Source organism: Lysinibacillus sp. NPDC047702, assembly GCF_050272555.1.
In the GTDB taxonomy this organism is placed as follows: Bacteria; Bacillota; Bacilli; order Bacillales_A; family Planococcaceae; genus Lysinibacillus.
The window spans coordinates 1-50,134 of the sequence record NZ_JBNNMG010000038.1; the positions used below are offsets into that span (position 1 = coordinate 1).

Below are 50,134 nucleotides of genomic sequence, written 5' to 3' on the forward strand. Positions count from 1 at the left end.
ACGGAGATCAACCCCTCGTTTTGAAAAAGGGCTATACTTTTTAATTTGTCACCTTGATTTCATTGACATAATAGTATTTCAACAACATGAAAAGAGACCTGATGACAATAATCATCAGGTCTCTTTTCTCATTATTGCTCGACAGTTTCCTTCACTTCTTCTTGCTCAGCTATAACTGGTGCCTGCTTTTTTTCTAGGCCTGCTGCAATTTGCTCTAGCTCAGGACGTAATGTATGCTTACCTGCATAGCTTTCAATAAGCTCCTTGACATCAATCCCTGAAGTTTCCTTTAAGGATTCTTGTAAAGTGGACATAAGGTTTGTTGCATAAGCAGTTACCTTGTTAGCACCACCACCTTCTCCACCACCAGTATCGACAACTGTAATCTTATCAATATTACCAAGAGGACTTGCAAGCTCCTTCGCATATTCTGGCATCATGCGTACAATCATATCTAAGACTGCCGCTTGACCGTAGTATTCAAAGGCTTCTGCGATTTTACGTTTCGCCTCCGCTTCTGCAAGACCACGCAGACGAATAATTTCTGCATCCGTTTCCCCTTTCGCACGCTCTGCATCCGCTTTTGCAAGACCGTCCAGACGAATTTTCTCTGCCTCGGCCTGTGCTAATGATTCAATACGGTATTTCTCTGCATCAGCCTGTGCGAGCTCACGCATTTTTTCGGCAGCTGCATTTTGCTCAACAGCGTAACGATCCGCATCTGCCTTTTTCTTCACTTCTGAATCGTATTGCTTCTCACGACGTAAAATTTCTTTTTCCTCTAATTCAATTTGCTTTTGACGTTCAATAATGCGAATTTGCATTTCCTGCTCGGTAACTTCCTGCTTTGCACGTGCAGTTTCCAGCTCATACGCTTGGTCTGCACGGGCTTTTGCGATATCCTGTTCACGGCGGAATTCAGCTACTTTTAATTGATTTTCTTTTTCCGCTTCAGCAATTTCAGTTGCACGCTCAAGCTCAGCCTTTTGTGCTTCTTTCGATGCCTCAGCACGTTTAATACGCGTCTCTTTATCTGCATCCGCAGTTGCGATATCTGCATCACGCTTAACCTGGGCAATTCGAGGCTTACCAAGAGATTCTAAATAGCCATTTTTATCACGTACATCCTTAATCGTAAAGGATACGATTGTCAGACCCATTTTTGCTAAGTCTTGGGATGCAACACGTTGTACTTCCTGAGAAAATTTATCACGATTTTTATAAATCTCCTCCACTGTCATTGAGCCTAAAATAGAACGTAAATGCCCTTCTAATACTTCACGTGCTTCATTTTCACGCTCATCTTTTTGCTTCCCTAAAAACTGCTCTGCTGCGGTTGCAATTTCAGAAATTGACCCGCCGATTTTAATGATAGCAGTCCCGTCAGCCATCACTGGTACTCCTTGCTCTGTATATACTTCAGGTGTTGTTACATCCAGCTTACTAGATAATAAGCTTAATGGCTGTGCCTGCTGGAAAATAGGAAATACAAATGTACCGCCACCACGAATTATTTTAATACGATTTCCTGACTCATCTTTATGTACATTTTTTGAGCCAAGATAGCTGCCTGTTACAATCAGTGCTTCATCAGGACCCGCTGTTCGATACTTTGTCACATATAGTGCCACAAGTGCGATTAAAATAAAAACTACTATACCTATTACAATTAAAATTTCCATGGACATATAAATATCTCTCCTTTAGACAAATTTCTTCTCATAGGATCTCACAAAAAGTGTGCCTTCTTTTACTTCCACAACAAGTACTGTCGTATCATAGTCGATTGCCTCATTGTCATAGCCAGTTGCTCGCTTAGAAATCATGCCACTTGCTGTTTCAATCACAACCTCTCCAAAGCCGTCACTTGGAATTGGGACAATAACCTTTCCAAGCTGACCACCAAGCGATTCTTCCGTATAGGCTAACGAAACATCCGCTGATCTAAGCGGAACAAGAACGAATAAATAAAATAATGCACTTAAAATTGCTCCGATGATAGCAGCCGCAAAGATATTCCAAACGCTAGGGAAAAAGGCTAATTTTTCTAAAATAAATCCAGCTGCTGACATCAACGTAATGAAAGATAGAATGACACTTGGATTAAAAATCGGTAGACCATCACCGATGCCTTCGACAGCATCACCAAAAAACATAAATAATAGCGTTGCAAGGCCAGCGAAGATTAATACCACTAAAAAGATTTGCTCGAGTGAATAGCCAAATAGCGTCAAGTTGTTCACCCCTTTTCATTGTATTACCTACTATACGGATGTACACATTCAAAAGTTTCATAATTTTTCTCATTTTTCTAACAAAAGAAGAGGAGCATAAAACATTATGCTCCCCATGATATGTATTAAATGTATGATGTATTAGTTCACTATGCGTAATTCCACGTCATGTCTGCCATATTGGACAGAAATCTCTTCAGATTCCACTAGTATATCAAGTCGATATCCTCTGATGGCACCACCTTTATCAGCAGCAATGGCCTTAAATTTTTCATTAGGCGTTTTAATTTCAACAATAGTTCCTAATGGGATAATGGCAGGGTCCACAGCGACAATGCGTAAATCCTTAAAATAGATGGTCTTCTGTACGTTAATGCCTGTAGCAGTAATGCCGCTACATCCTATGCAATCTTTACCGTAGTAAGTAGCGTGAAAATTTAGCCATTTATGATCTTGTAAGCTACTATTTCTTAGCTTTAATTGCTCTTTTCGAATTTCCTGTTCCCGCTTTATTCGAATTTGCTCTAGCTGCCTTTGATGATTTTCCTGTCTGATTCTTTCAGCCTCTCTTTGAATCATTTTAAATGCATGCTCATGAATGTTTTTTGGTGTATTCTGAAGAATCGCATCTAATTCTATTTTCTCATTAACGATATCTTCTCCTGTTTGTTCTATCATATAAAATGAAAGGAGTAAGCTAAAGAATACTATTAACACAACTTTATATTCATTCATAAGCTAGTTAAACTCCAATTATATTTTTAAGTATTGAATATGTATTTTTCATCTTTAGTATGTATGTATAATTTTTCAAATCTCTAGTGCATTCATTTTTTCTAAAAAAGACTCAATGATTTTTATCGCTTCCCACTCCAGGTAATCCATTTCCTTAGCAATCGTTAAATTCAAATCCCCCATTTCCTTATAAGCTAATGCCATCGCAAGACAATCCACCTTGAAACCCTTTGTAATTTCATTCTTTACAGTACTCATTTAACTCATTCCCTTCATTAAATGATTCATAGTATGATGCAACTATGTTGTTTTTTTATTGATTTCTAACAAAAGGGCATCTAACTGTCTAAGCTTTGTTTCACTATCTGACTCAGTAGCTAATAATGCTTGATCTCGCTTCGATTGTAATTCCATAAATGTTAATTCAATTAGTCTGATAGAATCTATTAATTCCAATTGCAGTTTTTTACATTTATTTATACATTCCTTTACGTTCGTTTCGTTTTCGAATACTTTTCCTTGGTTGATCATACTAAATACTTCCCCAAAATCTTTCATGACCTGTTTCATCTCAGTTAAAATTATTTTTTCCACATTTATCTCTCCTTTGCATTTTTCCAATTAATTTATCTAAATAGCTTTTAGTAGAAGGCTTTATGCATAGTTATTAATTATTTTTTGAATGACTTTTTCCTTATAGTTTGTCGATGTAAAATTCTTCATCTTAGCGATGGAAACAATTGCAAGTGCTTCAGCCTCTAACATGCTAATTCTTCCTCTCGATTGCTCGACAATCTCAGATGCTAATTCTTTCATTAAATGCTTGTCCAAGCATAACACCTCGTTTTTTTAGATTCCTCCAAATCTCTCTATATCCTTTCGAGAATTTTATAGGATGGATAGTAAATATCTAAGTATTCTTTGAGATCTGTCAAAGATGTGATTGTTTTATCAATAATAGACTTTCGTTGAAATCCATTGTATAAATAAATAATATGTTGGAATTCGACAACACAATAAATATTTTCTTGATCTCCATCTAATTGGATTAAGCTGTCAAAACGGATTTCCCAATTTGATGTCCTTTTATAAATAAATTTTCTATCACCTACCTTCTTAATTAATTGATCCTCTTCCTCTGTCTGTTTATCCATAAGTATTAAACTAGTTAATGAACTATCCATACATTGGCATTCGAGAGCATGTCCTCCTTCATCATTTAAAATCACATTCGTTATACCCCCGTAGAAATCTCTCATAAGCTCCTCGGAAATATCACGATCATTGTAAAGTACCAATTCTAATACTGCCGTCGTTTCCCTTACATTCATTTACATCCCCCTTTAAAATTGTACGGGCCGATTCCATACAAAATTAGCTTGTTTTCATTCTATCACGAACACTTGTTCGTTTTCAAGTTTATTTTTAGAGAATATTTACAATTATTTAGAATGTAGTATTTTATGTAAATAAAAAAACTGGTATTCAACCAGTTCTAAATGTCTACTATTATCTGTCCATAATTTGCGTTTATAAAATCTAAGTCTATTTTGTGCCGAAGTATAGAATAACTAACATACTGGTTATTTTTATCCACATACCCAGTATCATATTTACTTGCAACCTTCTCGAATATTTCTTTATTGACGACTTTTACCTCATTCTGGCAAACCAATTCCCAAATATACCACATCATTCCTGATGCCTGTATTGTACTTGCAATTAAATTATTATTATCAAAAATTTCTTTCGCTAAATCCAATGCTCTATTGCCAAAGGATGCCCTTAATTGGATATCCTCACTCTTTGCATTTGCCTTCTTAAAAATATAAGTACTATCGGAAAAATATTTTTGTCCCTGTTTTGGCTGCATACTGGTAGAGGAAACCTTATCTAATTTTTCTAGCCTCCAATAAAGCTCATCTGAAATTTCAATAATCCTGCTATATCCCTTATTATTCGTCAGTTTTGCCAAGTATACCCCATTGCTATTTTCTAAATCAGCCATTTTTAGATTTAAGATTTCACTATAGCCTTCCCCCTTAATTCCCTCAAATAAACAGAGAAGAAATACAGCATGTCTTTGATCATCAAACAGGTTCATATAGCCAAATAATTGCTCTCTCGTATAACGGATAATGGAAGCCTTATAGACAAATGTACTGCAATATTCCATAGTAATACTGCCTGGAAGTCGTTGTGAGCGATTATTCGAATAGCCATTAGCTATTGCCCATTCAATATATCTAATGATGAAACCAATCGACGCACTTAACGATTGTGGACTAGGCGATTTCAAGCTGTAAAATAACTCTTCAAGCTCTACCTTATTCATATTAAATATATCTTTATTTTTTTGATTTTCGAGTATCGTTGCTTTATTAAATAATGATAAATAAGTAGTTAAACTATTTTCTTGGATATCTAATGAAGTTAAATACCACTCTTTAATATCTTTATTAAAAACATTATCTTTAAGTATCATTTTTTTACACCTCATTCTTTTAGTAAATGTTGAAATACTTTTTGAATTTTAGTTCTGCTACGCGTGCTCATACTTCCATATTTAAGAATTCCAATTTCCTCCCATAATGGATTATCCTTTGAAAAATCCAATTTATTGAGGTAAAGACGTAAATTATCAAATGAAATATTATACTCAAACATTCTAGCTGCTAATTCAATATGACCTATGAACATTCTACTCTTAAACATTAAAGAGCTTTTATCCGATAAATTTGATTTATAATAGGCGAAAAGATATATCATATAGTCATTTATCACCTTCGCAGCCTCTATGACTTCTAGACGATTCTCTAGATGGAAGCTATGATCGATGGCATCCGACAATTCTGAGAAAGTAACAACTTCTCCATATGAATATTTCACATTTGAATTGGAGGTAATTTTTCCTTTTAATTCCCCATCTGCCTTTAATTCAATAACAACTTCATCAGCTAATTTATCCTTTGCTAGTTCCTGTAATCTAGGTTTAGGAATTGGATTGGCCTTTGCCATATCGACTTGAACTCTTTTACATTGTGCCTCCGTCATATTTGAAAAAATCACAATCATATTCCCTTCCAAACCAACCTTTTTCATATAGGCATTATAGATAGAGAATGTTCGATGCGCACCATCTAAAACATCTATTTGTGTGCCCTCTAGCAATGTAAGCGATTTTTCTCTTTCATCATAAATTAATTCAATACCATCTTCCCCGGTGCCAACTTTAGCATTATAGCGTAGAGTAGAGGTTATTAAATCTCCCTCTAACGTTTGTTTTTCAATCTCACGCAAAGATTTAGGATTTAAATTCATAACCTCGATTATTTCGTTTTTGACTCTCTTCTTTTTTGCCTGCCGCTGAATATTGGGATTATACATGGTGATCCCACTCATCCACAGCTTACCAATAATTGAATTGGGGATAATCGCTACATACTCATTGTGCCCTGTTTTTAAAACGTTCTCGAAAGTATATGGTAAAGTGATAATTTCTTCATAAGGTGATTCTTTTATGTACATTCTCAGCTCTTTAATTTCTGAAGGATTGAGCCATTCATTGATCCAGTCTTGGTCACTATCTGAAAACTTTAAATGAAGTTGCTCACCAAGTAATAATATTTCCTGTAGCTGTGCCTCTATTAGTTTATCTCTATCATTTATCAGTTCAATAATATTGCCAATGCTTATATTATATTTGTTAAGCTGTATGGCAATCTCATCTAAAATCCCATTATGTTGAACTAACAGAGGAATTTTAGCTTTTATTTGTTCAATTAATAATTCTTTCGTTTTGCCAACTTTCACCTCTACACACTCCCTTATCTATTGACTATAGTCAATACATGTTGTTGAAATACTATTATGTCAATGACATCAAGGTGACAAATTAAATAGTATAGCCCTTTTTCAAAACGAGGGGTTGATCTCCGTTCCGACTGAGTGCTTTCCTGGGGGCGTCCGATGAGCCGCTTGGGGCAACAGGAGGTTGGTCACGAAGGCGTTATCACAGGACGTGATGCCTTTAGCCTTCGTTCCCCTAATATGCTCGCTCCAGGGTCTCATCTGTGACGCTGAATCCCCGAGGAGTCACTCAGTCTACACTCCAATCAACCATTGCTCATAGTATTTTCTATTGGAATTTCACACAAATGCATAATGAAAAATAGAAATTTTAACCATCGCTTTTTTATACAAAAGGGAGCTTTGATAACATTTTTCTATGCGAAAATAGAGTGACAGCAATAAGTAGCTTTATGTAAAGTGACAAAGTGGTTTTATCCATAGAATGTAGGACAAACAACTATAGGACTGATTGGAGTGCAAGGCTACTCGACTCCCGTGGGATAGCGAGACAGACGAGAAACTGAGGCCAACACGATGTTGGTCACGAAGTCGTTGTTGTTGTTGCTGTCGCTACGCTTTCGCACAGATAAATTGTCACAGGACGTGACGCACTTAGTCTTCGTTCCTCCAGCGCAGGAAGCGGCTCGTCGCTCGCCCACAGGAAGCCTTGCTCTGCGCGAAAGCGAAGTGTCAGCGGCAAAGCGAGTAGCCTGGAACGGAAATCACCTTCATTTGAATGAGTAGTATTCACAAAGAACCCCTTGACCATTTAGTTTTTCAACACTATCTATTGACTATAGTCAATAGTAGCATAAGCAATTTTAATTTGTAAATTTTTAAATTATTTAACTTAAATTAATTTTCGAGATTAAATAGATAAATTAATTTAAAATATTGATTTATTTCCAAATTGAATTATAATAGGTTAAAGCATAAAATTTGGAAAAATAAAAGGGGATGTTGTGATGGCTTATCAAACATTTAAGGATACAAAGTATAGTCAACTTGTGCTATCAGATGTAATCGTTATTAAAGAGCTGTTAACTTTTAGAGGCTCTATCGATGATACGAGCTTTAATCAAGGGGCATGTGCGACCAATTCATTGAAATTAAATACAGAAGTTATTAGCTTATTTGCAGATTTAGATGAATTAATTAAAAAATCTTTAAATAAAGAACAAATTAAATTACTTCATTATATTGCTAAAGATTACTCCTACTATACTATAGGGAAAATTTTAGGAATACCCGTTAAAACAGTAGGTAGTAAATTTAAGACAATTTGTTTACGAATAAAGCAGGAAAATGATCGACAATGGCGCAAAGCAACCTATATTAGTAAGTTACAGTTAAAAACGAAGAGCTGTAGTAAATGTAAAGATATTCTCCCTGCTACAGATGAATTTTTTAGTGTCAATAACAGTAGTAGAGATCTCCTCCATTCACAATGTAAAAAATGCAAAAAATAGGCCTGGGCGAAAAAAGTGGATTTTACCCTACACCAGCCAACCTAATATGTAGAAGGAGAAATAATATGAAATTACAATTACCTAATTCGATCATTGAATTGCGCATGGAGCTTCCTATAGAAGAAAGAGTTCAATACATACAATCGCTTTTAGAAAAAGAAACAGTGGTTTATCGAGGGAAAGAGATTACATTAGACGACTATCTTAGCATAACTGCTCAAACCTATCATACAATTATAATTTTAGACATGCTTGCCTATTACATAACTAAAGGATATTTTACAAGGGATGAACTTTTACTTGAACAAGAGAATTTAACATTTATGAAAGAAGCGAAAAAGCGTCATAAAAGAAGCAGGCAAATTATGAAACTATTGAGAAATCGCAATACGCACCATCGTTTACAAGATAATTACGTACTTTCTCATCATAAGCTGAAAGAGATGACAAAGGGCTCTAGCAGACATAATACATTTTCAGGTATATCCTATTTTGAAGCGATTAGCTTTGGGATTGAAGATGCAGAAGAAGATTTTATCTAATAAGTGAATTAATACAAATTATGAAATTTTCTAATTGGGCTGTATAGTTTACAGCCCCATAATGAAGGTTTCATATAAATAGAGGATAAATTAGAAGTAGAACTCATTTGACTATCTTCTATAATACATGAAAGAAGGTGATGCCCATTGTATGAATAAATTAATGTAAAAAACAAATATTTTATTGTTATTTTCTATATTGAAACCTTCAAAAATAGCACTCTTCTTTAGGAGGATAAAGGAGAATGAAAATCGTAAAAACAATAACTGAATTTTATCACTCATTAGTAAATGATGAGAAGCTCCTCCGTTTACTATACTACATGCCAAAAGATATAGAGGATGATCCTCTCGATCCTTTAAAAATGAATGTCTCACAATTACCTGAGAAAGATCGTATTCTTCAAAATGTATTAGTTATCGGTGATAAAACTAGTGATTTAGCGTTGGAAACAAATGCTTGTAGAATTTGTTTCTACACGGGTTCACGTATGCCTCAAAAAAGTTATCTGAAAACCATCAACCAATTTACAGATAACCCGTATTCAAGTACCCAGCAATATATCTTTGATATTTATACACCTGCTTCTGCCAACAATATTGATTTTCGACTTGATTGGCTTGGTGAGGTACTTAATGAGGTATTGTTTCAGGAGGACATTGAGGAATATGGGGATTTAAGATTCCATAGTGGACTTCCAATCACAACTGTTCCAAATGGCTTTGTTGGTTATCGTTGGACCTATATCATGCCCTCTGGACAACAACCGATGGGATTTAAATCATGAATATGGTCACTAAAAAGGCATTTGGAAAACCAATTACATATAAAGGGTTAACTATTTATCCTGTAAAAATGAAGAATGCAGATGAATTTTATGAGGCTGTACAATGCTTACTTTTACCTAAAAATGACTTTCAGCAGCCAGAAATCGTCAGAATGTCTTACTTATTATTTTTACTCACTTTGACGCAGAACGAGGATGGACAAATCTTACTTGAAAAATTAATTGCCTTATATCGTTTAGTTTTTAAAACAGAGGACATACAAATATTGATAAATGAAAAAGGTATTGTCTTGATAACGGTCAATGGCATTTCATTGCATGAGCGTGATTTTGATAAAATTAAAACTTTTATTAGTGAGCAAAATCTAATTGATTTAGAGGATGAATTTATCGACCCAGATACAAAAAAAGCCATTCAAGAAGCCAGGGCATTTATGGCAAAAAGAAAAACAAAGCAGGCTGACTTAGAGCAGCAAATTATAGCTTATCATTGTAAATCTGGACTCCCCTACCATGAAATTGAACAATTAACGCTTTACCAATTCCATAAAGGATTAATTCGAATGGACTATATGGTAAGCAGTGATGCCATTCTCAATGCTCGATACTCTGGCATGGTTGAATTTAAAAATGAGCAAGAGCTTCCTCACTGGCTAAGTCATATCGAGGAGCCAAAGAAAAATGAGGATGTCATTATCACAAAATCAGCATTTGATCAACAAATGAAAAAACTAGGGCTTGCCTCTAGTTAAAATCAATTACGCCCCAGCGTAAATGCGTCCGGATTTTTTTCGAGCTCGCTCGAAAAGCTCCTCTTCAAAATCCGTGACAAACGCCCACTGAATAGGAAAAAAATCGCAATCATCTCGCCCACCTATCGTGGTGGAAGTATTCAGCTGAATCAAGAAAAAACAAACACAAAAAGGACGGTAATCTTTTATGACACAACAAAATCAATTTTTAACTTCAGTAGCAAATGTTCGTTTATTTGATCGCTTAACAAATGAATTAATTCTAAATGGTAAAACATTACTAAATTCATCCATGACTCAGGCTATTCAAACACAGGCTATCCATGCTGGAAAAGGCTCTAAAAAGGTATATGAACTGAACTATCAAAAGGAATTAACATTCTCTATTGAAGATGCTGCTTTCGACACTGCCTATATCGCTTTACAAAATGGTACAGAAATCAACCACCAGCTGGCTGAGTACTACACAGACGAAATTATTTTACTTGATGCCAATGGTAAAGGTACGCTTGCCGAAACACCTATTGGTCAGGTCCATGTTGAGCAGCTAAACGGCACATTCACACAATATGCGCCTGCTGGCAAAGAGATTACGGTTCCTGCACTGGCTGGTAAGGAAGTACAGGTGGTCTATGCTGTTCAGGAGATGATGGATACAATTGAAATCTCTGCTGATTCCTTCCCTAAGGCTGTACGTATGGAATTAAATGTAGATATCCGTTCGAATAATGGTAAAACAGGTGAAGTCATTATTGAAGTACCAAACTTTAAGCCGAATGGTGCCGTTGAAATTTCAATGACGCATGAAGGTGTAGCATCTTCTTCTCTAGCAGGTAGCTCACTTGCTGATAAAAAAGGAAACTATGCATATATTAAGCTTCGAAATTTATCTGAGGAAAAAGTACAATTTACTGCATTAGCTGCAAATCCATCACGCCTAGTTCTAGATTCTGCTGTTGCTGGAGATTCTCAGCGCATTTCAGTATTAGGTATTCGTGGTGCAGGCTATAGCAATGTACTTTTACAAAATAGTGATTTAACGTGGACATCAAAGGCCCCAGCAATTGCAAGTGTTAGTGCAGATGGTGTCGTAACGTTAGGTGCCTCCGCAAAAGCAAATGATCAAACAATGATCGAAGTAACCGATGGAACATTTATTGAAACTATTGCTGTAGATGTTATTTAAATAAATAATGTAAAAAGGGTAGAGATTAAATGCTCTACCCTTTCAATTTAACATAAAGGAGCTTAAAAATGACAAAACGTGAAACAAAATTAACGTTAGCAGATATTCAAAAAAGTGCAGATGCTTTAAATAAGAAACAAAAATTTTATATCGATAAAGAACAAGGAAAGTTTATCTATTACTATCCAAAGTTTAGTAAACGTAAAATTACGATATTGATCAATGATTTAGCTGACTCGCTCGAATATGCTCAGCAGCATAAGCTGGAATACTTTGAAAATGATTATGAGCTAAATAATTATATCTTCTTTTTAATCATTAAGCATTTTACGGATTTGCAAAGTGAGTTAAAGGATAAGCCCATTGAAACACATTTTGCCACGATGAACTATCTCGTTGATATTGGCTGGTACGACATATTTTTAACGAAAATGTTTACGATACAGGAAGTCTCCAATGTATTAGAGGAAATTAATAAACGATTGCACTTAAGTATTAAATTTCTAGAAATAGAAAAAGAGTACTTCAATATTTTACAAGCAACTGCTGCTAAGAACACCGAAGGAACTTCTGATGATTTTTAGCCTCTGCCCATAAATAGTTAAAATTTTGAACTACTCCCCTACCTTCTTTGGGTGGGTACTTGAATATTTTAGGATATTTACTGTTTTATACAACAATAAAAAGATGAATCGATCAATCCGGTTTTCATTACATTAGCTGTATTGATTGGTTGTCTAAAATTAGGAGGGAAAATCGATTGAGTACTGGTGGTGGACAAACAAAACCAATAGAGCTATTAGCCGCTCTAGGTATCAATGACGATATTTCAAAAAAAAATATACAAACTTACATCAAACGATTAAAAAACATACCTGCAATTAAGATGAATTTAGATGTAAACGGACCTAACACTCAAATTTTAATAGAGTTTGAAAAGCAATTACAAGCCCTGGAGCAACAACTTCAGAACGTTAACCAAAAATATCAAGAAATCGGAAGTGGCTCAACACCTTCTCTCACATTTTTTGATGAATTAAAGAAGCAGATTTCTCACTCTGTGAAATCAATTAGTTCCCTTTCTAAAGCATTTGGTGATGCCAACATCAATGTCAGCAAATTTTACAAGCAGCTATCAAAAACCCCAGCTGGTGATCTACGGGCATTAGAAAATATTGTATCTAAACTAAAAACAGAAGTAGAGACAATCAGTGTAAATCACATTCAATTCGAGGGCATTCAAGAAACACTCGCAAATCTACAAGCTTTAGAATCCAATTTATATACGATATATGAATTAAATAAGGCATATGCAGATACTTCCGACTTCGAGCAACTAACCTACCAGATAACAGATTTAAACACCCAGCTATCCAATATTCAGCTTTGTGAAGGCTTAAACATAGCAGGATTATCAGACATCCCACAACAACTAGAAAAGATTAACCAAGGTATCAAGGCCTTTGGAAAAAATACAGCAGCTGCAGCTCAAAGTGCTACTTTATCAGTATCTACTATAACGAATTTGATGGGTCAAGCAGACACATTTAAAACATTTGCAGAAGGTGCAGCTTTTTCTCCTAAGGTAATAAAAGGATTTAATATAGCTGGCATTCTCTTAGGTGTTGGTGAACTTGCGCTAAATGAATATTCAAAATATAAAGAAAAAGAAAAACAAAAACTTGAGGAATTAAAAGCTGAAGACCAAGAAGTATTAAAATCCTATAGTTCAAATGCAAATGAAATCAATAGTCAGGTAGATAGATATACTCAATTAGAGAAATCCATGGCGTTAGGAAATGCTGATCCTACTGTCCTTGCAGAATATCAGGATATTTCTAATCGACTTGGTGAACTCTTACCTCATATTGTTGCCCATGAAGATGAATATGGTAATAAAATAATTGGTTCTTCAGAGGCTCTAAAAGTAAAAATTGAACTTCTGAAAGAACAGCAGGCTTTAGAAACGCAAATTGCTGGTGAAGCTACCAAAGAAAAACGCAATGAAGATATAAAAACCCGAAAAGGTGCTATTTCTGACTTAGAGGATGAGTATGACAGTAAACTAAATGATGCTGCAAAGGATTTAAGAAAAAAAGCTAAAAGTTTACCAACAAAAGAAATGTTTTATGGATATAATCATAAACCAATGCTAGATTCTCCAGAAGATTTTGAAGATAAAATAAAGAAATTCGACAAACTTCAATCTGATGCTGAGAAAAGCGGCAATAAAAAACTTGCAGATGATTACAAAGAACTAAGCGATGCTCTCAAGTATCATAAAGAAGAAATTATTAAAACCGAATCCGAGCTTAATCAAAATGTTTTAGCTCAAAAAAATGACTATATATCAAATATCGCTGAAGTTATCAATGAAAACGATAAATTAACAGACAGTGTTAAAAACAATGCTGAGGGTTTTGCTGCTCAATTAATCGCCGCTGCGAATACATCCGACTTAGATACTTTGCAAGAATCATTAACATCATTATTTTCAAACGAAAATGCCTCTACATTAATAAATGATGTTATAGGTTCCTTTCAAAATATGGAGAATGCTACATCTGAAACGTTTAACTCAATGGCAAGTAAAGCTAAAGATAAGCTGTCTAATGTTAAAGCTGAATTAACTGGGCTAGGCTTAAGTGAAGAAGAAGTAAGTAGCATTATGAAATCACTAAATTTACATTACGATGACACAATTGCAACTCAAAAGAAACTGTCTGTGGAAATGAAAACCAATAATTTAACATTAGCTGAAGCAAAAGAAAAAATGCTTGATTACAACAAAGAAACAGAAAAACTTACAACAATTTATGAACAACTAGCAGGTGTATCTCAGAAAAAAGTAAATGACACTTCAGATTTATTATTCCAATATCAGATGTTAACTAATCAATTGAAGGGTTATACAGAAGAAGAGATTCGAAACCTTAGTCAAAAAGGGAATTTAACAGCTGAAGAGCAGCGTCTTGTAAACGTAATGCACACTAGGAACGGAGTAATAAACAGCTTAAATTCAAATTATCCCACTTTACTTGATATGGACGGTAAAGCTATTAAGCTAAATGAGGAAAAAATAAAAGCAATTGAAGCTGAGAACAAGGCGAATGAAGCACTGTTAAATGGATATAAATTAGCTCGTGATGGAAAATTAACTGCTGATCAAGAAATGTTGCTATCCTCTACCCAAGCTACTAAATTAAAAATTCTAAATATCAAAAGAGAAATTATGATGTTAGGAAATTATGTTAAAGCCAATGAAATTACATCAAAATTAATTGGTCAAATGAGTGGACCGCTTGGATTAGGTATGGCGGCACAACAATTAGTGGTAGAAAGTAATATTAGAAACTATAAAGAAGAATTAAATAGTTTAACTATGGATTTCGATTCTAATATTGCAGAGATTGATGGATTTACTACTTCCATAAAGTCTTCAAAAAATGTCTCAAAATCTTCTAATTCAGCGACAAAAGATTCCGTCTATATTACAGACACATTTAAAAAATCTTTAGAAAAGCTTAATTCTGAAATTGAAAAACAAGTAAAAATTCAATCTACTTTCCCAAAACATTCTGATGAATATCGAAAATCACTGCAGGCTCAACTTGTGCTTGAAAGAGATAAATTAAATTTACTTGAAAATCAAGAAAAATCACTTAAATCTCAAATTTCTTCTGGAAAAATTAATAAGACTGGAACGGTTTCAAATGCTTCCACAACTACTACATCTCAAAAGTTAAGTGGTTGGTCGGGTAAAATATCAAGTAACTTTGGAAATAGAATTTTAAACGGTGAATTAGATAATCATCGTGGCATAGATATTGCTATGTCTCGAGGAACTAAGGTAGATGCAAACATTAGTGGCAAAGTAATTGCTAGTGGTCGAGCAGAAGATAATGACTATCATTCTTCCTACGGTAATATCGTTGTTATTCAAGATGCTAATAATTTAAAACATATTTACGCTCATTTAGATAAAGCAGTTGCTAAATTAGGTTCAACAATTGAAGTAGGACAGCAAATTGGAACTGTTGGCTCAACTGGTAACAGCACTGGTCCACATTTACATTATGAAATTAATAAAAATGGAAGTGTACCAATTAACCCCATTGATTACCTAAATAATGCAAAATCAGGCACTGTAAGGTCTACGAATTATACTGCTATTGACACATCACAGCAGGCTATTGATCAAGCTACTTCTGAATTAAATTCCCTATCAAATAATATTCTTCAACAGAAAGTAACTATTACAGATTTAGAAAAAAGAGATCTTGATACAAATTTAGACAAATTTGATCGTAAACGTTCTGTTATCGATGCTAATCTATCTCATGAAGAAGAAAAGTTAAAATTAGTAGATAAACCATCTGACAGATACACTAAAACATTGGATTTGCAAACAAAGTATTTGGAGCAAAAACAAGCAGTCAATCAGCAGGAGCTAGAATTTTTAGAAAAGATAATTACTACAAAAGGTTTAAATAGTCAAACTGTAGAAGAATATTCAAATCGAATGCTAGAACTCAAAACTGAAATGCATTCTGTTAATTCAGCATTAGGTGAGATGTCTCTGGCTTATTTAGATGTATACGAAGCTCAGCGCAAAACCGAGGACTCCAAAATCGAACTTGAAAGCTCCAAGCTGAAAGAACTAGATTCTAATTCCAATGCTTACATTCAAACTCTTCAATCGATTTCTTCTCATATGGAGAAGAAGCAAGCTATTAATAAAAATGAATTAAAGTATTTAGAAGCTCAAATAAAATCCGGTAAATATTCAGGAGAAATTTTAGAACAATTAAAAGAAAAATATGCTGCATTAACTGTTCAAATTCAAGACTTATCAGTTGAATTACGTCATAGGAATTATGAGATTATTGTTAATCTTCAAACAAGATTCGATGAAAAAATTAATGAAAAAGAGTTCAAACTGCAACAAAGCAAAATCATTCAGTCCATGTATGAAACTGTGAGCGATTCAATGACTGAAAACGAAGCAAAAGTTAAAGAATTAGAGCGCTCTGGAGATGTACTAAAGGAGCTAAACTCCCAGGTTTCTTTATTGAATGGATTAATAGAAGACATTAATAACCAAATAATAATTACTCAAAATCAATTAAGAAGTGTCGAGTTGAATCCTGATGATATTAAAGCGTTAAAAGAAGATCTTCAAAATTATAATCTAGATGTAAAAAATAAGGAATCGGAATTGCTTAAAACAGAAACACAAATAGAATCTAAAATTATTAAACAAAAAAAGGACTTGGCAGAGACACTAATCAAGGTCTATAAAGATTACCTTCAGGAACAAAAAGATGCCGTTATTCGCCAATATGATTTAGAAAATGAAGCTGAAAATAAGCGTCATGAAAATGTCATGAAAAATATTGACGATGAGAGAAATAAATTTCGAGAAGCTATAGAAGAACGACTTCGATTAATTGATCGACAAGAAGCTGAACGGGATTACTCGATGGATATTGACAAATTAGAGAAGGAGAAAAATGATATTCAGCGTCAAATTGCTCTCCTCTCTCTCGATGATAGTCATGAGGCAAAGTCTAAACGTAAAAAACTTGAAGAGCAACTCTTCAACATTGAAGAGAACATTCAAGAAAAACGCCATGATCGAGATATAGAACTACAGAAGCAAAGTCTAAATGATCTTCTTGAAATGAAAGACAAAGAGATTGAGGATAAATCCAAAGTTGAAGATGACTATCATAATCAAGAATTGAAACGTATAGATGACCTAAAGAGTTATTGGGAACAGCATTACAATGATTTATTAAACGATGAACGAAAGTTTGCACAAATTCGAGAAGATATTGTTAGTGGTAACTTCGAAAATATCCGTTTGGAATTCGGTGGTTTCATAGACTGGCTAGAGATGACCATGCCAGAATTAGGAAACACCTTAGATGGAACTATGAAAACAGTTGGTCTAACTATCCGTCAAAACATTGTTGATACATTAAAAGAAGCTATGAACCTCATGACGCTTGTACAGAATTCTTCTATTCCTACAGGTATTTATGGCTCTTCTGCTGACAATGATTCTTCGTATCAAAATTCTATTAAAAATAGTAAACTCACTCTTGGAGATATGCAGGTTTTACTAGGAAAATATCTAACTGATAAATTAGCAGTAGAAGTTGATAATCCTATAAGAGCTGCTAATATTCGTGAAAAAGCTCATACACTTGCCTCACAAGGTCGTGAAAATGGCTCTGAAATTAAAGCTACAGATTCATTTGATAGTATAATTAACAGTTTATCTAAGTCCGATTTAACAGCATTCAGTAAATTTTTAGAAAGCAATGCTACTGTTGTTATGACACCTGAATATCAAGAAAAGATTAAAAATTTAGCAAATCGATTATATTTATCTGGGATGAACTATTCACCAGATGAACTTCCTCAAAACATAAATTCAACTTCACAAATTAGAAATTTATCTGATGCTGACTTTAAAGTAATTATGGGGAAATATATGACAGATGTATTAGCTAGCAATGCAACTCCTGTCAGAGCGAATAATATTCGTGAAAAAGCTCATACGATAGCAAAAGAAGGACGTTATGCAGGCTCTTCTATTGAAACAAATTCCAGTTACAATACTGAAAAAAGTAAATTAAGTAATGAAGATTTAGTACGTTTAGGTAACTTTGTCATGAAAAATTATACTATTTTTGATAGTACAGAAATGCAAAATGAATTAAAAAGTTGGGCAAAATTACTATTAGGAAATAAAGCCTCTGCTTTGCATGGAGGTATGACAAAATGGAGTGGGAATGGTATTGATGGTAAGGGAGGCAAAGAAATAATTGTTCATCCTAATGAATTAATCAACTCCCCTATTGATACAAAGCGCCTATTAGATATGGCAAATATAATGGAACGAGCCGCAAACTTCTTCACACCTATGATACATACTATTAGTAATCCTACAAGTTTAATTAGTAATGTAGCTAGTATGGGGGGTGATACATATGAATTCAATTTTGATATTGGTGAAATGATCGCCAATAAAACAACTGCTAGTAATTTTGCAAAAGATATTTGGAATGATTTAAGAGTTAAGAAAGGAGTGAAATAATGCTCGAAAACATTAGCTTTACTTTCAATGGGATATCCTCTGAGGATATGGGAGTAATGATGATTAATCCAAGCAGTGGACTTTACGAAGAGACATTCCTTCCTTCAAGGAATATAATTGATACGTCTGTTTTTAAAGGAAAAAGGCGTTACTTTAAGGGAGTGGAAATTGAACCACTCTCTTTTTCTATGGCTATTTGGATTAAAGACTGGAGAGAAAGAAATAATATTCGAGCTATTGCAAGATGGTTATGGACGGATTTCTATTGTCCCCTTTGGTTTAATAATGAACCTGAGAAAATCTATTATGCAATGTTGACAGGCGAACCCAAGCTTATTCATAACGGATTGAGGGAAGGTTTTATTGAATTAACCTTTAGATGTAAAGATGCCTACCGCTACTCCCCTAAAAAAACATATGATTTTTATGTGGATGGTGAAGAAACTTGGAATTTTTTTAATGAAGGCGATGCAACCATTCGACCTTTTTTAAAAATAACTCAAATCGGAGATAAGATCCCGATTATCATTCGGAACATCACAGATAATAAGGAATTTATCATTACAAACGTTTTAGCTAATGAAATCGTTACAGTTGACTGTGAAAATGAAATGATTGTGTCCTCTCAAGAATATAATTCTCGTTATTTATATGATTTTCATAATGACTATTGGTTAGATATTGAGGGGGAAGAAGCAAGAGAAAGTAATTCTAATTATGAGATACAGTTCCAAGGAAATTTTAAAATTGAATTTAGTGTTGAATACAAATACCTACAGGAAGGAGGTGAATTAACATGGGAGCTTTAAGCTATATAAATATGATAAGTGATCATACTTATCCACTATTAAAACTTTGTAAGCCTGACCGTACTGTTATCTCTCCACTAAAAGAAATATATGGATTAGGTTTGACCATTCGACTAGGAGCTATTAATGAAATAAGTTTTACAATTCCTACAAAAATTGAACGACAGCATATTTTAATCGACAATCCTTTAATTGATCTAATCAAAGATCGCTATTATTTAAAAATGACCTACAACAATCAAGTAGAATACTTCCTTTTTTTAGATAAAAATAAGCAAGTAGGTAACGATGGAAATTCAATTTCTTATACAGCCTATAGCTGTGGTATTGAATTAGCAGACAAAAACATTCGCGACTATGAAGAAGTCTCTAAAACACTATCTGAATATGTAAATTTTTTCTTAGCAGAAACGGAATGGAAGTTAGACTATGTGGATGCTGCTTTTAATTTGAAATATCGCTCATTTGATGTAAGTTCTGCCACAGTTTTACAGTGCTTATTTGATATTGCGGAAAGGTTTAATGCATTAATTGTCTGGGATACAAAGAATCGTAAAGTTAATCTTCATCAGCCTAATCATATAGGAATGAATCGCGGTGTTAGGCTAAAAGAGGGCATATTACTTGATTCCCTTTCTGTAGCAACTAAGGCCGAAGATATGGTCACCCGCTTAAAAGCTTACGGTCAGGACGGCTTAGAATTTCGAACGCTCTCCCCTACTGGCTCAAACTACTTAGAAGATTTTAGTTACTTTATGTATCCATTTGAATGTGACACTAACTACAACGTAATTAAACAATCAGATTATATGTCCACTCAATTATGTATAGCTCTGACAAAATACAAAAGAAAATTACAATCATTTCAAGGTCAATTCGATTCATTAGTAGCACAGAAGAAAACAAAACAAGATGACATTCAGCAAGAAGAACAAGAATTATCTAATTTAGAAACTCAATTAAAAACCTATTTAAATGAACGTGATGTTATCAACTATACCTATCAAGATCAAGCACCTGGTAGAGCTGATTGGTCAAATGTCATTTCCCGCATTAAGGTTAAACAAAATGAAATTAATAATAAAAATTCTCAGATAGCAACTTTGAACATACAATTAATGAATATTGAGCAGCGGATGTTGGATTTAGGTCTTCAGTTAAAAATGGAACATAACTTTTCTCCTGAAGAAATCACAGAATTAAATAAATATATCATTGTCAAAGAACACCACAACGATTCTATTACGGATGAAAAGGATTTATTGGAAGAGGCTAAAGAAATATTTAAAACGCTAAACGAACCACCTATTCATGTCAATGTCGGATTAGAAGGTTATTTAAGCAATCTTCATGAAACAATGTCAATGAAACAAATTGCAATTGGTGACATTATCCGAGTTCAAAATGATGAACTTCGTGTCAGGCTAACATTAAAAATTATAGAAATGCAATTTGATTTTAATAATGACTCGGTCAATTTGACGATTGCTAATGGCAAAGATGTTGTGGATGAGAATGGGAAATTAAAGAAAGTAATTTATGACATCTCAAATACATCTACCACAGTCAATATGGATAAATACAAATGGAATCAAGGCAAAGATGCAATGGATGGCGTCACACAAATTCTTAATAGTGAATTTGATACTGCTAAAAACATCCTCTTAGGAGGTTATGCAAATTCTACTACAATGAATGAACGAGGACTATATTCCAAAGATTTACAAGATGACAAAACCTATCTGGTTATTAATAACGCCTTAATGGCCATTACTCCTGACGGTGGCAACTCTATAGCTGTGGCGATTTCTAAGCGTGGTGTACACGCAGAGGTTATAGCAGGACGTTTACTTTTGGGGAATAAATTACATATCGAAGATGAATTAGGCATAGTCACGATTTATAACGGACTTCAATCAGTTTATGATACAAATGGAAAAATTAAAGTGCATCTCGGCAGATACCCTCATCCAGACTCCCCTTCCCAATATAAATATGGGTTACGGGTATATGATGGTGCAATTGATATTCGATCATCCTCCAATGCCTATCGAGGCACTCAATTAGATGGAAGCGGCTTTAGAGCTTTTAATAACAATGGTGTACGTACCTTTAATGTCGATGCCACAACAGGTCAAGTTGAAATTATCGGCGATTTAACTATAAAATCCTCCCCCTCCTCTTATCGAGGTGTAGTGATTACTTCTTCTGGAATTACAGGCTATAACGCTTCTGGTGGCATTACTTTTGAGCTGAACGCTAATTCAGGCAGAATGACATCCCAGGAAAACTTTCTTATTCAGACTTCTACTTCTCCAAATCGTGGAGTTAAAATCGATGACTATGGTATTCGTGGATACAATACAAATGGTACAAAAACATTTGAAATTGATTTTTATGGGAATGCTACTTTTAGTGGAACTATCACAGCTTCGAATATTTATGGAACTACACTAAATGGTGGTACTGTAAATGGAACTGCTATTAATGGTGGTACTATTACTGGAGGTACTATTTCTGGTAACACAATTAACGGAGGATTTATAACAGGTACTACAATTACAGGTAGCACAATTAATGGTAATAATATAAACGGTGGCACAATAAGTGGAACAACTATTAATGGTACTACAATTAATGGAACTAAAATTACTTCAGCAGATATTAATATATCAGAGGAGGCTACAATTGGTAACTGGTTGAACTTAGGTACTAGATTTAATGATCCAAATTCAAAAGGAATTAAATTTGGTGGTGTTGCAGGAGCTAGTCAAATTTCATACTTTAGGGATATGATTACTATTTCAGCCATGTCAGGTGTTAAGATACCAGAAGGTTCATTATGGATTGGAAATGAATCAGCAGTAGTTAGTAATTACAATGAAATGCGCCTAGTATGGAATGGTTCTCAAGGTGGTACAGGTGGAGGTCGCCTGTATGTACGTGGTTGGAATGGTGAAATTGGTTATCTTAAATTGGAAAAATAATAAGATTGATTAAATTTCCATCTGTTAAATTGAGGAGTAAATATTTTTTACTTAACGTAATAAATATAAAAAACTAACGGAAAATTAATCGAAGATGGTATACGTTATTTATTTGTATATAACATTGATAATAATAATAATGAAGGTTATATAGAAATTCCAGAAAATTAAATACAAATTATACTGTGGACTATCCTTAAGTGAGTAGGCCTTTTTTAAATTTAGATTTTAAGGAGAATCAGTAAATGCAAATTAAAAATAAACATGTATCAAATACATACAAGATACTTTTTGATTTAGAACTTGAAGGTAAAACATCGAGATTACGCTCAAGATTTAACCGCATATTACAAGAACATTACAATAATATTATTCAGCCTGAAGAAAATGAGTTAAAAAATCAATATGCCATTAAAGATGAAAACAACGAAATTATTATTGATGAAAAAGGTAATTTTAGGGTTACTGCAGAGTATTTAAATGAAATGGATATATTATTGGATGAATATTTACACATTGATTTGAATGAATCTAATAAAGAAATGTTACTTACGATTGCTCATTTATTTTTAGATGAGGAATTAATAACTGTATCAGGAGAACTAGCAGAAACCTATGATATAGTTTGTAGTCAATTTGAACATGTTTACAACTTCTATGAATTAATTAATGAAAAAACTAATTAGAGGAAGGAGTTTATAGATGTCATTTAAAAATGAATATACATTAAACGTAGATATCAAAAGAAGAATGACGAGTGTTGTTCCTACCTTTAAGCAAGGAGATTCAGCAACATTAAAATTTAAAATATTTGATGATGGCAAAAAGTTCGATTTAGCTGCTTTTACAAGGGCTGAAATTACCTTTAAATTGCCTTCAGGTCAAACAATTGTCGGTGAACCATACATAGACGTTAACACTCAAATGATTGTTTATAATTTCGTTGGGTTAGAGATGAATGAAGCCGGAAAGTTAACAACCATTCTTTCTATCTATTCTGGTACTTCAATGGTATCAATTCAACCATTCTCTATTTTCATATTTAACCACTTAAAAGATAAAGATCTAAGCTATATCGGTATTCTTCAAGATTTGATCGCTGAGGTTCAATTACTTAATGAAGAAGTGAAAAGTACCCTATTTGAAGCAAATAATTTAAAAGACGAATTAAACAACGTACTCATTGAGGCAAATAATGCAGAACAAATAAGAAACACAAATGAACAAAATCGTATCACGTCAGAAAATACTAGAAATTTTAATGAGAGTGCTCGACAACAAAATGAATTAGATAGAAAAAATGCTGAAAGTATACGTGAATCCAATGAAGCTACCAGAATTCAAAATGAACAAAATCGTCAGAATGAATTTGATAATAAAATTAATGAAGCTGAGGAAGCTATAACAGATACCAAGAATGCTACTGATGAAGCCAATAAAGCAGCAGATTCTATAAAAGGTTGGGGTCAAGCCACTGTATGGAATAGTACTACTACTTATTCTAAAAATAACGTTGTAACTTATAATGGCAGTACATGGCAATCTAAGGGAGATAACAACCATAATTCTATTCCATCTGAAACGAACACAAATTGGATTCTATTAGCATTACGTGGTGTAGATGGTACTGGTGCTGTCTCAACTGTTAATGGTAAAAGTCCTGATGGTGCAGGTAATGTAGAGCTAACAGCAGATGAAATTGGAACTTATACACAACAACAGATCGATGATAAAGACACAACAGTAAAAGAATATTTCACTGATAAAGGTATTGGTGACAAGGTAATCGTTATTTCAGAACAAGATTATATAGATGCAAATTATAACGGTATGTTTTGGGTTAAAAATGACGCCCTTGATTTCTTGCCTACAGAAACAGACCATGTAGCTACTTTACTAGTTTATGAAAATCCTGATAACGGAAATATTGTTAAGATATTTAACGTAATTAACCCCACTACTGCTATCTCCTATATGCGTACTTACACATATGATAATTCAAGTGTCCTTATTCATGATTCAGGATGGATTGAGGGAGGCGGTGGTTCCGGTGGTGGAGGTGGTAACGTAAATATTACTTCTTACCCTTTAATAACAGACCGGGAGAGTCAAACAATATGGGAGATACCGACAGGAATATATAATCAAGTAACTGATACTGTAATGGTTTTTCATAACACAGTATTTTTAGATTCTGTTTCCTATACGTTGACAAACAATCGTATTTCAATACATGACAATCCACATACTGTTATTGATGATAATAACTTAGTTATTGTAGTGTTCCGTAATATGCCAAACATGCAAGTAGAATTGGATGGTAATAATATTATTGATGGTTCAATACATCTAGATAAATTAGGTCAAGACGTTCATGATGCTATGAGTGATGCCAACAATTCATGGCAAAAAGGCGTTTACAATGATACAGATATTACTAATCTAGGAAAGAAAACAGTAACTAGGACTTTTCATTTATCAGCAGAGGAATGGATTTCAAGCGTCAATGTAGAGAACTTCTATATACTAATACCTGTAGTTAATTTCTCAGGGGTTATAAAAGTAACGTATGTAACGTCAGGGGCTTATTCTGTTGTTGCAGGAGGTGCAGAAGTAATACACAATATTGCTAAATATGATGGCGTATTGAGTTACTATTCTAAAGAAATTATTTCTATTTCACCTAGTTTTGCTAAAGATTACTTTGTAGGCAACATTGACTACAATACTACGGGAATATCTCTTCCTTTATACAAGGCTCCTGTCGCTAGAAATCCTATAACTGTCAAGGTAGAAATTATAGGGACTTATGATACACTATTTGATGATATGAAAAATGCCACTTCAGGTTGTGTAGATGCAGGTTCCCCAACAGCTCATGGTTATCAGTGGATACCACAACATAGTCAAATACCAACTTATGATTTGATGAATAAATGGAACGCTGGATATGATGCGTATACAAGATTTCAAGGAGAATGTAGACAAATTACAGATTGGAATTTAGCAACACAAAATGGAATGTATATGGGTCAAAACGTAGCAAATGCTCCTTCTACAGATTGGTGGATGGGTACAACTATAACTCATAATGATAGTTATATTGTTCAAAAAGTTATAGGTGTTACAGACGGTAGAGAATTAGAACGTCAAAAATATAATGGTATATGGGAAAATTGGATAGAGACATCTCCTAGAAAGCTTTTTCAATCTGTAAGTAATGGGAAACAGGGTCTTGCGTCTGCCATTACTGGTAAAGGAGTTCCTACAGACGCAAATGATTCATTCCCTACAATGATTAATAATATTAATCAAATTCCAACAGGCAGCAGAAAAGCTAATGGGGTTATTTCATCTTCATCAACTTTAGTAACATTCACTTATAAAAGCGGTGGGGTTGTAAGTCTAGCGTATCTTGATTTAACAGGTCTAAGTTTCACACCTAGTTTAATAATTTTAATGACGTCTACAGGCAATGGCAATATGTCTTGTAGTATGTTCTCTTCATTTAATGACCCATTAGGTTTTTCGTCAGCTACTAAAATTTCTTTGTACAACTCTAATCTATTCTCGAATAGCCCAAATCATAATTTAAGTCATATAGCTATAGCAGGAGGTTATAGACTTCCAGTTACTAGTCAATCAGCTACCTATACATGGTATGCATATGAATAAGGAGGTAACAACATTATGACAACAAAACGTGGTAATAGAATTATATATGATACAACTACAGGCAAGGTAATACACCAAACAGGTGAAGCAAAAGGAGATATACTACCACATGATGATTGGCATGGAATAGCTTATATTGAAATTCCTTATGGTGCTATTGATTACTCAAAGAAATACATCGCAGGTGTAGACCTTAAAACAAAACGTGCTATCATTAAAAACTATGAAGTTGAATTAACTGAACAAGAGTTAGAAATGATACGCATGAAAGAGGACACAGAAATATACAAAGTGCAGGGCGTATTAATGGGGTTCATGCAAGGCTCAGTAGTTGAAAATACAGTTAAGATTATTGCTAAACGCATTGCAACAGAAGGACTTAACCCTATAACTGGTGAGATATTCACGCTAGAGTTTATTGTGCATGAAGGATATAAGGCAGCAGTAATTGTAGTATTAGTAAATGACTATGGAATGGAGGTGGTAGAATGACTTATAAAGGTAGACAAATAAGTAAGAAAACATTAACACCATCATTAGAGCAAGAGATAAACGCTATTAAAACTAAAGCTGATAACTCATGGCAAAAAGATATTTATAACAACGCTAGAATCATTAATTTAGGCACTAAGAAAGCTACTAGAACATTTACTGTAAATCAAGCAGACTGGAAAAATACAGGTAATGTAGAACAATTGGGTATAGTCATACCATTCAGGGGTGCATTTTCAGGTAGTATTAAAGTAACCTATTCGGTAATGTGGGGTGAAACAGGGTCATGGGGTAGTACAAGCGTAGCCTACAATATAGGTAGTTTTCCACCGCAAGGCACGAAATTGAATGAGTTTACTATATTAACTGCTAGTAGCACAATGATGAAAGACTTTCATATAGTGCAGCCTTTCATAGATACTGCTACAGGCGACATTGCTATTCTTGTATTTAGAGCGCCTAATGCTAACAATCCGTTAGAAATAACTGTAGAATTAGACGGTACTTATTCAAGTGCTACTTATAATAGTAATTTGTTCAATGCTTTAAAAGATGGTCATATTAATACTACAGATTTAAGGTCTACTACAGCAGGTGGCTATCCGTGGACACCGCAGACTGTCACAACCCTCATGGCTAATACTTACAACGGTAACAGTTTAATTACTAATGTTGGTGCTAATAGAGCTGCTAGGATATTCCCTCAGATTAATTGGAAGACACCTCATGGACAAACTGAATTATGGGAGAGTGTACTCTACTTAGATGATTCATTGTGGGGTATAATAGAATTAGATATTGCAGGCTATTCTAATGCACATGGTGGAGCAAAAATGATAGTAGAATGGGGTTTTGTCTCTAGTCCTTCATCTACAGAATCACAAGAATTTAAAAACACATTAAAAGTTATTTCAGCAAGTCCAAATTTCACAGAAAATTTTTATGTTCAAACTCAACATAGACCGGATTCTAAAGCGTTGTTAATACAAATATTTAAGCGTAATGTTTCAGACTCTTTATCATTGTTTGCGACGTTAACCACTACTAACAGTTCTAGGGCTGCTTATGAATTTTTAAATAAATTTACAAACGGTTCTTACTTCCCTAGTGTTACAGTTCCAGCACACAGACAAAAGGACTTAGATAGGCGTATATCTGAAAATTTTACGCTGTTCGGTGATTTTAAAGCTAAGTTAGCGCCTGCTATCACCGAAAAAGGAGTACCAACAAATGCAGATGCTACAGCAGACCAAATGGTAGCCAATGTTAGAGCTATACCAACAGGTGGTCAAGTGTATGACAGCAATATAGCGTCAGGTGGGACTGTTGCGTCTTTTGCTTATGCAAACGGTGTAGGTAATCAAAATAGTCCTTATATACAAATTGTATTTATTTTTAAACCTAAATTAATACATTTATGGACAACCAGTGGGGCTTTGGTGTCTACTATAGTTAATCAGTATTCAGATGGTTTGGCAGAATATACAGCTAAATTAGCAAGTTATAATGGTGGTATTACAGGTGGCGTAACTACTGTTAATTTGAAGTCTACTTATTATCAATCAGGCAACAATTGGAATTTTACTATACCTGTTAATTCAGTAAATACGACATATAGGATTCTTGCATTGTAGAGAAGGATGATAAAAGAATTCAATGAAAGTGAGGTGAAATAATGCCATTCAAGTAGAATACATAAACTATAATGAAGTAATTCAATCTGCAAAAGTACCTATTGAAAAAGACATACACCAAGTAATTACCCCTATAGTTAAGGAATTAGAAATCAATGGTCAAATAGAAATTGAGAGATATGTTGAAATTGCTATTCATAATGAGCGTTTAAGTAACGTTATTACAAAATGTTATTCTCAGAAAGAAATGTTAGAATACATACGCCTTTTACAACGAATGGTTAAAGAAATAATGGTTGAAGATATTTCAAATAACACTAATTGTAAATAACAAAATACATAAAATAAAATTTAGAAAGAGGAAATTTATTTATGAAATACCGTGTAATTAAGGTTATTAAAGAGAATGTTTATTCTATTACTTTTGAAGTTGTTGAACAATCACCAGAGTTTCTAGAAGCTGTATAAGATTGAGGTCAAAAGATTTTAAATGTTGGTGGAAAATTTACTAAAAGGTTATCGAAAATGTAGTAACTAAAGTTCCTATTGTTGATGAAAATGGAGACCCTGTATTAGATGGTTCTGGGAATCCTACTTTTAATGAAGTATTAACTCCTACTGAACGTGAAGAAGTATTATTGAATATTGGCGATTCGTTCAAGTACTTCCCTAAAGAATTACCATTTACAAAATCATTCTCTAAGAATCAATACCATGACAATGTAGAAGATATGGCTAATTTATATGAAATAACTCTACGTGAACGCATGGATAAATTAATTGATGAATTAAAATCGGATGTAGACAATTTCAGTGGTACAAGCGAGTACATTCGATAAAAGACACATATTATTTAAAAATAAATGAATATTGATACAAAATATACTAATAGTGTATAAACAATCTATATATATTAATATTCAATATTTTACTAGAGTAGGTGCGAGCTATCCCTCCCCTACTCTTTTATTATTTTGATAAAGTCGGTGATAAAATATTGATTAATGAAAAACTAGGTGAACGATTAGCCAGTGCTGAGGTTGAAATTAAGAATCAAGAGAACCGAATTTCAAAATTAGAAGGTAATCATGAATTATTATATCGCTTAACATTAGTATCCGAACAGCAGCAGGAGATGAATAAGCATCAGCAAATCCAATTACATCGAATGGATAAGACCTTTAATAATATTAATATCAATCTTACAAAATTAAATATGACCCAGGTTGAATTACAGGAGGATGTTAAAGGGATTGGTCAACGTGTGGATAGTATTGAGGAGGATCTAAAGCAGGAGTCTCAGAAGGATTATATCTCCATTGGTGACATCATTAAACAATATCTGCATTGGTGGATACTCCTTCCAACAATTATTATTGGTGCTTTTATTTTAAAATTATTTGGCTTATAAGAAAGGAATGATGTCGATGAAAATTAATTGGAAGGTTCGCATTCGCAATCCTCAATTTTGGATTACGGTAGGATTATCCGTAATTACTCCCCTCTTTGCCTATTATGGTATTACGGGAGCGGATTTAACTACTTGGCAAAGTGTGTGGACATTAATTATGGATGCAGTCTCCAATCCATATGTTTTAGCATTAATAGCCGTTAGTACATATAATGCCATTCTTGATCCTACAACAGCTAACCTAAGTGATTCCTCAAGAGCATTAACCTATAATAAACCGAAACGAGATGAGCGATAATGGTCGATTTTATGAGTCCTGTGAAGAATGCTCGGTTAACTAGTAAATTTGGTTGGAGAAACCTAGGCTTTGGAAGGGAATGGCACCAAGGCATCGATTTAGCTTCAACTGGAAAGGTTCCGATTTTTGCTAGTGCTGCTGGCATTATTACGCGAGCACAGACGTTAAGCAGCTATGGAAATGTTGTGATGATTAAGCATACAATCCATGGCAAAACATATGAAACAAATTATGCTCATTTGGATTCTTCCTGCGTTCAGGTAGGACAAAAGGTGAAGCAGGGACAGCAAATCGGAATTATGGGAAATACAGGACGTGCATTTGGCGTTCATTTACACTTTGAAATACATAATGGTCTTTGGCAAACAGGACAACCAAATGCTGTTGATCCTATGAAATATATAACATTAACGAATGAAGCTAAAGGAGAGTTAACAATGTCACAATACAATGAATTGCTAAATAAAATAAAAGAGCTGGAAAATGCTTTGCAAACAAAACAAGCTATTATTCCAACGCGTAAAGCCACTGAAACGCATAAGGGAGCTTGGGATTGGCTGCAATGTCAAGGTATTACGGACGGCTCTAACCCTCAAAATTTCGTAACACGTGAGCAATTTGCAACAATGCTCAAACGATATCATGAGTCTAACTTATAATTTCTCACCGCCAGTAAAACCATGATACAATGAAAGGAATACTGGCAACTAAGGAGATTTTGCATGAGGCTTTCAACCATTTTAAATTTTTGTATTCTTGTATTTTTTACCCTACTCTTCGTCAATGATTTTTTCCCTGATACTACATTAGCTGCAGTACTAAGCAAAAAAATAATTCTGCTTATTTTAGTGATTTTGGTCATTGTACAAATCACGATGGATAAGGGGCAATATAAAAGGCTATCTAAGAAAGCATATGTTAGCGTAACATTGTATACCGTAGGACTTTGGATTGTCTTAACATTGCTTGGCGGCAAATCTGAATTTGGTCTATCCTTTAACAGCCCTATATTTTATATTATCGTACTATTACTAGGACTGGATTTACTTCGTATCTATCGCCAATCTAAGTTGGAACAAAAGCAATAGTCATAGAATTTGAAGCGCTAACCATCACTTTGATGATTCTATCCATCGTTTGAGCTTTTCTATCCATCGTTCCAATCTTTCTATCCGTTACTTTGGCGTTTCTATCCATCACTAAGCATGTCACCGATTTACTTCATTTGGTGGACATGCTTTTTCTAAATCAATACAAAATTTTGAATTGACACAAATATTGAAAATAAAAATACCCCAATTAGAAACCAACCATAAACATTTCTCTTTTGCCGAAATTCCCTAATTCCTAATATTAACATAATTAAACCTAAGAAGAATATCATTAAGAAATTCAGCTGATAATCGTGAGTAATAAGTCCATATGCAGCGAGTGATATTACAATGATTGAAAAAACAATGTGCAAAATTTTCAGCATACTTTCCACTCCTCCTTCTGTTAACTAGTATTTAGTCATAATACTGAGAGGGAAACCTTTACCTACCGTTTATTTAATTAATAAAATGATAAAAAACAGCCTTCATTGTTTTTGAAAAACCCATTTATAATGCAAATTCAATCGTAGTAGCAGTTCTTTCAGCTGCTGATTCTCCAATCGTTTTCCCCACAAGATAAAGCGCCATATTTATTCCTGAAGAAACACCTCCAGAAGTGATGATGTTACTGTCCTGTATAACTTTTTCTTCAGAAATCACCTGAATATCTGGATAATTTTCTTGTAGTATTTTTAATGCTAAATGATGAGTCGTTCCTCTTTTACCATTTAACAATCCTGTTTCTCCTAAAATAATTGCTCCTGTACAAACTGAGCATATGTATTCAATATTTTTATGTTTAATTATCCAATCTTGAATATTTTTATTCTTCCTAATAGATTGAACAGCCCTTAAAGGACCACCAGGGATTATTAAGATATCTAGATCAGGATGATTATTAATTGTATAGTCAGGAACCACTCTTATTCCTGAATGAGTTTTGACTGACTCCCCATTCTCTGTTATTAAAAATACTTCAAATGGTCTTGTTGGTAACAAGTCTTTTTTATAAAGAGTTAATGCCTGCTCAGCCTTACTATTCGAGGTTAATGACAAAACCTCTGCTGGACCTGAAAAATCTAATATATCAACATAGTCATATATCTAAATTCCAACTTTTCTCTTTTTCATTTTTATCCCCCACCCTCAATTTCCATTATCTCACTACTCAAGGATACTCGAACTAGCTGTTAATTGTATGACGATAAGTGATCTTATACACCCACTCTATCCATCCAACTTCACCTCAAATCAGAAACAGATGAGAACCTTTATAACGCTTCTTAAAGATACTTTATTTTGAATAAATACCTTTACCATTGTGGATGGCAAGCCTAAAGTGTAGTAACAAACCACCAATTGTTGTAAAGTTACAAGGTGCTGATTTTGCTTGTTTAGGAAATGTTTCTTCATACCATTTCCGAGTGATTTTATTATTATTTTGTAATTCATAGAAAGCAGCTTCTAATTCCACATAGCTTACTTTTTTATAGTCACCTATCTTCCCAATAGAATAGCAAATTCCTTTCTCATCAACTCTAATAACTCTACTGGACCCTTTCACTTTATGAAATACTAAGTCTTCATGAATTGCATTTTTAAAAGATGGAAAATCTATCTTTTACAACTACTTTCATATTTTATAGATTTATTCATTATCATATGCATATCTAATTAATGTATTATCCAGTATTTCCGATTCAATTACTCCTGATAAATAATATAGCTTTAACCAGTATGCATTATTTTCAAGATAAGAATCCAATGCTTTGCTAATATTAACTTCCGTAAGTTCTTTAACAATTATCATAGGAGGCATAGCTGGAAGATATTCAAGCCCCTCTTTTTCCATCAATGTCTCAAGATTTTTTGGGGTACATACAACTAGTGTGTAGGAAAAACCATCATCTAGCTTTACAAAAATATCAATGTTATCATCTTTAATATCAGTTACTTGTGATAATGCAGTTGGATATTCAATGTTAGTGATTTTCATATTAAACTCTCCTATTATTTTAGGATTTTTTTAAAATATCATTCTCGTAAAACATCTATACAATTATTCTCTTACTATTCATCTAAAATTACCACTCAGTCATTCATCTTAGCATTTTCGCTAACTTAATGGATTTTGATTTCCATTTATATTTTACCAAATTAACCATACTTTTCTAATGAGGCGTAGCTTGCGTGGTACAGGAATGTTTGAGTTATGGGCTAATTACTAACCTTTTGCTGTTCTGAAAGTTCTTTTTGATTGCTATATATGAAAGTTACATGATAAACTATTTCTGCACTTCAAAGGGCATAATCAATTCTAGGCTGTAGCGTCTTCCAACGCTGCAGCTTTTTCTTTTTTCTTTATATCACATTGAAAATAGCTAACCACACTCAAACCGTATTATACAGGCATTATGATTCAAGAGCATTTAATGTGAAATGAATGCATGCAATATCAAAAAAAACCTATAAACTATACAATACTTTGTGATTTTAAACTTAGCAAAATAAATCATAAAAATGAAATATTTTGGGGCTATGCGGTGCTAGACTAGAGTTTACAAAATATGGCGAGTATGGGAATGTGTGAGTGAGATTGGGGTTAATTGCTTCAATCTTTTTTTGTTAATCAATTATATGAATAACTTACTTATATAAATAAAGCACTGTTTGGCACAGCGCATTTCTAGGTACATAAGTTAACCCTTCACAGCTAATTGTTAAAGGTAACTTTATTTTCAAAATAACTACAGTTAGCACAAAGGTAATCTTTATTTATAAATATAGAACTGTACATATTTGACCAAGGAATATGTTCAGAACATCTTTCACATTTATCTACATACTTATCACGTAAAATACCATTCTCTAAAAAGACATACCATTGTTGATCCGATAAACTTTCAGATCCATTTTTTATGACAAGCAACGATATTTCTAACGCTTCACCATCGTCAAATCTATTCTCACTAATTAATTTTTTTAAATATGAAATAAATTTAGATGGTTCTCTTAATATTCTTTGTTTAAGTTGTTCTCTTTGCATAAAACCTCTCCTCTTTCCATCTACTTCAATTCGACAAAAGGAGAGAATTCCCTTTTATTTCTGGCAATAAAAATAATGCTAGTTTGTATTTCATCGTCTTCGCTGTAGTACCGACACTTTTGTTTTAAGGACAGTGCTTTAACCCCATAATACACAATTTTTTTATATACTTTGATTGATCAGCCCCTTCCACTGCATCTAATAGCTACCACACAAAAAGCAACCTTTCATAAAATTGAATAGGTACTTTTGTATAAATAACGCCTTCAAACCTTACGTATACTATTATTGACGGTTTCGCCTGTTGGGGGTTACTATAATGTTAGTAAGATTCTTGTCGTGAGAATCGCATATTGTGCAAACGCTCAAGTGGCTCTTGGGCGTTTTTTTATTTTATCCAAAGGAAAACACCACCCAGCAAAAAATACTGAATGGTGCTTCCTTTTTTATAACATCATACGAAAGAAATGGTAAACAATATCTACACACGATATAAATTTGTTGCGTATCGAAAGATGGCTAGTCTTACTTCACGCTGTTTCTCTTTTTTAGCCTTACTCTTTTCTTGTCGTGATAACTTAGGCATCTACTCTCATGGAGTGATACTTTTTGTGTACAGAGGTAAAAGTGGGGCTAGCTCATAGCTAACCCCACAAAAACCGCTTTATTTAGATATTTACAAAGCCTTTATGATTCTAGTACATTTAAAATTACATCAAGTTCATTAACTGCAAGATCAAGGCGTTCTTTTGCCTCGATGTTTTGCTGCTTTAATTGACTAAACTCTAGCAAATTTTTCTCATGCTTGAGTTTGATAGAGGACAAACGTTCAATTCGTGCCTCCAACTTTTCAATCGCTTGCTCACAAACGGCTGACCAAAGCTTTTCTGACTTTTGCATTTCAGTCGTGGATGGGTTGTGTTGACGCATAATTCGTGCATAGATCGCTTCAATTTGCTCAATTAATTCTGAGTAAAAATGTCGCTCAACACGAGTCGTTTGGAATGTTGGGTGCTCTACCTCTTTTGCATATGGGGTAATTTGACGTAGTAGCTTCCCTGCATTTTCGCCGAAACCATGTGATAGATTCAGGACATTCATTAATTGCAATAGTAAACGGATTTCTTCAAGATTGATCAGCTGTGAATCAATGCTTTCCTTAAGCTTTAACGATTCCATATAGCGTTGATCAAAGTGCTCAATTTCGCCATTGCGTTGCTCTACTAAATGTACACTTGCATTGTCTTTTAAGCTTTTAATATAGCGAATGGCATGGCTCTTTAGCTCTTCCATCGACAGCAAGTTGTCATTGTCTTGTTGTGGTTTTTCTCGTTGAACATACGCAAATGCATCCATTTTTTTGGGCCATTTTGCTGCTGGGGTTTCTTCTGAGACATTATAGCGTATATAAATTCCGTGCATTCCATATCCTCCAAGTCCATTTAACAAGTATCTCTAAAGACAATAAATCGAATACGGTATTTTTTCAAGTAAAAAACTTTTAATATTTGAAAATCCTTCATTTGAACAATGTTAAAAAATCCCGAATAGTTGATTCTATTCAGGATTTTATATAATGAGAACTTGCTTAGCTTATCCTCTGACAAGCTTAGTTCTCACACGGTTTGACATATATTCTACCATTAAAATAAGTAATATTAATCCTACTAAAATAGACCCTACCTCAGACCATTTATATGCATTCATCGCAAAAATAAGGGGTGCACCTATTCCTCCAGCCCCTACTAAACCAAGTACAGTTGCATCTCGTAAATTCATATCAAAGCGATAGATCACAATCGATAAAAATAACGCCGTCAACTGTGGCCATATTCCAAAACGAATCTTCTCCATCATCGTACAGCCGAGAGCCTCCATCGATTCTAATACACTCTTATCCAAATCCTCAATCACATCGACATATAGCTTGGATAGCATGCCTATGGATGTTAACGACATTGTGAGCACACCAGCAAATGGTCCTTGACCTGTTACCCGAATAAACATAAGACCGTATACAATCGCAGGAATGGTACGTATAATGATTAATAGTAAACGCACCACAAATGCAATAGGCTTAGGCACGATATTCGAGGCAGATAAGAAGGCTAATGGAATAGCTAGAAATGCTCCTACAATCGTACCAAGAAAGGCAATGGCCATTGTTTCAATTAATAAATAAGGAATCCCACCTGTGGTCGCATTAAATAGTAATGCCCAATCTGGCTGCAGCAGCCCTACTAATATATTCTTTGCAATTTTTGCCCCATTGTTTGATATCGAGTCAACATGTATCGTTGATATCGACCATATAAATAGCAGACCTAAAATTACAAGGGTTAGAAAGTATGACATACGTCGATCTGGTTGTAATTGTAATTGTTTTTCGATGACATTCATAGCTTCACCCCTACATTAATCTCTTACGAAAATATTCACTAGTTGATTCAATGATAAAAACAGTACAGACAAGCATTAGTAAAATCATGCCTACATTTGCATAGCTTCTCCACCCCAAGCTTTCATTAAGAAGCAAACCAATCCCACCAGCACCGACATACCCTAGAATGGATGCATAACGGACATTTCCCTCAAAGCAAAATAATGATGTCGATAAGTAATTTGGGAGAATTTGCGGCAAAATGGCATAGCGAAATGCCTGAATGGTTGACAATCCCATTGAATGCATAGCCTCAAATGCCCCCATATCGACATTTTCAATTTGTTCATATAAAAGCTTTCCCACATATGCGATTGTGAATAAAAAGATTGCAATAGTACCGGCCATCGTTCCAAGCCCAAATATGAATGTTGCGATCAGCGCGATGATTAATGTTGGTAATGTTCGAAGTAAGCTCAATATAAATTTGCTTAACATCGCTATCCATTTATTTTTGGTAATATTGGCTGCAGCAAGCATAGCGATAGGTAAGGCACAAATAGCACCTGTTACGGAGCCGAGCAATGACATTTTAATGGTATCGAATAATGGCTGCCATAGCTTCACTACATATCCCCAATTAGGTGGAACCATCTGCTGTATAATCACGAAGAAGTGATTCATTCGATCCCTCAAGACCTCTAGACTAAATCCCGTAATACGAATTGAAAGCAATGTTAAAGCAAAGAGGATAAGCCATATTAGCGGCATAACGGAGCGCTTTTCCAGCACTTCCTTACCATTAGGCAATGCTATTTTTTTCGGCAATAGTAACTTCCATTGCATGACGGTTCACACCTCTCCTCTCTTTCGTATCGTTATAAATAATAGCAAGCGTTTCTTCGTTGATTTCATTCGCTCTTCCATCAAAAACGATTTCTCCATTCCTTACACCAATAACACGTGTTGCATAAGCCAATGCCAAATCAACGTGATGAATATTAATTAAAATAGTCATCTTTAATTCTTGATTGATACGTTTAAAATCTTCCATCACTTGCTTAGCTGTCACAGGATCCAATGATGCTACAGGCTCATCTGCTAAAATAATTTGGGGATTTTGAGCAAGTGTACGTGCCAAGGCTACACGCTGCTGCTGGCCGCCGGATAACTGATCTACTCTTACATAGGCCTTCTCTAAAATCCCTACATGATCCAGTGCCATCAATGCTTGAAGCTTCTCTTTTCTTGTAAAAACACCAAAGAATTTTCGCCAAAAGGGCATATTAGGAACAAAGGAAACAAGGACATTTTTTAAAACGGATACACGTGTTACCAAATTAAAGGATTGAAATATCATACCAATATTTCGACGCAGATTTCGTACCTCTCTGCCCTTTAACTGACCTACATTAATAGTATTTACTCGCAACGTTCCCCCTGAGATATCGTGCATTTTATTAATACAGCGCAATAATGTTGATTTCCCTGCACCTGATAAACCGATAATCGCAACGAACTCCCCCTGCTCAATCTTAAGGTTAATGTGATTCAATGCAAGAAAGCCATTGGGGTATCTTTTTTCTACCTCTTTAAACTCAATCATAGTAACGCTCCTTTATATGATAGAGGAATTGCATCATAGGCTAAAAATTAAGAATCTGCGAGGTTTTCTGCGGATAAGCCGCAAGCCTCGCAGATTCAGTAAACATTTCTATGATGGTCAGTCCTTTTTCATGCTATTTACTTCAAACCAAGATTTTGAACTAACTCCTGTGCCTTACGCTCATTGTCATAGTCGCTATCCTTTGCTGCCTGATAGCCTTCATGACTGTAGATCGCAATTACTTCCTTCCCTTTTTCAGAATTACCAATATTAATGAAGGCTTGCTGAATAGCCATCTTTAATTCGTCATTCATGACTTTTGAATTTGTACTGACACTAATTGTGTCATTATAGATCGCAGGCTTAACACCAAGTAAGTCTGTTTCCTCCCAAATAGAAGCGGAGCGATTAAAATCTCCTTGCCAGCTTTCCTCATAATCACGACGTGCATCTGCGTACGTCACTAGGACATCTGTTTGTCCCGCAGCTAACCGTGCAAAAGCATTACCATAGGAATCAGCCTGTACAACCTGTGCTAAATCAGGAATTGTTTTATTAAATTTCTCATGCAACCATAATGTTGGATAAATATAGCCTGCAGGTGATGAGCTTGACATAACATTCCAAGTAACATTATTTAAGTCCTCAAACGTTAATTCCTCACCATTATTTACTTTCGCTGCTAAAGCCTTTCCTTTCTCCGATGGACCAGCAACTAAAATTGCTCGATAAGATGTTGTTTGTGCTGTTGTTGGTGCAGTAGGCTCATTTTTATTCCAATCAATAGGATTATCTGAATCATTGCTTAAGCCTGCACGTGTCGCTGTTAATATTACTTCAGCGCCATCATCATAAAGTACATAAGTCCCTCCTGGAATTAAACCAATATCCGTAGTTCCAGCAGACAACGCTTCGCCAACCGCTTCAAAATTTGTTCCAACAGTAATATCAATTTCACCTACATCAAAGCCTAATCCTGCTAACTCGTCCTTTAGTAAACCCTTTAAAGGTTCTGTTGCTGTAATAATTTCATCAGGATCTCGGGAAGGCACAAAGCCGATTGTTAATTTTTTTAGGGATTCATTCCCACTTGCATCAGAGGAAACATCTACTGTTTCTTCATCATCAGCTGTTTTAGAGGCCTCATTTCCACATGCCATCAGCAATATTGAAAGTATGAATGTTATTCCGAAAAATAGTGATTTTTTCAAATTTTTGTCCTCCTCATGTTTGAAATGCTTCCTCAGTATAAACAGTGAATATTTCCCTAGTGTTAATAAGGGATAAATATATGTATCTATTTCGTAAAACAATATTTTGATATTGTAAAGACATGAAATTAATAAAAAAAACCTTATATACTGTATGTATACTAACTAACGGAGGACTCTCTATGACTGTCAAAACCATACAAATATTGGCTACTAGTGATATTCACGGTTATATTATGCCTACTACCTTTCGTGATGCACGGAATGAGGCACTTGGATTAGCTAAACTAGCATCCATTATTCAAGAGAAACTACATAAAGGACCGACACTTTTACTTGATAATGGAGATTTTATTCAGGGAAGTCCCATGACCTTTTATCATCAAAAATTTCAAGCGCATATGCCTAACCCATTTATTCAGGCTGCAAATGCTCTTCAATACGATGCCATGGTTTTTGGTAATCATGAATTTAATTATGGGCTACCTGCCTTACAATCCATCATCAACCAATCACAATTTCCATGGCTAGGTTCAAATGTTTTAACGGAAGATGGCAGACCTTTGACGAAGCCTTATATCATTAAAGAAATAGATGGTGTCCGTATAGGGATTTTAGGAGTGACAACTCATTTTGTGACACATTGGGAGGAGCCACAGCATATTTCTGGGCTTCACTTTGAAGACGCCTTTACAAGTGCTAGCTATTGGGCAAAATGGATGCGAGCAAATGAACAAATAGATGTTCTTATCCTTAGCTATCATGGAGGATTTGAGCGGAACCTAGAGACAGGAGAATTACTAGAGGATGAAAATGGAGAAAATCAAGGGTACCGTATGTGCATAGAAATCGAAGAAGTAGATATCATCATTTCTGGACATCAGCATCGTGAAATATGTTCGATCATCAACGGAAAATCAGTTGTTCAGCCCGGTACTAAAGGTATTTGCCTAGCCAGTATCGAATTAGCCATTACACTGGATAATGAACAGAGAATTCATTCCATAGCTCATACGCCATCTCTACTGTATGTGAAGGAAGACACTATATGTGAAACAACTGTTTATAATATTATCTCGCCTACTTTTCAAAAAACAGATGCATGGCTAGATGAGACAATTGGGACTATCCAAGGAAATATGCTTGTGGAGGATGCCTTTCTTGCCCGTATTCAGGAGCATCCCTATATTGAATTTATTAATCGTATTCAAATGGAAGCATCAGGGGCTGCTATTTCTTGTACAGCGCTCTTTCATGATGGGCATGGTGGCTTAAAGCATGCGGTAACAATGCGGGATATTGTAACGAATTATATTTATGCAAATACCTTAAAGGTGCTGCGACTAACTGGACTGGACATCTTGCTAGCCCTTGAACAATCAGCGACCTATTTTACAGTTGAGGCAAATGAGCTAAAAGTAGCTAAAACATTTCAATATCCAAAGGCACAACCATATAATTACGATATGTGGGAGGGCATTGAGTATATCATAGATATTTCAAAGCCTATTGGCGAGCGGGTCACTATGCTAACCATTCAGGGTGAGCCTATAAAGATGGAGGAAGAATTTGAAGTGGTAATGAGCAGCTATCGTGCTACGGGAGCAGGTAATTTTGATTTTTTAAGAAATCGGCCTGTTGTGAAGGAGATACAAATAGATATGACAGAGCTGATTGCTGATTATCTTCTAAGGCATCCTATCATCCAAGCGACATGCAATCATAATTGGCGGGTAACATTCTAGCTCACCTTTATAAAATAATTCGCCATATTCCTTGTGAGGATTGAAGTCTCACTGGAATATGGCGATTTTTTATTTTATCTAATTAAGAATTTTGTCGTATTTGATGAATGCTTTTTCCTTCTGTAAATGCATGTATGGATGTTATTTTTCCTACTGATTTAAAGTTTGCCCTGTCGTAGACCTTTGCCACCTGCGCATTTATTGGCATAATCCAAAGATTTTCTAACCCTAGCTGAATTGACTGCTGCTGAATATGCTGAAGGATATAGCCAATCAGCCCTTGCCCTCGATGGCTTTCAAGTGTTGCTACACTTTCAATTCTTCCTTGATTTCCTGAGATAAAAAGATTGGCAGTACAGCATGCTTTCCCATCTAGCTTTAATAAATAATACGTAAAGTATGGAGAGCGATATGTTTGCTCAAAAGCCTTCTTTATTAATGAAGGATCCCCAAATGTTGCAATACTCATTTCAACTGCCATTGCTTCATCTACATTTGTATCTGTTACTCGTTCGATGGCTATAGCTGGATTATGTGGTAGTAATGCAGATTCACCGTTCCAACATTGTATATCATCTATAAAGCTTTCATATTGAAAGCCGTGCATTTCTAAAGTTTTTATACAGGCCTGATTTTCCTCCAGATTGTATAGGTACAATCTTGGGACAAGTGCTTTAGATTGATAGAATTTCTTTATTTTGCTCAATACCACATCAGGTTTATTTATTTTACGCCAAATGTGTGCATGATTTGCATCAAAATATGTTGGATTATCCTCATTGTAAAATAATACTCCTTCTTCACATGTCTCCATCTTACTAAAACTCTTAAGATAATGAAGATCAAGTTCTATAATGTGTTCTAAACTATGCATGCTCTGTTCCTCCCTCGACCCATCTTTCAAATAAAGCCTCTAACTGATGCTCAAGCTTTTGACGCTGCTCCTTAGCCAGTGTCGGCTCCTTTAATTTTAATTCAAGCTTTTCTATTTGCTGCTCAATAGGTTGCTCTTGCTTAGCACTAATAGGCTTTTCTGTTATCTCTTTTATTACAGGTTCATCTACTAGCTCAGCATGTTTATTCCTTGCCCACTCATAATCACCCTCAAATACTTGAATGACTTCATGCTTAATCCATGCTACTTTTGTAAAAATCTTTTGTAGGAAATAGCGGTCATGAGACACACCTATAATCGTTCCCTCAAAGGATTCCAATGTATCCTCCAATACCTCTCTGGCCTCAATATCTAAATGGTTGGTCGGCTCATCCAGTAGCAATAGGTTGATATCCTCATGCATTAACTGAGCTAGGCGTAAGCGCATCTTTTCCCCACCGCTTAAATCCTTCACTTTCTTGAAGACGTCATAGCCATAAAATAAAAATTGAGCAAGTATATGTCGTGCCTCAGCCTCTGATACTGAGACACTCTCTCGAAAGGCATCAATTAAACGAATCGATGGATGCTCATGCTCAAACTGTTGCGAAAGGTAGCCAATTTTCACACTGTTGCCAACACGACAGCTTCCTCCATTTGGTACGACCTCACCTAGTATCATTTTTAATAATGTGGATTTACCACTGCCATTACCGCCAACAATCGCCAGTCGTTCTCCGAAGTAAACAGACAAATCGCATTCCTTTAATAGCGGCTTATCAAATGCATGGCTAATTGCCTTCATTTGCACAACCTCTTTACCACTACGCTCAGCCATTGTTAGAGCTAAATTCATTTTCTTTTTCGTTGACGGCTTCTTGACCCGCTCAATTCGAGCCAATGCCTTTTCCATGCTTTTAGCACGTCGATGCATGGAAGCGTTCGGTGGATTCGCTTCATTTGCCCATTGCTTTAAACGCTTGATAGTTTCCTGCATTTTTTTTATTTTCTTCTGCTGCTCCTCAAATTCAGCAAATTGCTGTTCAACCTTCGCTTCCTTTTGTTTAACAAATGCACTGTAATTGCCAATATACGTAAGTGCCTCTCCATCTTCAATTTCTATAATCTTTTGAGCCATTTGATTCATAAAATGGCGATCATGGGATACAACAATCACTATCCCCGCGAAGTTCCGTACATAATTTTCTAGCCATTCAATTGCTTGCATGTCTAGATGATTGGTTGGTTCATCTAATAGCAAAATAGAGGGATTACTTAAAAGGATTTGCCCTAGCATAACCTTTGTTTTCTCTCCTCCGCTTAAGCTAGTAAAAGGCTGCTCAAGTAATGGTGTAATACCTAAACCATTAGCAATCATCGCCAATTGCGCATCAATCTCGTAGCCACCCTGCAGCATAAATTGTTCTTGCACATGACCATATTGCTCAAGTATCTTATCTGATACAGCTACCTGCATTTCCTGCTCTAGCTTTGTCATCTTTGCCTTCAAAGCATAAATTTCAGCAAATGCCTCCTCCAGCACTTGCTTTACAGATAACATAGGATAATGCGGAATTTGATGAAGATAGCCAATAGTCGCTTCCTTACTTTTTATAATCCGTCCCTTATCTGGTGTATCCAAACCAGATAATAGCTGTAATAAGGTCGTTTTCCCGCTTCCGTTCACGCCAACAATGGCAACATGCTCTCCTGTATTCACTTCTAATTGAAGTCCTTCAAATAAAATATTCCCACCAATAATTTTTTGTATTTGTTCAGCTTTAATTTGCATCGTTTTTTCCTCCAATGAAACGTGCGAAAACATCTATAGACACAAAAAAAGACTGCTCCATTAACAAGCAGTCTTTTCCTCATTAATTTGTGAAAAAGAATGGTTAATTCGCTACGTTTGTTATTATTTGATTTTGCTTAAAAATGGACAGACCTCTCCCGTTGTTCGCAAAATCGAAAGTAATACCACGTGCAAAATACATAGCTGTATCCACTTTTACACATGTTTTCGTAGCGTTTTGTTTCATTCCTTTTCACCTCCGTTCATAATAGTTAAATTTATAATACCATAATTCAAGGACTTTAGAAAAGAAAAAATTTCAGTTGTCACTTTTTTGTAAATATACAAATGTTCCATCTAGCTATATACTATTTAAAATAGAAATATTTTCCTGAATTATTTCAATATAGTGAATTGACAGTAAGCTTTTTCATCATTAGCTTACTGTCTATTTATATGTGGTTAATATGTGGAGGGGCATTTATGAAAAAACTAAGTATGCAAAACAAAATGAGCTTGTTGATTGTTGCAATCATTACCTTTGTTCTGATTGCGATTAGTCTAGTAAATACAAGCGAAATGAAAACAGCTTTACAAGATGAATATAATATCCGTCTTAATCAGATTTTAGATTTAAGTGTACATAATCTCCATCAAACCTTACCAGGAGATTGGCAGCTAAAAAACGGAGAGCTTTACAAGGGCGATGCAAAGGTAGCGGATGAGACTGACATCATCGATAAATTAGGAGAATTATCTCAAGCAGCAATTACAGTTTTCGCGAATGATACACGTATTAATACAAATATTGTTGTAGATGGACAGCGAGCAATTGGAACAACTGCAGATCCAAAAGTAGTGGAGGCTGTGTTGTCTCAAGGAAAATTATATACAGGCACAGCAGAGGTTGTGGGTGAACCCTATTTTACAAAGTATGAACCCCTTCATAATGCAGATGGAGAAATAATTGGCATGATTTTTGCAGGTGTGCCTTCTTCTGATATCGATGCAGCGGCCCAAAAAATGCTCTTTAAAATGGGTGTTCTTGCAGTTATTACAGCGATAATTGCAGTAATTGCAGGTATCTTATTTGTACGAGGGATTGTTAAACCATTAAAGCACTTAAATGCTCAATTAGAAACCATTTCGGCTGGAAAGGGCGATTTAACACAACAGATTATTGTTAAGTCTAAGGATGAAATCGGTGAGCTGGCAAATTCATTCAATGCGATGCTTGCAACATTACGTAAGATGATGCAACGAGTGGATGAAACAGCTAATCAGGTGTCTGCATCATCTGCTGAGCTTTCTGCAACTGCTGGCTCTACGACAGACACAACAGAGAATTTAACAGCCAATATGCAGGAATTAGCAAGCGGTGCCAGCACGCAAAAGCATAGTGCCAATGAAAATGCTGAGGCCATGCAGGATATTGCAGGAGGCATTCAATTAGTAACAGAAACAAATAGCGAGGTTTCTTCCTATGCTTCTGATGCTTTTGATACAGCTAAGCATGGAGAACAGACAGCACAGGAGATGCAAATGCAAATGCAGGCTATGGCAGTAGCTGTGCAAGAAAGTGCTAATTCGATTGCTGCACTTGATACACATGCAAATAAAATCGACGAAATTGTTGAAGTAATTCATGCCATTGCAGATCAAACGAATTTACTGGCGTTAAATGCCTCTATTGAAGCAGCGCGTGCTGGAGAACACGGAAAAGGCTTCGCAGTGGTAGCCGAAGAGGTTCGTAAATTAGCAGAGCAATCAAAAACATCTGCAGCAGAAATTACCCAGACGATTCAAACAATGCAGCAGCTAGCGAAGGAAGCACGTGAGCATATGCAAGAGAGTGAACAAGAAGCTGCTTCAAGTGCCAAAGTGGTGCAAACAACAAGCGTTGCATTTGAAGAGATTACAGCTAAGGTATCTCTCGTAACCAATAAAATTCAAGAGGTTTCAGGGATTGCTGAAGAGCTCTACGCACGTATAGAGCAAGCCAATGCTTCTACACAGATAATGGCTGAGATTGCTGTTGAAGCACGTGAGCAGTCGAAGGTCGTTACACAAATTGCTGAAACAAATCTTGAATCCATGGAGGATATCAATATAGCCGCTTCACAGCTTACAAAAAATGCGGAGACGCTGCAAGATTTAATTCATCAATTTAAATATTAATGACGTAAAGGATTGTTCATTTGGTAAATGCCAATGGACAATCTTTTTTATGGAGCTGATTTGCCGTGATAATACTACTGGTAAAAACATTTGCAATTGGCTGTAAGTATGATTAACACAGTTCATTTACCTGTTGCCATCTCGTTTATCTAGTTCACCTGCTACACCCTCACCTTTTTCACAAACATTTTAACAAACGGAACAAGGAAGATGGATACGACTAACACACGGAAAAGCTGAAAGGCTGTGACAATCGTGACATTTGCATGAACAGAAGCAGCGATTATTCCCATTTGATCAAGCCCACCTGGTACAATACTTAAAAAGCCTGTCCCAAAATCAAGATTGTACAAGCTCTGCATAACAAATGTTAAACCAAAGGCACCCCCAATAAAGATACCAGCTGATACAAATGCATAAAATACATGCTTCTTAGATAAATGTAGATCCTCTTTTTTTAGTAAAAGTCCAATATAAATACCAAGCATTAGCTGAGCAATATGTAGTAAGGATATCGGCATTTGCGGTACCTCTATCCCAGCTATATTGATTCCCATTAATAAAAATACAGGTCCTAGCATATAGCCTGTTGGAATTTTTATTTTTTGCGCAAGCCATCCCACAGCGCTACATAAAACAAGTACCCCAATAAGCCTCCATGTATATGTCCCATCTATAGTGCTGCCGCCTCCGCCAGAACCTGCTACCATTAAAGGCACAAAGCCAACGATTAGCAGAACCCTCAGTATTTGAAAGAATGTAATGATGACCATATCCATATCCCCTTGCTCCTCAGCAAAGGCCACAACCTGTGACATTCCCCCAGGTACACAGCAAGTTAATGCGGTCGCAAAATCTAAATCTGTACGCTTTGCAACGATATAACTTACAGCAAAAAACAAAGCGATAAACAAAAGATTGAGCACAATCATACTCCCTAAAAATTGTTTAATATCCTGGACAGCTTCTGGTGTAAAAGCAAACCCAATAGAATATCCTGCTACGATTAAACCAAAATTCCTAAAATATGGATGCCATTTCAATTGTACTTTTGTTGATAACTGAACAATAAGTACTGCCGCCATGGCTCCTAGTAACCAGGGCATCGGGATATGGACAGCTTGAAAGACAAATGCACCTGCTAGCCCAATACATAGTGTAATAAACATGTGTCGATCAAATACAAACATAGAAGCAACCCCTCGTGACTGACTGTATAAGTCCATTATGCAGTTAACTTCCCTACTTTTCTACTTCGCTGCTTTTGGCAAGATCCTATATTGTGAAAAATAAACCTGTCATCCTTAAATTTTGACCTCTTATCGAAGAAATTCTCCCACCCAAATTTTTCTATGCTACATTATTATTACCTGATTCAGTGTTAACCCAGTGATGGGGATAGGCAAAGGAGGTCTCTAATGAAGATTCATTTAACAATTAATAGCGCGCTAGAAGAAATTGAGATTCATATACATGCGAAAGAATATAACGAACAAATTGAGCGAATGATGAAGCAGCTCCAAGCTTCACAAACAACGATGATAGATGGCTATATCCAGCAGGAAATTCATATGCTAAAGATTTCTGAAATTTTTTCAATTTATGCAGAGGATGCGAAGGTATTTTTGCAGACAGAAGAGCAGGAATTTGAATCAAAACGCAAATTATATGAACTAGAAGCGCAATTTGCAAAAGATTTTGCGCGTGTCAGTAAATCAACACTCGTCAACATTCATAAAATCGCCTCTATTCAAATGGGGAAACTGGGTACGACAGAACTAATACTTGAGAATGATGTTACCGTACATGTCAGCCGAAAATATTTAAAAGAGTTAAAACGCCATCTAGGTATCGGGAGGGATTCATAATATGAAAACATTACGCATGATGATTATTGGTCTACTTATTTCACTGAGTTCTTCCTACGTCTTAGTGACCTTAAGTATGATGTCTAATAATGGAGTGATAGTAGGATCAGAATTACTTGAGCAAGTAATAATCGCTGCCATTCTAGGTGTTGTCATAGGCTTATTGTCCTTAATATATTATATCGAGCGATTACCCTTTTTAATACAACTGTCCTTACACATAATCGCTGTAACTTTGTGTGTAATCATCGCAGGTTATTTTGGCCACTGGTTCGATCATTCTAGTCTTGTATATATACTGATAGCCGAAATCGTTATTTACATTATCGTATGGGGTATTACCTACGTGCTTCAATTAAACGATATTGCAGAAATCAATCATGAAATACAAAAAAGAAAGGAATAATCTATTATGGGATATGCTATACAAGTTGAAAACCTTCGTAAGCAATATGGCGAGCATCAGGCTGTCAAAGGGATTTCATTTACAGTAGAAGAAGGCACCCTCTTCGCATTTTTAGGGGCAAATGGTGCAGGTAAATCAACAACCATTGAAATACTTTGTACCTTATTACAAAAATCAAGCGGTACTGTGAAAATTAACGGTCATACCCTTGATGCAAGCAATCACAATGCTGAAATACGGAAATCAATTGGCGTGGTCTTTCAGCAAAGCCTGCTTGATGAGCGATTAACAGTTCGTGAAAATATACTACATCGCGGCAAAACATACGGTTTATCCAGAGCACAGCTTGATGAAAACTATCAATTTGTTTCTACCTATTTGCATTTAGAGGATATAGAAAAACGTAAATATGGAACATTGTCAGGTGGTCAAAAAAGACGTGCTGATATTGCACGCGCGCTCATTCATCGTCCAAAAATATTGTTTTTAGATGAGCCAACAACCGGCTTAGATCCACAAACACGTCAATTTGTTTGGCAGGCTATTAAACAGCTACAAATTGAAACAAACATGACTGTGTTTTTAACAACGCATTATATGGAGGAAGCGGCTGTTGCACATCATGTTATCGTATTAAAGCAAGGAGAAATTGTCGCTGAGGGGACACCAGACGCGTTGAAAACTAAATATGCCTATGATTCAATGTCACTTGTCTTTCATAATAGTGCTGAAGGGAGTAAGTGGCTCAAGGACAATGCCATTTCCTACACAGAAAAGCTCGGTATATACTCAATTCGAGTTGATTCAACGCTTCATGCTTTGGATTTATTAAAAAAGGCAGAGCCATTTATCGCCTCCTTTGAAGTAATAAAAGGCACAATGGATGATGTCTTTCTTCATATTATGGCTGAGGGAGATGCTGCGTAATGGAAGCATTTATTAGCCTAGTACAACGAAATAGTAAGGTTTTTCGAAGAGATAAAACCCAAGTCTTCTATTCACTACTTTCTGTTATTATAGTAATTGTGCTGTATGCCGTATTTCTGCAAAAAATGCAGGTGGACGCTATTGAGCAAATGACAAAGGCTACTCCTGAATTAATCACAATGGTGAATGAATGGCTTGTAGCGGGACTGTTATCCATGATTGCTGTAACTACAACACTTGCTGCCTATGGGATTGCCGTCAAAGATTTGGAATCTAAAGCACAGGCTGATTTTTTAACCGCACCTATTTCAAGAGCAACGATACAATTTAGCTATGTCTTCAATGCCTTTATTATCGGCTGTATCTTTTCCTTTATTGCCCTCGTTGGTTGTGAAATCTTTATTGTTTCCACTGGTGGAGAGCTTCTCAGCATTGGGGATTTCGTTCATGTAGTGGGCCTATTATTTTTATCTGTATTACTTGCCAGTGTTTTTAATCTTTTTCTAGTATTATTTGCGACTACGCAAAACTCCTTTTCAACATTAAGTACCCTTGTGGGAACTGCGCTTGGCTTCTTATGCGGGGTTTATGTCCCTATTGGTGCATTACCAAGCTTTGCACAAAATTTGATTATGTATTTCCCTATCAGTCATACAACTTTACTATTACGCAATGCATTTATGGAAAGCTCCATTACCAAAGTTTTCGAAGGTGTACCTGCTTCACAGGTAGAAGATTATAAAGAAATGTATGGCATTGTCTATGACCTTCATGGAAGTATTCTTAGTGCATCCACAAGTGTCATCATTATTCTAGCTACCATTCTTGTACTAGCTATCTTATCTATCATTCTTTACAAAAAGAAAAATAAATAGATTTTGACACATCGTTTATTAAGCGATGTGTTTTTTATTGATTTAAAACAAACATTTTGTTATTTGTAAGCCCGTATTCAAATAACGCATATAAATAACCAGGCACCTCCGGTACGATAGATGTATCAATTGAAGGAGGTGCTTCCTTATGCTAACGAAC

At 35.1% G+C, this 50,134-nt stretch carries 47 protein-coding genes; 24 read left to right on the plus strand and 23 right to left on the minus strand.

Features of this window, described 5'->3' with window-relative positions:
* Nucleotides 1-131: 131 nt before the first annotated feature.
* The 9 genes from ACQKIM_RS17050 to ACQKIM_RS17090 form a co-directional block, all read right to left on the minus strand.
* Nucleotides 132-1,688 carry an SPFH domain-containing protein gene (locus ACQKIM_RS17050; RefSeq protein WP_427546022.1) on the minus strand — a complete coding sequence of 519 codons (1,557 nt, stop codon included), beginning with the start codon at nt 1,686-1,688 and terminating at the stop codon, nt 132-134.
* Nucleotides 1,689-1,703: 15 nt separating this feature from the next.
* Nucleotides 1,704-2,234, minus strand: a complete 531-nt coding sequence (locus ACQKIM_RS17055) for a hypothetical protein (protein ID WP_427546024.1) — start codon at nt 2,232-2,234, stop codon at nt 1,704-1,706.
* 141 nt (nt 2,235-2,375) lie between these two features.
* Nucleotides 2,376-2,969, minus strand: coding sequence for a 3D domain-containing protein (locus ACQKIM_RS17060; RefSeq protein WP_427546026.1), 594 nt, complete (start codon nt 2,967-2,969; stop codon nt 2,376-2,378).
* A 75-nt stretch (nt 2,970-3,044) separates the two neighbouring features.
* Nucleotides 3,045-3,227 (minus strand): hypothetical protein, encoded by a 183-nt coding sequence (locus tag ACQKIM_RS17065; RefSeq protein WP_427546028.1) that lies wholly within the window; start codon nt 3,225-3,227, stop codon nt 3,045-3,047.
* Between the two features lie 42 nt (nt 3,228-3,269).
* On the minus strand, nt 3,270-3,563 hold the full coding sequence (locus ACQKIM_RS17070; RefSeq protein WP_427546030.1) for a hypothetical protein: 294 nt from the start codon (nt 3,561-3,563) through the stop codon (nt 3,270-3,272).
* Between the two features lie 60 nt (nt 3,564-3,623).
* A complete protein-coding gene (locus ACQKIM_RS17075) occupies nt 3,624-3,800 on the minus strand; it encodes a hypothetical protein (RefSeq protein ID WP_427546032.1) in 177 nt (58 codons plus the stop codon).
* 38 nt (nt 3,801-3,838) lie between these two features.
* A complete protein-coding gene (locus ACQKIM_RS17080) occupies nt 3,839-4,300 on the minus strand; it encodes a hypothetical protein (protein ID WP_427546034.1) in 462 nt (153 codons plus the stop codon).
* Between the two features lie 164 nt (nt 4,301-4,464).
* Nucleotides 4,465-5,454 (minus strand): hypothetical protein, encoded by a 990-nt coding sequence (locus tag ACQKIM_RS17085; protein ID WP_427546036.1) that lies wholly within the window; start codon nt 5,452-5,454, stop codon nt 4,465-4,467.
* 11 nt (nt 5,455-5,465) lie between these two features.
* On the minus strand, nt 5,466-6,782 hold the full coding sequence (locus tag ACQKIM_RS17090; protein ID WP_427546038.1) for a hypothetical protein: 1,317 nt from the start codon (nt 6,780-6,782) through the stop codon (nt 5,466-5,468).
* A gap of 1,004 nt (nt 6,783-7,786) precedes the next feature.
* On the opposite strand from ACQKIM_RS17090, the gene ACQKIM_RS17095 reads away from it, so the two are divergent.
* The 18 genes from ACQKIM_RS17095 to ACQKIM_RS17180 all read left to right on the plus strand — a co-directional run bounded on the left by ACQKIM_RS17095 (nt 7,787) and on the right by ACQKIM_RS17180 (nt 31,060).
* Nucleotides 7,787-8,290 carry a hypothetical protein gene (locus ACQKIM_RS17095; RefSeq protein WP_427546040.1) on the plus strand — a complete coding sequence of 168 codons (504 nt, stop codon included), beginning with the start codon at nt 7,787-7,789 and terminating at the stop codon, nt 8,288-8,290.
* A gap of 65 nt (nt 8,291-8,355) precedes the next feature.
* Entirely contained in the window at nt 8,356-8,832 is a 477-nt protein-coding gene (locus tag ACQKIM_RS17100) for a hypothetical protein (protein WP_427546042.1), read from the plus strand.
* Nucleotides 8,833-9,077: 245 nt separating this feature from the next.
* Entirely contained in the window at nt 9,078-9,620 is a 543-nt protein-coding gene (locus ACQKIM_RS17105) for a hypothetical protein (RefSeq protein WP_427546044.1), read from the plus strand.
* Complete coding sequence (locus tag ACQKIM_RS17110) at nt 9,617-10,372, plus strand: hypothetical protein (protein WP_427546046.1); 756 nt, start codon at nt 9,617-9,619, stop codon at nt 10,370-10,372. Before ACQKIM_RS17105 ends, ACQKIM_RS17110 begins: the two co-directional genes overlap by 4 nt.
* Nucleotides 10,373-10,559: 187 nt before the next feature.
* Complete coding sequence (locus tag ACQKIM_RS17115; RefSeq protein WP_427546048.1) at nt 10,560-11,558, plus strand: hypothetical protein; 999 nt, start codon at nt 10,560-10,562, stop codon at nt 11,556-11,558.
* Between the two features lie 68 nt (nt 11,559-11,626).
* Entirely contained in the window at nt 11,627-12,142 is a 516-nt protein-coding gene (locus tag ACQKIM_RS17120; protein WP_427546049.1) for a hypothetical protein, read from the plus strand.
* A 176-nt stretch (nt 12,143-12,318) separates the two neighbouring features.
* Nucleotides 12,319-18,666 carry a peptidoglycan DD-metalloendopeptidase family protein gene (locus tag ACQKIM_RS17125; RefSeq protein ID WP_427546051.1) on the plus strand — a complete coding sequence of 2,116 codons (6,348 nt, stop codon included), beginning with the start codon at nt 12,319-12,321 and terminating at the stop codon, nt 18,664-18,666.
* Nucleotides 18,666-19,475 carry a distal tail protein Dit gene (locus ACQKIM_RS17130; RefSeq protein ID WP_427546053.1) on the plus strand — a complete coding sequence of 270 codons (810 nt, stop codon included), beginning with the start codon at nt 18,666-18,668 and terminating at the stop codon, nt 19,473-19,475. Before ACQKIM_RS17125 ends, ACQKIM_RS17130 begins: the two co-directional genes overlap by 1 nt.
* A complete protein-coding gene (locus tag ACQKIM_RS17135; RefSeq protein ID WP_427546055.1) occupies nt 19,463-22,462 on the plus strand; it encodes a phage tail protein in 3,000 nt (999 codons plus the stop codon). Before ACQKIM_RS17130 ends, ACQKIM_RS17135 begins: the two co-directional genes overlap by 13 nt.
* Nucleotides 22,463-22,707: 245 nt before the next feature.
* A complete protein-coding gene (locus ACQKIM_RS17140) occupies nt 22,708-23,148 on the plus strand; it encodes a hypothetical protein (RefSeq protein WP_427546057.1) in 441 nt (146 codons plus the stop codon).
* A 64-nt stretch (nt 23,149-23,212) separates the two neighbouring features.
* Entirely contained in the window at nt 23,213-26,137 is a 2,925-nt protein-coding gene (locus tag ACQKIM_RS17145; RefSeq protein WP_427546059.1) for a hypothetical protein, read from the plus strand.
* Nucleotides 26,138-26,152: 15 nt separating this feature from the next.
* Entirely contained in the window at nt 26,153-26,629 is a 477-nt protein-coding gene (locus ACQKIM_RS17150; RefSeq protein ID WP_427546061.1) for a hypothetical protein, read from the plus strand.
* On the plus strand, nt 26,626-28,263 hold the full coding sequence (locus ACQKIM_RS17155; protein WP_427546063.1) for a hypothetical protein: 1,638 nt from the start codon (nt 26,626-26,628) through the stop codon (nt 28,261-28,263). Before ACQKIM_RS17150 ends, ACQKIM_RS17155 begins: the two co-directional genes overlap by 4 nt.
* A gap of 638 nt (nt 28,264-28,901) precedes the next feature.
* Nucleotides 28,902-29,102, plus strand: a complete 201-nt coding sequence (locus ACQKIM_RS17160) for a hypothetical protein (protein WP_427546065.1) — start codon at nt 28,902-28,904, stop codon at nt 29,100-29,102.
* 158 nt (nt 29,103-29,260) lie between these two features.
* Nucleotides 29,261-29,674 carry a hypothetical protein gene (locus ACQKIM_RS17165; RefSeq protein ID WP_427546067.1) on the plus strand — a complete coding sequence of 138 codons (414 nt, stop codon included), beginning with the start codon at nt 29,261-29,263 and terminating at the stop codon, nt 29,672-29,674.
* A 16-nt stretch (nt 29,675-29,690) separates the two neighbouring features.
* Nucleotides 29,691-29,972, plus strand: a complete 282-nt coding sequence (locus ACQKIM_RS17170; protein WP_427546069.1) for a phage holin — start codon at nt 29,691-29,693, stop codon at nt 29,970-29,972.
* The gene (locus ACQKIM_RS17175; RefSeq protein ID WP_427546071.1) at nt 29,972-30,631 is read left to right on the plus strand and encodes a M23 family metallopeptidase; all 660 of its coding nucleotides are present in this window, start codon (nt 29,972-29,974) and stop codon (nt 30,629-30,631) included. The genes ACQKIM_RS17170 and ACQKIM_RS17175 overlap by 1 nt, the downstream gene beginning before the upstream one ends.
* A gap of 63 nt (nt 30,632-30,694) precedes the next feature.
* Nucleotides 30,695-31,060: a hypothetical protein gene (locus tag ACQKIM_RS17180; protein ID WP_427546073.1), complete on the plus strand. Its 366-nt coding sequence runs from the start codon at nt 30,695-30,697 to the stop codon at nt 31,058-31,060.
* Between the two features lie 155 nt (nt 31,061-31,215).
* On the opposite strand, the gene ACQKIM_RS17185 is transcribed toward ACQKIM_RS17180, so the two are convergent.
* From ACQKIM_RS17185 to ACQKIM_RS17230, 10 genes are all read right to left on the minus strand, one after another.
* Entirely contained in the window at nt 31,216-31,449 is a 234-nt protein-coding gene (locus ACQKIM_RS17185; protein ID WP_427546075.1) for a DUF3953 domain-containing protein, read from the minus strand.
* Nucleotides 31,450-31,573: 124 nt separating this feature from the next.
* Entirely contained in the window at nt 31,574-32,122 is a 549-nt protein-coding gene (locus ACQKIM_RS17190) for a DJ-1/PfpI family protein (RefSeq protein ID WP_427546077.1), read from the minus strand.
* A 238-nt stretch (nt 32,123-32,360) separates the two neighbouring features.
* Entirely contained in the window at nt 32,361-32,630 is a 270-nt protein-coding gene (locus tag ACQKIM_RS17195; RefSeq protein ID WP_427546078.1) for a hypothetical protein, read from the minus strand.
* An 84-nt stretch (nt 32,631-32,714) separates the two neighbouring features.
* The gene (locus ACQKIM_RS17200; protein WP_427546079.1) at nt 32,715-33,062 is read right to left on the minus strand and encodes a hypothetical protein; all 348 of its coding nucleotides are present in this window, start codon (nt 33,060-33,062) and stop codon (nt 32,715-32,717) included.
* Between the two features lie 717 nt (nt 33,063-33,779).
* Complete coding sequence (locus ACQKIM_RS17205) at nt 33,780-34,112, minus strand: hypothetical protein (RefSeq protein ID WP_427546081.1); 333 nt, start codon at nt 34,110-34,112, stop codon at nt 33,780-33,782.
* A gap of 687 nt (nt 34,113-34,799) precedes the next feature.
* Nucleotides 34,800-35,534, minus strand: a complete 735-nt coding sequence (locus tag ACQKIM_RS17210) for a hypothetical protein (RefSeq protein WP_427546082.1) — start codon at nt 35,532-35,534, stop codon at nt 34,800-34,802.
* Between the two features lie 171 nt (nt 35,535-35,705).
* Entirely contained in the window at nt 35,706-36,512 is an 807-nt protein-coding gene (phnE, locus tag ACQKIM_RS17215) for a phosphonate ABC transporter, permease protein PhnE (RefSeq protein WP_427546084.1), read from the minus strand.
* Between the two features lie 10 nt (nt 36,513-36,522).
* Entirely contained in the window at nt 36,523-37,338 is an 816-nt protein-coding gene (gene phnE, locus ACQKIM_RS17220; protein WP_427546086.1) for a phosphonate ABC transporter, permease protein PhnE, read from the minus strand.
* Nucleotides 37,295-38,098 carry a phosphonate ABC transporter ATP-binding protein gene (gene phnC, locus ACQKIM_RS17225; RefSeq protein WP_427546088.1) on the minus strand — a complete coding sequence of 268 codons (804 nt, stop codon included), beginning with the start codon at nt 38,096-38,098 and terminating at the stop codon, nt 37,295-37,297. Before phnC ends, phnE (ACQKIM_RS17220) begins: the two co-directional genes overlap by 44 nt.
* Nucleotides 38,099-38,235: 137 nt before the next feature.
* Entirely contained in the window at nt 38,236-39,309 is a 1,074-nt protein-coding gene (locus ACQKIM_RS17230) for a phosphate/phosphite/phosphonate ABC transporter substrate-binding protein (protein WP_427546089.1), read from the minus strand.
* 182 nt (nt 39,310-39,491) lie between these two features.
* Here ACQKIM_RS17230 and ACQKIM_RS17235 point away from each other — a divergent pair, with 182 nt between their 5' ends.
* The gene (locus ACQKIM_RS17235; RefSeq protein ID WP_427546091.1) at nt 39,492-41,054 is read left to right on the plus strand and encodes a bifunctional metallophosphatase/5'-nucleotidase; all 1,563 of its coding nucleotides are present in this window, start codon (nt 39,492-39,494) and stop codon (nt 41,052-41,054) included.
* A gap of 82 nt (nt 41,055-41,136) precedes the next feature.
* Here the strand turns inward: ACQKIM_RS17235 and ACQKIM_RS17240 are convergent, their stop codons facing one another.
* From ACQKIM_RS17240 to ACQKIM_RS17250, 3 genes are all read right to left on the minus strand, one after another.
* Nucleotides 41,137-41,928: a GNAT family N-acetyltransferase gene (locus tag ACQKIM_RS17240; RefSeq protein WP_427546093.1), complete on the minus strand. Its 792-nt coding sequence runs from the start codon at nt 41,926-41,928 to the stop codon at nt 41,137-41,139.
* A complete protein-coding gene (gene abc-f / locus ACQKIM_RS17245) occupies nt 41,921-43,720 on the minus strand; it encodes a ribosomal protection-like ABC-F family protein (RefSeq protein ID WP_427546095.1) in 1,800 nt (599 codons plus the stop codon). Before abc-f ends, ACQKIM_RS17240 begins: the two co-directional genes overlap by 8 nt.
* 103 nt (nt 43,721-43,823) lie before the next feature.
* A complete protein-coding gene (locus ACQKIM_RS17250; RefSeq protein WP_427546097.1) occupies nt 43,824-43,967 on the minus strand; it encodes an RAxF-45 family protein in 144 nt (47 codons plus the stop codon).
* 236 nt (nt 43,968-44,203) lie between these two features.
* On the opposite strand from ACQKIM_RS17250, the gene ACQKIM_RS17255 reads away from it, so the two are divergent.
* Nucleotides 44,204-45,898 carry a methyl-accepting chemotaxis protein gene (locus ACQKIM_RS17255; protein WP_427546099.1) on the plus strand — a complete coding sequence of 565 codons (1,695 nt, stop codon included), beginning with the start codon at nt 44,204-44,206 and terminating at the stop codon, nt 45,896-45,898.
* A gap of 161 nt (nt 45,899-46,059) precedes the next feature.
* On the opposite strand, the gene ACQKIM_RS17260 is transcribed toward ACQKIM_RS17255, so the two are convergent.
* Nucleotides 46,060-47,088, minus strand: a complete 1,029-nt coding sequence (locus ACQKIM_RS17260; protein ID WP_427546101.1) for an AbrB family transcriptional regulator — start codon at nt 47,086-47,088, stop codon at nt 46,060-46,062.
* Between the two features lie 228 nt (nt 47,089-47,316).
* Here ACQKIM_RS17260 and ACQKIM_RS17265 point away from each other — a divergent pair, with 228 nt between their 5' ends.
* The 4 genes from ACQKIM_RS17265 to ACQKIM_RS17280 are packed head-to-tail and all read left to right on the plus strand — an operon-like array spanning nt 47,317 to nt 49,974.
* The gene (locus tag ACQKIM_RS17265; protein WP_427546103.1) at nt 47,317-47,766 is read left to right on the plus strand and encodes a LytTR family DNA-binding domain-containing protein; all 450 of its coding nucleotides are present in this window, start codon (nt 47,317-47,319) and stop codon (nt 47,764-47,766) included.
* Nucleotide 47,767: 1 nt separating this feature from the next.
* The gene (locus ACQKIM_RS17270) at nt 47,768-48,172 is read left to right on the plus strand and encodes a DUF3021 domain-containing protein (RefSeq protein WP_427546105.1); all 405 of its coding nucleotides are present in this window, start codon (nt 47,768-47,770) and stop codon (nt 48,170-48,172) included.
* A gap of 6 nt (nt 48,173-48,178) precedes the next feature.
* Entirely contained in the window at nt 48,179-49,099 is a 921-nt protein-coding gene (locus ACQKIM_RS17275) for an ATP-binding cassette domain-containing protein (protein WP_427546107.1), read from the plus strand.
* Nucleotides 49,099-49,974, plus strand: a complete 876-nt coding sequence (locus tag ACQKIM_RS17280; protein WP_427546109.1) for an ABC transporter permease — start codon at nt 49,099-49,101, stop codon at nt 49,972-49,974. Before ACQKIM_RS17275 ends, ACQKIM_RS17280 begins: the two co-directional genes overlap by 1 nt.
* Nucleotides 49,975-50,134 lie beyond the last annotated feature (160 nt).

Excerpts from the sequence above, each read along its gene's own strand:
- ACQKIM_RS17150 (WP_427546061.1), top strand. The coding sequence starts at position 26,153 with ATGACAACAAAACGTGGTAATAGAATTATATATGATACAACTACAGGC.
- ACQKIM_RS17130 (WP_427546053.1), top strand. The coding sequence starts at position 18,666 with ATGCTCGAAAACATTAGCTTTACTTTCAATGGGATATCCTCTGAGGAT.
- ACQKIM_RS17105 (WP_427546044.1), top strand. The coding sequence starts at position 9,078 with ATGAAAATCGTAAAAACAATAACTGAATTTTATCACTCATTAGTAAAT.
- ACQKIM_RS17280 (WP_427546109.1), top strand. The coding sequence starts at position 49,099 with ATGGAAGCATTTATTAGCCTAGTACAACGAAATAGTAAGGTTTTTCGA.
- phnC (WP_427546088.1), bottom strand. The coding sequence starts at position 38,098 with ATGATTGAGTTTAAAGAGGTAGAAAAAAGATACCCCAATGGCTTTCTT.
- ACQKIM_RS17270 (WP_427546105.1), top strand. The coding sequence starts at position 47,768 with ATGAAAACATTACGCATGATGATTATTGGTCTACTTATTTCACTGAGT.
- ACQKIM_RS17240 (WP_427546093.1), bottom strand. The coding sequence starts at position 41,928 with ATGCATAGTTTAGAACACATTATAGAACTTGATCTTCATTATCTTAAG.
- ACQKIM_RS17115 (WP_427546048.1), top strand. The coding sequence starts at position 10,560 with ATGACACAACAAAATCAATTTTTAACTTCAGTAGCAAATGTTCGTTTA.
- ACQKIM_RS17175 (WP_427546071.1), top strand. The coding sequence starts at position 29,972 with ATGGTCGATTTTATGAGTCCTGTGAAGAATGCTCGGTTAACTAGTAAA.
- ACQKIM_RS17120 (WP_427546049.1), top strand. The coding sequence starts at position 11,627 with ATGACAAAACGTGAAACAAAATTAACGTTAGCAGATATTCAAAAAAGT.
- ACQKIM_RS17100 (WP_427546042.1), top strand. The coding sequence starts at position 8,356 with ATGAAATTACAATTACCTAATTCGATCATTGAATTGCGCATGGAGCTT.
- phnE (WP_427546086.1), bottom strand. The coding sequence starts at position 37,338 with ATGCAATGGAAGTTACTATTGCCGAAAAAAATAGCATTGCCTAATGGT.
- ACQKIM_RS17275 (WP_427546107.1), top strand. The coding sequence starts at position 48,179 with ATGGGATATGCTATACAAGTTGAAAACCTTCGTAAGCAATATGGCGAG.
- ACQKIM_RS17185 (WP_427546075.1), bottom strand. The coding sequence starts at position 31,449 with ATGCTGAAAATTTTGCACATTGTTTTTTCAATCATTGTAATATCACTC.
- ACQKIM_RS17145 (WP_427546059.1), top strand. The coding sequence starts at position 23,213 with ATGACGAGTGTTGTTCCTACCTTTAAGCAAGGAGATTCAGCAACATTA.
- ACQKIM_RS17180 (WP_427546073.1), top strand. The coding sequence starts at position 30,695 with ATGAGGCTTTCAACCATTTTAAATTTTTGTATTCTTGTATTTTTTACC.
- abc-f (WP_427546095.1), bottom strand. The coding sequence starts at position 43,720 with ATGCAAATTAAAGCTGAACAAATACAAAAAATTATTGGTGGGAATATT.
- ACQKIM_RS17060 (WP_427546026.1), bottom strand. The coding sequence starts at position 2,969 with ATGAATGAATATAAAGTTGTGTTAATAGTATTCTTTAGCTTACTCCTT.
- phnE (WP_427546084.1), bottom strand. The coding sequence starts at position 36,512 with ATGAATGTCATCGAAAAACAATTACAATTACAACCAGATCGACGTATG.
- ACQKIM_RS17065 (WP_427546028.1), bottom strand. The coding sequence starts at position 3,227 with ATGAGTACTGTAAAGAATGAAATTACAAAGGGTTTCAAGGTGGATTGT.
- ACQKIM_RS17205 (WP_427546081.1), bottom strand. The coding sequence starts at position 34,112 with ATGCAAAGAGAACAACTTAAACAAAGAATATTAAGAGAACCATCTAAA.
- ACQKIM_RS17250 (WP_427546097.1), bottom strand. The coding sequence starts at position 43,967 with ATGAAACAAAACGCTACGAAAACATGTGTAAAAGTGGATACAGCTATG.
- ACQKIM_RS17110 (WP_427546046.1), top strand. The coding sequence starts at position 9,617 with ATGAATATGGTCACTAAAAAGGCATTTGGAAAACCAATTACATATAAA.
- ACQKIM_RS17085 (WP_427546036.1), bottom strand. The coding sequence starts at position 5,454 with ATGATACTTAAAGATAATGTTTTTAATAAAGATATTAAAGAGTGGTAT.
- ACQKIM_RS17135 (WP_427546055.1), top strand. The coding sequence starts at position 19,463 with ATGGGAGCTTTAAGCTATATAAATATGATAAGTGATCATACTTATCCA.
- ACQKIM_RS17200 (WP_427546079.1), bottom strand. The coding sequence starts at position 33,062 with ATGAAAATCACTAACATTGAATATCCAACTGCATTATCACAAGTAACT.
- ACQKIM_RS17235 (WP_427546091.1), top strand. The coding sequence starts at position 39,492 with ATGACTGTCAAAACCATACAAATATTGGCTACTAGTGATATTCACGGT.
- ACQKIM_RS17050 (WP_427546022.1), bottom strand. The coding sequence starts at position 1,688 with ATGTCCATGGAAATTTTAATTGTAATAGGTATAGTAGTTTTTATTTTA.
- ACQKIM_RS17260 (WP_427546101.1), bottom strand. The coding sequence starts at position 47,088 with ATGTTTGTATTTGATCGACACATGTTTATTACACTATGTATTGGGCTA.
- ACQKIM_RS17080 (WP_427546034.1), bottom strand. The coding sequence starts at position 4,300 with ATGAATGTAAGGGAAACGACGGCAGTATTAGAATTGGTACTTTACAAT.
- ACQKIM_RS17170 (WP_427546069.1), top strand. The coding sequence starts at position 29,691 with ATGAAAATTAATTGGAAGGTTCGCATTCGCAATCCTCAATTTTGGATT.
- ACQKIM_RS17140 (WP_427546057.1), top strand. The coding sequence starts at position 22,708 with ATGCAAATTAAAAATAAACATGTATCAAATACATACAAGATACTTTTT.
- ACQKIM_RS17095 (WP_427546040.1), top strand. The coding sequence starts at position 7,787 with ATGGCTTATCAAACATTTAAGGATACAAAGTATAGTCAACTTGTGCTA.
- ACQKIM_RS17255 (WP_427546099.1), top strand. The coding sequence starts at position 44,204 with ATGAAAAAACTAAGTATGCAAAACAAAATGAGCTTGTTGATTGTTGCA.
- ACQKIM_RS17265 (WP_427546103.1), top strand. The coding sequence starts at position 47,317 with ATGAAGATTCATTTAACAATTAATAGCGCGCTAGAAGAAATTGAGATT.
- ACQKIM_RS17155 (WP_427546063.1), top strand. The coding sequence starts at position 26,626 with ATGACTTATAAAGGTAGACAAATAAGTAAGAAAACATTAACACCATCA.
- ACQKIM_RS17210 (WP_427546082.1), bottom strand. The coding sequence starts at position 35,534 with ATGCACGGAATTTATATACGCTATAATGTCTCAGAAGAAACCCCAGCA.